Below are 57,671 nucleotides of genomic sequence, written 5' to 3' on the forward strand. Positions count from 1 at the left end.
TGACTACGGATCAAAAGGTTAGGGGTTCGACTCCTCTTGGGCGCGTAGTCTTTTTATTTGTTTCATTTTTATTATCGGGAAGTAGCTCAGCTTGGTAGAGCACTTGGTTTGGGACCAAGGGGTCGCAGGTTCGAATCCTGTCTTCCCGATTTTTTGATGCCTGAAGCATTCGCTTCAGGCTTTTTTGTGTTTTCAGCCAGTGAGAAGACCTGAAAATATGATACAATAGTAAAAAACGAGGAGGAAATTGTTTGAAGGGAAAAATCATCAAAGCGCTAAGCGGATTTTATTATGTGGCATCAGAAGATGAAATCTTTCAAACCCGCGCTCGAGGAAATTTTCGGAATCGAAAAATCACTCCTTTGGTGGGGGATGAAGTGATCTTTGAAAGCAGCAATCAAACAGACGGTTATCTTTTAGAGATCTTGCCGCGAAAAAATGAGCTGGTTCGACCGCCAGTCGCAAATGTGGATCAAGGGGTGCTCGTGACAAGTCTAGTTGAGCCGAACTTCTCCTATAATCTATTGGATCGCTTTTTAGTGACGTTAGAGTATGAGGGGATCGAACCGATCATCTTTTTGACAAAAGCGGATCTTGTGAAAGATCTTGCCGCAATGAAAGCAATTGAGGAGACCTATCAAGCAATTGGCTACCACGTGATCACGTCAAAAGCAGAAGGCGAAGATCTATTGGAACTTCAACGGTACTTTCCTGAGCGGATCACCGTCTTTATGGGACAATCCGGTGCTGGAAAGTCGACATTGCTGAATCGGATCGTCCCAGAATTGGCATTGGAAACAGGAGTGATCTCAGAATCTCTCGGGCGGGGGAAACATACGACCCGTCATGTGGAGCTCTTGCCGATTTGTGATGGATTGGTTGCCGATACACCAGGATTTAGTTCGATCGACTTTTTGGAAATCGAAGCGGTGGAGTTACCCAAACTATTTCCTGACTTTTTAGCGGTAGCTGCCAACTGTCGTTTTAGGGAATGTAGGCACCTTAATGAACCTGATTGTGCAGTTAAGCAGGGGGTTGCAGCAAATGAGATTGCCGAGACTCGTTATAAGAATTACGTGCAATTTTTAGAAGAGATTGAAAACCGACGTCCGGTTTATAAAAAGAAGAAAAAGTGAGGGAAAAGCATGATAAAACTAGCACCATCTATTTTAAGTGCCGATTTTGCAAATCTTCAAAGAGACATTGAGCTGGTAGAGCGCCATGGCGCAGATTATATTCACGTAGACGTGATGGACGGTCATTTCGTCCCTAATATTACCTTAGGCCCAAACATCGTTAAAGCGATTCGCCCAGTTACCAAACTGCCGTTGGATGTTCACCTAATGATCACCGAACCAGAAAAGTATATCCATGCCTTCGCAGAAGCTGGGGCAGATATCATTGGGATCCACGCGGAAGCAACACCTCATATCCATCGTGCGATCCAAATGATTGTGGCAGAAAATGTCAAAGCAGAAATCGTCATCAACCCAGGCACACCAGTATCAGCCATTGAACATGTTTTATCCATGTGTGATCAAGTGTTAGTCATGACGGTCAATCCAGGGTTTGGTGGGCAATCCTTTATTGAAGAATCACTAGAAAAAATTGCAGTACTGGCTGCTTTAAAAGAAGAAAAAGGCTACCATTATGATATCGAGGTAGATGGCGGGATCGTTCCTGAGACAGCCAAACGTTGCCTGGAAGCAGGTGCAAATGTCTTCGTAGCAGGAAGCTATATCTACGATGCCGATGAACCTGCAGCACAAATCAGAGCCTTGAAAGAAGCTTTGCAATAAATGAAGATTTTGTTAGCAGCAGGGGGGCGCCCTGAAAATTGGCCACCGCTGATGACGTATGACAAATACATTGGGATTGATCGCGGGGCATTGTTTTTGCTTCAGCACCAACGGCCAGTCGATCTGGCGATTGGTGATTTCGACTCTTTGACCGCAGGCGAACTGCAAGCAGTCAAACAACAAGTCAACACAGTGATCCAAGCTCCTGCTGAAAAAGATGATACAGATACCCAATTGGCATTGGTGGAGACGTTGCGTCGCTATCCAGAAGCGCAAATCGACTTGATTGGTGCAACAGGAGGACGTCTCGACCATCTTTTAGCCAATCTATGGCTGCCTTTAGAAGATCGGTTTCGTCCATTTGCCCCAAATCTGCGTTTTTTAGATCGTCAAAATGTCGTTCAGTTCTTTTTACCAGGCACCTATCAATTGGAAAAAGAACCCGAGATGCAGTATTTGGCGTATTGCTGTTTGACGCCGGTAACAGATTTGACGTTGACAGGTAGCAAGTATTTATTAGAAAACGTCCAAGTGCCGTACCCAACTTCTTATGCCAGCAATGAATTTCTGACACAAACAGCAGGTTTTTCCTTTAGCAGCGGGATGATAGCAGTCATTCAAAGTTGTGATTAAGAGACGGAACGTCTCTTTTTTTTGTTGAAAATTTCAGAAACTTAATTACAAAAAAAACATTAAGACGGTCAACTTAGCTTTTGTTTGCAGGGTATTAATGGTAAAATTGGAACTACAGTTTGGAATTATTTGAGGTGTCTTTGTGAAAAAGTTTAATCCTAATAAAAATATTATCATCACATTGATTATTGTGATTTTAGTTGTCACCGTATTAAGCGTGACGATCGCCCGCAGAGCTGCGGGAAACTCCACCAATGTTGTGCAATCAACGGTCAATGACTCCGTTGGCTTTATCGATAAAGTGATTACGGCGCCTTTTCGTTGGATCGAAAATGGGGCGAATTCAGTCAAAAACTTGTTTGTGACGTATGAAGAAAATGAACGTTTAAAAGAGAAATTGGACAGTTTTGATGAATTGGAACAAGCGAAGGACAATGCGCAAAGAGAAATAGATGCCTTGAAAGAAGAGCTAGAGCTGAATGCGACCTTGACGAATTATGAACGGATCTCCGCCAATGTCATCAATCGGTCACCTGATACTTGGCAAGATATGCTGATCGTGGATCGAGGCTCAAGAGACGGCGTTGAGGTCAACATGGCGGTCATGTCGCAAAAAGGCTTGATTGGTCGTGTGGTAGAAGTCAATGCGGCTTCTTCTAAAATTGAACTTTTGACTTCTGAAAACCAGAATTCTAACCACTATCCGGTTCGGATCAGCGGCGAAGATGGGTCAAACTTTGGGATTCTAAGTAGTTACGATCAAAAAGAACGTTCCTTGGTCATTACCCAGTTGACAGGGGACAATGAGCTGAAGGAAGGCGATGTCGTGCAGACCTCTGGATTAGGAGGAAACTCGCCTGCCGACTTAGCGATCGGAACAGTGATCCGTACCACCAAAGATGAGTTTGGTCTTGATACCCAAGTGTTTGTAAAACCGTATGCCCAAATGTATGATATTCAAGCAGTAACGATTATCAAACGCTTGGCAGGTGAGGAATAGCCATGAAAAAGCATGACTACATCAAATACCTGGCAGCGGGCGTCTTCTTTTTAATGATGTTGGCAGATGGACAACTGACGCGTTTTTTAGAAAAATGGACCCAAGACAATTATATCGCCAGTGCACATCTTTTATTGATCGCCCTTTTATGTGGCGCGAAGTATTTGCCGAAAAACTTTTTGATCACCACGGCGCTTGTGATCGGCTGCCTCTATGACGTGTATTATGTCGGTGTGATCGGCATCTACACGGTGGCGTTTCCCTTGATCGTGTGGATCATGTATATTTTGAAAAATACGCTTTATCAAAATGTATTTACCATGTTTTTCGGAATGATCATCTTTGTTACAAGCTTAGAAGTTGTGACGTTGGGCGTCCAGTTGCTATTTAAGATCGCCTCAGTTAGCACGTCATTCTTTGTTTCCCGCTTTCTAGCACCAACGCTTTTATTGAACATCATTTTGTTTATCCTTTTAGTCGTTCCATTCATGAAGCTATTCAAAGACGAATAGCTTCATTTTTTTTTTTGCGTTTGACTGTATAAAAATAACAGCGATTGAAATGTTTTTGTAATATTCCTTTTATCTCTCTGACATACGGCTGTGTTACAATCACACTATCGTGAAGGACTTTAGGTATTCTTAAGCATTTATACATAAAAAAACCATATTAGGGGAAGCAACAGCCGGAGGAATGAAGAGTGAAAAAGCGAATTTTATCTTTATTGTTAGTAAGTTCAATTGTTCTTACTTCTGCAGCAGCACCGACACTTGTCTTTGCATCAGATTTTGACAATAAAATTGAAGAAAAAAATAAAGAGATCTCTGACTTGCAAAACCAGCAAGCGAGCATCCAGTCACAAGTAGCAGCACTTGAAAGCGACGTGGCTGCAATCAATGAAAAAGCCCAAACTTTGTTGCAACAGCAAGGTGATTTGCGTGCGGATTCTGAAAAGTTGAAGCAAGAAATTGCTGATTTGAAAGTCAGAATCGAAAAGCGTGAAGAAGCGATCCAAAAACAAGCCCGTGACGTTCAAGTCAATGGTCAAAGCACGAACTTTATTGATGCAGTATTAGAAGCTGACTCTTTAACAGATGCTATTGGCCGTGTGCAAGCAATGACGACGATCGTCAATGCTAACAAAGATCTTGTGGATCAACAAAAGGCAGACCAAGAAGCAGTTGAAGCGAAAAAAGCGGAAAACGACGATAAGTTGGCAGAAATCGCAGCGAACCAATTTGAATTAGAAACACAATTAGGGAATCTACAAGCCAAACAAGCCGATTTAAATGTTTTACAAGCGGAATTGGCTGTTCAACAAGCATCTAAAGAAGATGAAAAAGCTGATTTAGAAAAACAAAAAGAAGAATACGAAGCAGAACAAGCACGCATCGCTGCAGAAGAAGCTGCGGCAGCAGCCGCTCGTGAACAAGCAGCACAAGAGGCAGCGGCTCAAGAAGCGGTAGCAGCTGAAGCAGCTACTCAGGAAGCAGCAGCGTCTAGTGAATCTTCAACGTCAAATTCAACAACACCAAGCGCTACAACAAATTCTAGTTCTACGACTAATAACACACAAGGAGATTCATCACAAGGTGGCGGTTCAACAAATACGACACCATCGACTCCTGCCAACAATAACAATAGCAATAACAACCAAGGATCGAACAATAGCGGCAATGGTGCAAGCAATACTCCTGCACCCGCACAAACGGTCAACGGTTCAGCAATCGTAGCAGAAGCAATGAAATACATTGGTACTCCTTATGTATGGGGTGGTACGACACCAGACGGCTTTGACTGTTCTGGCTTTACACAATATGTATTTGCTAAAGTTGGGATCTCATTACCACGGGTAACTTACGCACAAGAATTTTCTGGTACGGTGATTTCGATCAATGAAGCAAAAGCTGGTGACTTGTTATTCTGGGGTAGCCGCGGAAGCACACACCACGTGGCGATCGCTATGGGTAACGGACAATACGTTCATGCACCAACACCAGGTCAAAATGTTTCTGTTAGCAGTTACTCTTATTACTCACCAGATTTCGCGGTACGCGTAAACTAAATCAATTGAAGCTATTTCAAAAGCTGGCGTTTTACGTCAGCTTTTTTTGATTTCTGTTTTAAAAAACGTATGCTTTTTTTGTTTTCAGTCTTACCAGAACATCTTATAATAGAGAAGAGAAAGGAAGCGGATAAAATGAACAAGACCTCGTCTTCCAGAGAAAAAATGATAACGGTTAAGTTTTATACGAATTATCTTTCTCGCATGATGATGCCGAATTTAAGTATTTTTATTGCGTGGATGCTGATTTCATTCCTGCTGCCTTTTTTCTCAGTCGATCAACAAGTGATCCAGCAAATGGAACAAGGGGTCTTGACTGTGCTGCTGCCCCTCATGATCGCCTATACAGGTGGGCAGATGTTGGCGCCTGAACGAGGTGGGGTCGTAGGAGCAGTGGCGGTCTTAGGGGCTATTCTCGCAACGGATATTCCCCAGGTCTTTGGGGCGATGCTGCTGGGACCGCTAGCGGGCTGGCTATTGTACCGCAGTGATTCGATCGTGAGCAAAGTCAAAAGTGGCTATGAGATGCTGGTGCGCAATTTTATTGCAGGTGCGTTTGGCGGACTCCTCTTTTTAGGAAGTTACTTCCTATTGGCGCCGCTTTTTAATTGGTTCAGTCTCGGCAGCTATCAGCTGGTTGATTATTTTGTTCAGCAAAACGTCTTGCCCTTTATCCATATCATTGTAGAACCATTGAAGGTTTTGTTTTTTAATAATATTGTCAACCATGGTCTATTTACACCGCTAGGGATCGAAGCAGCGGCACTCAATGGTCAGTCGGTTTTATTTTTGATCGAGGCCAACCCCGGTCCAGGATTAGGGGTCTTAGCGGCGTATCTTTTTTTTGGTTCAAAGCGAAACCGAACGAATGCCGCAGCATCCGTTTTTGTGCAGGCTATTGGTGGGATTCATGAAGTGTATTTCCCGTTTGTTCTGCTCGATCCTTGGGTGTTGCTCGGTCCGATCATTGGTGGTTTCAGTGGCACGCTGATCTTCCAATTTTTAGGGGTAGGCTTAAGAGCGCCTGCGTCTCCGGGCTCGATCTTAGCGATTTTACTCAATACACCGCCGTCTATGATCCTAGGTGTCTTAGCTGGGATTGTCGTCAGTACGGTCGTATCGTTTGCGATCGCTAGTGTGCTGTTAAAACGGAAGTCCAATACAGAAAATGAGGAGCGTAAGATGCCGAAAATGAAGAAAGTCACGGAGATCGTCGTGGCCTGTGACGCAGGGATGGGGTCCAGTGCGATTGGTGCCAGCATACTAAAAAAACAGTTACAAGAAGCCCAGCTAACGTTTCCTGTCCGCTATCAATCGATTTATCGTGTGATCGATGATCCCGCGCTTTTGGTGATCACCCAACGGGAATTAGCAGCTATTGCCCAAAAGCAGACACCACACGCACAGCATTATGTGTTAGATAATTTTTTGGCGGCTGATGAGTATGCCCCGCTGATCCTAGAATTACAAAGAAGAGAACAAGATCCGCAAAAATCGCTGCAAACCGAGGCAGCATGTTCGTTAGGATTTTCAACGATCATCTTTTTGTATACTGGAAAAAAACGCGGTTCACAAACGATGGCAGTGGAGATACTAAGCAAAATGGCCCGCCAACAAGCGCTGTCTTTGACCATCAAAAAAATGGCGTATGAAGGACAAGCTCTTGACCCTACGGCAGTCTATATCCTCCCGAAAGAACTTGCAGAAAAGTGCCCGATCCCAGATGTTCCTTTGCTGGTGGTGGATGATTTATTGACGACAGATGCGTATCGTCAGTTACTGACAGAAGGAGTCGACTATGTTTTTGACCAATCGTGAAACACTTTTATTAACGGAATTGATGAATAGTACCGGTCCAGTTTCTTTAGATCGCATGATGCAAGTCTTAAAAGTCAGTAAACGAACGGTGTACCGTGAACTGGCTAATCTAGAAAAATCGCTGGAAACAGTAGGAGCTACCTTAGAGAAGGTCGGTCGTGGTCATTTCCAAATTTTTGCATCAGAAACGAGCATTCGCCAATTGCAAGAAGCCATTATGGCAGATACCGATCAAGAATTCGCGGCTAGTGAGCGACAACATCGTATTTTGCTGCAACTGACTACCGCCACGAAGCCTGTATCTAGTCATTTCTTCTTGGATCGCTACCAAATCAGCAATACGACGTTTTTTTCAGATATCAAACAGCTAGAAGAAAGTCTCGCACGGCTGCCGTTAAGGATCGTGCGCAATCAAGGATATGAGATCGAAGGCTCCGAAAAATATCGGCGGTTGATCACAGCCAATACACTAGTGATGGAGATCAATGAGTACCAATTTTTCCATTTACTGGAAACCGATGATGAAGCCCCGTTTATTTTTCAATTTCTGTCCCGTGACCATCTATTGCTAGCCCAGCGGCTGATTCGAGAAACCATCGAGCCGCAGTTCAAGGAACTTAGTGACCGCAAATTGGCGTTTATCGTCTTGATGCTGGCGCTAGCCATGGATCGGGTAGCTTTGGGCTACACGGTGGAAGAAGAGACGTACCCGAGTCAGATCAACAAAGACTTGCTGAAGGTGGCGAAAAAGATTTTTGCTCAGATCGCCGAAAAGACGAAACTGCTTTATTCCATCAACGAAATCGTCTTTTTTGCCGTGTTACTAGGTGATTTTGCTAATTCCTTTGATCGTGATTTTTTTGATGACAATTTTGATACTGACTTGGCTTATCGTGTGAAACGCTTGATCGAATTGGTCAGTGAGCAAACGGAAGTGGCGTTTTATGAAGATACGAACTTGTATAAAATGCTGCTGACCCATATCTCAGGAGTGATGACGCGGGCGATTTTAGAAGAAGATCATTTGAACAACCCTATCCTAGAAAAAATCATGAACCAGTATGTCGAGATCGCCAGCGGGATTCGCAATCATCTGCCGCAGGTCTTTCCGCAGCAGCAGTTCTCGGAAGAAGAAATCGCCTATATGGTCCTGCATTTTGCCAATTCGTTGGAAAAAAATCCGAAAGTGTTAGAAGTCAATATTGCAGGGATCTCTCCTAGCGGATTAGCCTCCATCAGTTTATTAGAGATGCAGCTACGGAAACATTTTCCCTTTATCAATCAAATCACCTTCTTTCGAGTGGGAGATGTCAAACGGGAAAATATCGAGGAGACCTATGACTTGGTGATCTCGACTTCCTTGCTGCCAGGGTATCAAGGAGAGTACAAACTCGTTTCACCGATCCTGCTAGAAGAAGATATTCAAGAGTTGAAGAAGGCCTTCCAAGCCATTAGTCAGAAAAAACGTTCCGCAAAAAAGGCACCCTCTGCTTTGGTCAAAGAGGAATCCTATGAAGCGGTCTTGGCTTTTATCGAAGCCATTAACCAGCTATTGGCGCTGTTTCAAGTGCAAGCCATTGATAACCCAGCGGACTTGGAAGAAACGTTGCAGCTGGTGCTGACGTCTTTTGATGAACATGTTGTTTTGGATCGTGAGAAAGTCGTTGATCGTCTCTTACGGCGCTACTTCCAAGCGCCAGTAGGCATTCCTGACACTCACTTTGCCTTGTTTCACGCAGCGAGCTCGGCGATCCTGCAACCAGTTTTTCGTATTTTCGACTTAAAACAACCTTTGCCTCTTTTAGCGATGGATAAAAAAGAAATCGCTGTTACCCGTTTATTAGTCATGCTTGCGCCGTATCCTATCAATGAAACAAGCTCTCAGATGTTAGGAAAAATCAGTGGTTCGATCATTATGAATGATCTAAATACGGAGATTTTTAATTCGGGTAATGATTCGATTATTTATCAGTTGCTCTCTTCGCTCTTGATTGAAGAAGTAAAACAATAGGAGGGATCAGCGATGTATATTCCACAGGAGCGGATTTTGTTGGATCAACACTTTACCGATGCCACAGAGGCTCTGACAAAAATTGGCGAGTACTTAGTCAACCAGGAGATCGTTTCCTTGCCCTATGTCAAAAGCCTTTTGCGTCGCCATCAAAAAACAGGTGTTTACATCGGTAACTTTGTGGCATTGCCCCATGCGGAAGAAGAAGCCCAGCAATGGATCAAGGAAGAAGGACTCTTTTTGATCCAAGTGCCTGATGGCGTCGACTTCGGCACGAAGGAGCAGCCTAAAATCGCTACGATCCTTTTCGTAGTCGTCCTAAAAGAGCAGCAATTAGCTGTTTTGCAAGAAATCGCCTTTTTTTGTTCTGATATGCAGAATGTTCGGGTGCTTAGTGATGCCGAATCGGTTGAAGAGATCCAACAGATTTTGCTGGCAGAAGAATAAGCGATCAGCAGCAGACTGGCTTGCAACAAGAGCAGCGAACGAAATACATGAATGAGCTGCCTCCGTGTACTTGCTCTTTCTACCTTGTGTAGAAGGAGTGAGTACACGTTTTTTTTGTGTTTTGGCAAAATCCAAAAAAATGCTCCACGTGAAACATAACAAAAATAAGCGAGTGCAGGGGCTGCTCGCCTTTTTTTGTTCTGTCTGTTTGGCTACAAGTTTTGGCACAGTTTTTTGTGCCAAAGTACGACTTTCGAGCTTTTTGGGAAGCGCCTACAATAAGGGTGTAAGCAGACGAGAGGAGAGAAAAAAATGGAACAGACACAAAAAGCAGCCAAATCATCAGTAAAAGCAAAAGTTCAAAAATTAGGCAGTACGTTGTCGAGTATGGTGATGCCGAATATCGGCGCATTGATTGCATGGGGTGTATTAACGGCATTATTTATTCCAGATGGGTATTTACCAAATGAAGCCTTTGCAACGATGGTCGGTCCAATGCTAACGTATTTGATCCCAATCTTGATCGGGTATACTGGCGGGAAAGTGATTGCTGGTGACCGCGGAGCCGTGGTTGGGGCGATCGCAACGATGGGGGTCATCGTCGGAACGGATATCCCAATGCTCTTGGGTGCAATGATCATGGGTCCTTTAGGCGGTTGGGTCATCAAGAAATTTGACGAGATCTTCCAAGACAAAGTTCGCGCTGGCTTTGAAATGTTGGTCAACAACTTTTCATCAGGTTTGATCGGTTTTGCTTTAGCATTACTGGGCTTTGTAGCAATCGGGCCAGTTGTTAACACCTTGACAGAAGCAATGGCAGCAGGGGTCGAAGTGATCGTCAATGCCCACTTGATTCCATTAGCCAATATCTTTATTGAACCAGCAAAAATCTTATTCTTAAACAATGCTATCAACCATGGAATTTTGACACCACTAGGCACTGAGCAAGTCAGCGAATTTGGGAAATCGATCCTTTACTTATTAGAAGCCAATCCTGGACCTGGTTTAGGAGTCTTGCTAGCCTTCACTTTCTTCGGAAAAGGAGCAGCGAAATCTTCGGCACCTGGAGCGATCATCATTCACTTTATTGGTGGGATCCATGAGATCTACTTCCCATACGTCATGATGAAACCATTGATGTTCTTAGCCGTGATTGCCGGCGGTGTATCAGGAAGCTTTACCTTCCAATTACTAGGTGCAGGCTTACGGGCACCTGCTTCACCAGGTTCGATCATTGCGATCTTAGCAATGACGCCATTCAACTCGGTGATGAGTGTCGTTTCTGTCTTAGCGGGAATTGCCGTAGGAGCAGGCGTATCCTTTATCGTCGCTGCCGCGATCTTGAAAGCGGATGCGAAGGATACAGTGGATAATTTTGAAGAAAAAGTACAACAAACGCAAGCAGCAAAACTCAGCTCAAAAGGCTTGGCGGCTCAACCAATGACTGGCATCAATCGTATCATCTTCGCATGTGATGCAGGCATGGGCTCCAGTGCTATGGGGGCATCGATCTTACGTAAAAAAGTCAAAGAAGCGGGTCTTCCACAAAATGTTTCTAATTCCGCTATCAACAATTTAACGGACGATGCCAATACGCTGATCGTCACTCAAGAAGAATTGCAAGAACGTGCCAAACAAAAAGCGCCAAATGCGACCTTTGTCGCGGTTGAAAATTTCCTGAACTCTCCACGGTACGATGAAATCGTAGCCACATTGTCAGGGACTAAGACAGCGGGGGAGTCAGCAAAAAAGTCTGAAGCAGGCAACCAGGTAGATGTTCCTTCCGCCAATGACCTTAAGCAAGTCAGTGAAATCATTTTGGCCCACGATGATCGCAAAGGTTCGGCAACGATGGCTCAGAAAGTCTTCCAAGATCTTTTAGCCAAAGAAGCTCTGACGATGCCGATCAGAAAAAGCCATATCAATGATCTCCATGCGAACGCCTCTTCACTGGTGATCACAAAAGAAGCCCTAACGCCGCAAGCGCAAACGTCAGCGCCGGAAGCGATCCACCTATCTGTCAATAATTTGATGGGAACGACGAACTATCAACGGATCGTAGCATCGATCAAAGCAGCGAATTAAGAAAGGATGAGCCGAATGCAAGTATTAGAAAAAGACATGATTGAATTGAACAAACAATTTGCGACCAAAGAAGAAGCCATTCGTTACTGCGGCGAAAAATTGCTGGCGGCAGGCTGTGTGGAAAAAGAATACGTCGAAGCCATGCTTGAGCGTGACGAGATGCTCTCAGTCTATATGGGGAACTTTATTGCGATTCCTCACGGCACGGATGAAGCCAAAAAATACGTCAAAAAATCTGGTATCTGTATCGTGCAAGTACCTGATGGCGTGAATTTCGGTACCGCGGACGAAGAAAAAATCGTCACCGTTCTTTTCGGCATCGCGGGCAAAGGGGAAGATCACCTGCAATTGGTCCAACAAATCGCCCTCTTTTGCAGCGATATCGATAACGTTGTCGAATTGGCGGATGCCTTAGATAAAGAAGAAATCGCCCAAAGTTTGACCGTAGCATAAGGATTTAAGGAGGAGACAAGACATGAAGGCAGTTCACTTTGGTGCAGGTAATATTGGTCGCGGCTTTATCGGCGAGATATTGGCTGCCAACAACTTTGAAATCACATTTATTGATGTCAATGAAACGATCATTGACGCCTTAAAAGCAAGACAAGGGTATACCATCGAATTAGCCGATGAGACCCAAGAACAGATCCACATCGAGCATGTGACGGGATTGAACAATGCCAAAGAACCAGAAGCGGTGATCCAAGCGATCGCCGAGGCAGACATCCTTACGACCGCCATTGGTCCCAACATTTTGCCGCATATCGCTGAGCTGATCGCCAAAGGCTTAGAAGCACGTCAGCAACACTCAGACAAGCCAGCCATTGATGTGATCGCCTGTGAGAACATGATCGGCGGATCGACCTTTTTAAAAAGCGAAGTGCAAAAATACGTTGCGGATTGGTCAGCATTGGAAGCGACGGTTGGTTTTCCAGATGCAGCGGTGGACCGCATCGTACCGCTGCAGCACCATGAAGATCCTTTATTCGTTCAAGTAGAACCTTTTTGCGAATGGGTGATCCAAGAATCAGGGATGAAATCCTCGATCCATCTGCAAGGGGTCCATTATGTGGCGGACCTGGAACCGTACATTGAACGGAAATTATTCAGTGTCAATACGGGTCATGCTACGGTAGCGTACACAGGCGCCCTCCAAGGCTATCAGACGATCGATGAAGCGATGCAGGACCATTTAGTGGTGATCCAATTAAAATCCGTTCTCGAAGAAACTGGGCGGCTTTTAATTGAGAAGTGGGCTTTTGATCCTGAAGAACATGAACGGTATATCGAAAAAATCATCCAACGCTTTAAAAACAAGCACATTTCCGATGCTATCACTCGGGTGGCACGGACACCTGTCCGCAAATTAGGGACCGAAGAACGTTTTATCCGACCAGTCCTTGAGTTAGAAAAACGCAACATGCAGCCAGATCATCTCTATGAAACGATCGGCATGATCTTCAACTACAAAGACCCTGAAGATGAGCAAAGCCAACAGTTGCAAGCACTTTTGGATGAAAAATCACTACCGGAAGTCATTGCAGAAATCACTGGCTTACAAGATGAAGACATGATTGAAACGATCCGACAAAACATTGAAAAATATGCGTATGTTGCCGCATAAAAACGAGTAACACACAGAAGAAGCAGATAAATTGCCGCATCCGTAAAAGCTAGCCCAACAAGCGAGCTTTTGCGGATGTGTTAATTTCTTTCAACGCTTGTTCTGTGTTTTTTTGCTCACCGATTGACCTTTGCTACTAACTTGACGATAATAAGAAAAGAAATGAGGGAGAGCGATGGAACGATGGTTTGAAGAAGCCCAGCTTCAAGTAATTGAGTTGCCGATCGAATGGCAGGAAAACCGCCCCGTCTATCGGGCCTTTATCCGTGAATTGCCGACGATCCAAGCAGAAGGAACTTCGCGGCAAGCTGTTTATCGGCAGTTGGCAGAAGCCTACGCGGCTTACCTTGCCCAACTTCGAGAGGCCAATGAGGCACAGGAAGAAATGACGTCTTCCTTATTATCGACGGAAGAGTTATTGCGCTATTACGATGGCGAGACTTTCGATGGTTTTGAGTTGCCCTCTGACGAGTAACGGGAAACGAGCTATTCACTGAAAACTGAAAAGCTACGCAAGAAAAAACCGCTCAGCTGCAGCTCGATCGATACGAAGGATCGAACGCTGCAACTGGCGGCTTTTTTTCTCTAAGAAACCAAGTCTTATTCGTGGTTAGTTCAATGCCTCGGTAATGGCTTGATTGAAGGCATCTAAGTCATCTGGGTTTCGGCTGGTGATCAACCGATAGGTTTCGTCGATCACGACAGGCTCATCTTTGACGGTGGCACCTGCGTAGGCTAAATCTGGTCGCACAGAATCATAAGCCGTCAAGGTCAAATCTTTTGTCAGTCCTGTTTGGATAAACAGTTGTGGGCCGTGGCAAATGGCAAAGACGGGACGATCAGATGTCAAAAAGTCTTTCGTCAATGACACATAGCGCTCATCGGTCCGTAATTGGTCAGGGGAGAAACCGCCTGGGATCAACAAAGCATCAAAACTTGCAGGATCGATCGTATCAATGGCCGCATCGACGGTAAATGTTCCACCTTGTTTGCCTTCGACGGTCTCGGCGCCTTCATTACTAATAACGACTACTTCGTGTCCAGCCGCTTCCAGTGCTTCTTTTGGTGACGTCAACTCAACATCTTCAACTAGATCAGTGACAATAACAGCAACTTTACTCATTCGATCTCCTCCTTATTACTTGATGAACAATTTGTTCACCTGCTATTATTTATGCTAACGAAGATTTTCGCTGTTGACAAATCATCTGTTTGTCCGCAGCTTGAAAAAGAAAGAAGGCAACGCCATGGCAACGATCCAACTATTTATCTCTGATCCCCCCCTTTGCTTTGAAAAAGCGGAATTCACTTTTATGGAAGAAACATTTGTCATCGAGAAACAGCAATTATTTGAAAAAGTTGATGCGGTGATGCATCAGGAGGTATCCTCGGCCTTGGTTTCATTGGTAGAAAAAGCCCTTTTGACGCTAGAAGCGATCGGGGAAGAAGAGGATTATTTCGACCTGCTTTATTTGACCTATGAGAATACCTGCCATTCCCTCAGCGGACAGCAATTACTCGCGCAGCCGTTTCCAGCTGTAGAAGCAGCCTTGCAGCCAGTCTTTGATGAGTTGGCAGAACCGATCGTAGAAAAGTTTTATGAAGAGCTGACCAATCAGCTAGAAGAAGTCGCTGATGATGAACTGTTTAGTTCTTATTATCTGGATGAGGAAGAAGCGGTGATCCAAATCGATGCCCCGATCCAACATGAAGAAGTGATCGCCTTGCCTACCCTTTTACGGGATTACCATGGCACGTTGCGATTGACCTTTGAAAAGTTTTATGAATACCTTGTGTAGCGGCGACAACTGCCGTCGTTGTTTTTTTGTGAAAACAGTTACATGTTTAGTTTTTTTTAAATCCTGCGACAGAAGCCTCTGGAATCTTGACCCTTTTGTCAGAAACGATTATAAAGGTAAGAAGAGGCTGAAGGAACCGAGGCTGCCAATGGGCAATATCGGGTAAGAAAAGGATGAGAATCATGCGAAAAGTCCCGCCTATTTTAAAACCAATTGCACTTTTAACGATATCAACGATCATTGCCACTGCCACCGGCGTGGTGAATTCAGGCAGCTACCGCCAACCAAGTCGTGGGACGGAAACGACAGAAACGACCGAACAAGTACCAAGTGAAAGCACACCCTCTTCGATGACAGAAGACAGTCAAAATCAGACACCTGCTAGCACGGACTCACAACCGACGAACGATGATCAGCAGACAACACCGTCATCCAGCAGTGAACCAGCAACACCAGCAACGACTCCGTCTTCTTCGGTGCCTGCAGAAACGACGCCATCAAGCGATGCCAATGTTTCACCAGCACCATCGAAAAACAATCAGGAAACACCTTCTTCAAGTGAAGAGACCACGCCAGATCCACAAGGGATCATGGATGAGAATCAAGGAAATGAGTAGGTGAGAAAATGACGCTTATTTTAGATTTAATCAACGGCATCCATAAATTTTTGGGCTATCTCGATATCAGTCCTAAATACTTGAACCGTGCCTATACCATCCTCAGTATCATTCCAACGGCGTATATTTTGCGGATCGTCTACGGGATGTTTGCGAACCAAAACTATTTTCAAGCGATCCTTTATACGGTCGGCTTTTTGGTCTTAGTCTACTTCTGGGTACTGAATATCTTCTATTATTTCTTAAACAAAAATATGAAGTTCGATGTCACTCAGGCCTTTGTCAAAGTTTTACCAGACGAAGTCTTCAATATTGAAGGAGAAACCATCAGCACCACCGACATTGATCGTTTGACGACTGAAAAAGCGGTGATCCATTTTGAAGAAGACTATCAGCTGGTATTGGCGAATCATTTGCAGACCTTGATCGCTCAAGAAGAATTGGCGATCAAACCGTCATCCAACGGCTTTACGATCCCGAAAAACACCTTGTATCCTTACTATTTTGTCAAACAGCAAGGGGAAAATGAGTACGCATTGCAGATCGGTACTAGCTACACGGAGATGACGAAAGTCGGCACGATCCAATGGACAGGCAAACAGCCCTTAGAGCCAGTGGGCTTATTTATCACTGGCGGTGATTTTATCAAAAATGATGTGAAATACCATGAACCATACAGTTTGAAATTGTACGTCAAAAAAGAGATTTCTGAAGAAGAACCACAGACCTCAAGACAGGCGTATCGACGACAAGCACGCAAATAAGAAAAGGCAGTTCCCCCAGAGCGTTCTCTGAAGGGACTGCCTTTTTGGTATCTCGGTTATTCGATCGGGATATTTTTTGCGGGTGCATCTTTGTAGCTGGCTTTTGGTAACGTCAGGGTCAAAACGCCGTCTTCAAACACTGCTTTAATGGACTCGTCATCAATGTCTGTGATGGTGAAGGTCCGTTGATAGGCACTGCTAGAGCGTTCTTTGCGCAAATAATGTCCGAAATCCTCCTCGGTTTCCGTGGTCTCTGTTTGAGCCGCTGAAATCGTCAGCGTGTTGTTGACGTAACTGACGCGGATGTTTTCTTTCTTGATGCCGGGTAAATCTGCTTGAACGAGATACTTGTCTTCGTACTCTTTAATGTCCGTATTCATTTGCCGTTCTTGCCAAAAACTGTTCATTAATTTGCCTAATAGTTCTTCGCCGCCTGCGAAATCTCTTGGAATCAAATTTGCCATGTGGTTCCCCCGCTTTCTTTTATCTATTGAGTTGGTACTTCTATTTTACGAGGAACCAAGCCAAAGGGCAACCAAAATGGCAACAATCATAAAAACAAGAGAAATCACTCAACTATCTTATAAGAATCTGCTATGATAGAACTAAATAACTATCAGATGATTGGATGAATGAAGATGGAGATTATTGAAAAAGCGCCAGCTAAGATCAACCTCGGTCTCGATGTGTTAGAGAAAAGAACAGACGGCTACCATGAGTTGGAAATGGTGATGTCTAGTGTTGATCTAGCCGACCGTCTGATAATGGAAGAGATAGCAGAAGATAAGATCATTATAGAAACCAACAAAGCCTTTTTGCCGATCGACAAACGCAATAATGTCTATCAAGCCGCCAGTATCTTAAAAAAACGCTACGGCATAAAAAAAGGCATCCGTATCCGCATCACCAAGAATATCCCGGTGGCAGCTGGGTTAGGTGGGGGCAGTACGGATTGTGCGGCAGCGCTGCGGGGGATGGTTCGCCTCTGGGATTTAGACCTTTCCATGGCAGAGCTGATCGATATTGGTATGGAAGTCGGCACCGATGTTCCCTATTGTCTGTATGGGACCACTTCCCACATTGCAGGAAAAGGGGAGCTGGTGACGCCGCTGCGGCCGATGCCGCAATGTTGGGTCATCTTGGTTAAACCTCGTTTGAGTGTTTCAACGGGGAAAATCTTTCAAGAAGTTGAGCTAGACCAACTGCATCATCCAGATATCGCGGCATTGTCGGCCGCCGTCTTAGCCGAAGATTATCCAGCAATGATCGCTGCCATGGGCAATAGCCTAGAAGCCATCACGATCCCGAAGTATCCGATCGTCCAACAGATCAAAGATCGCATGATGAAATACGGCGCAGATGTTGCCTTGATGACCGGCAGCGGACCGACTGTCTTTGCTCTTTGTCAAAAATATTCGCGGGCACAGCGGGTCTATAATGCCTTAAAAGGATTCTGCGATGAGGTTTATCTTGTACGTACATTGAAATGAATGAGTCAAGGACACAGGCTGAATTCGCCTGTGTTTTTTTGTATGCCTTCTAGTTCAATAGTAAAGAAAAAGGCAGCTGAAGTGGGGAAGGAAGCATCTAGAAGCTGCCCTACACAAAAGTCCCCGACGAAAATAAGGCGTCGGGGTCTGATTCTTTACGTAAAGCAAAGGCTATTCTTTTTGGTGCTGCTTCTTTGCGGATTTTTTCTTTTTGTCTTCTTCGTACAATGGTTTGTCGATCGTTTTGCGGATTTCTTCGGTTTGCTGCGATGCAGGATCTTCTGGTAAGACGATTCGAGTCAACAAGTCGCTGTTGTTTACAGTTGGCGGCACAGTTACAAATTCGTTCATCTTCGTTTCCTCCAAGTGCTTTTAGGTTATTATCCTACATACGCTCTAATTTTTCAAACTGGTACAGCAGGGGCGCATGGCGAATGGTGTAAAATATGGCTAAGTTCCTGAGAGAAGAATCCGCTTCAAATGAACGTTTTCTCCTATGTTTTCCGATTTATCTCGAAATAAAAGTTTTAAATCGTAAAACGTACGATTTGTCTTGACGAACCGGAAATCATTTGATAGAGTAACTTTTGCTAACAAAACGGAGTTGTTCCGTTTTAAAATAAAAAGAAGAGCCAGCAAATGGAAGGGGAAATCCCGATGAAAAAAATCTTACTTACTACAGCACTCCTTTTAGGGGGCGTGCTTCTTGGCGCTTGTGGGCAGCAAGAAGCGACAAGCCAATCGAGTGACACCGAGAAGCTGTCGATCGTCACGACGTTTTATCCAATGTACGAATTTACGAAAGAAGTCGTAGGCGACGCAGCAGAGGTCTCCTTGTTGATCCCTGCAGGAACCGAACCCCATGACTATGAGCCAAGTGCCAAAGATATGACCAAAATCATGGATGCAGATGCCTTTGTCTACAATAGTCCTGAGCTAGAAACTTGGGTCGCTAGTTTGACGGATTCCGTCGATCCTGAGCAAACAGCCGTGATCGAAGCGGCCAAAAACATTCAGTTGGTGGAAGGCACAGAGGAGGAAGATCATGACGCGCATGATCACGAAAGCGAAGACAGCCATGAAGGCCATGATCATACGTACGATCCTCATGTTTGGACCGACCCAGTCTTAGCGATCCAAGAAGTAGAAACGATCCGCGATGACTTGATTGCGAAGTTTCCTGAGCAAAAGGCAACTTTCACGGAAAATGCAGCTGCCTATATCGAAAAGCTTTCTGCTTTAGATGAAGCCTACCAAGCGGCGTTAAAGGATGCGACCCAACGAACCTTCGTTACGCAGCACGCAGCCTTTGGCTATTTGGCACGGCAGTATGATTTAGTCGAAGAATCGATTTCGGGCATTTCACCCGATCAAGAACCAACGCCAAGTCGGTTGGCTGAGCTGAAAGAATATGTAGAAGAAAAACAAGTCAAAGTTATCTATTTTGAAGAAAACGCGTCATCGAAGGTGGCTGAGACCTTAGCGTCTGAAACAGGAGTGGAGCTGGCGGTCTTGAATCCATTAGAAAGCTTGACGCAAGAGCAGATGGATAACGGCGAAACATACCTGTCTGTAATGGAAGACAATTTGGCAGCATTACAAAAAAGTATTCACTAAGGAGGCGCCTGCGTGCGTTATATCGATGTAAAAGATTTGACCTTTTATTATGATGATGAGCCCGTCTTGGAAGACATTTCCTACTTTGTCGAAGACGGCGAATTCGTGATTTTGACTGGCGAAAATGGGGCGGCAAAATCTACTTTGATCAAAGCAACCCTTGGTTTGTTGAAACCTTCTAAAGGAGTAGTCACCTTGGCGACCAAAAATGCTGCTGGTGAAAAATTAAGCATCGGCTACATTCCTCAGCAGATTGCTTCCTTTAACGTCGGGTTCCCCAGCACCGTTTTGGAATTGGTCCAATCGGGCCGCTACCCAAGAGATCGCTGGTTCAAGCGCTTGACGAAACGAGACCATGAACATGTCCGCCGTGCATTAGATGCCGTCGGGATGTGGGACGTGCGTCATAAACGGATCGGCGAGTTGTCCGGGGGCCAAAAGCAACGGATCAGCTTGGCACGGGTCTTTGCCACGGACCCTGATTTATTTATTTTAGATGAACCGACTACGGGGATGGATGAGCAATCCCGCAATCTGTTTTATGAACTGCTACGGCACAATGCTCATGACCACGGCAAGTCGATTTTGATGATCACCCATGATCACGAAGATATCAAAGAATACGCGGACCGTCAGATCCGTTTAGTGCGGAAGGAGGATTCACCATGGCGTTGCTTTCATATGAATTCATGAGAAGAGCTTTTCTTGCGGCGATTTTTATTGCTGGTATCGCACCGATGCTGGGGGTCTTTCTAGTGATTCGGCGACAGTCATTGATGGCTGATACGCTGTCCCATGTCTCTTTAGCAGGGGTGGCACTGGGCTTCTTTCTAAATCTAAATCCGAGTTTGACGACGCTATTGATCGTAGTCATTGCCGCAATCATTTTGGAATACTTGCGAACACTGTACCGCAGTTATTCAGAGATCTCGATCGCCATTTTGATGTCTGGCGGCTTAGCGTTAGCCCTCGTCTTGATGAACCTTAGCGGGGGGAACTCCGCAACGAGTATCCAATCGTATTTGTTTGGGTCGATCGTTACGATCACACAAGAACAAGTCTGGATCTTAGGCTTTTTGTTTTTAGTCGTTTTTGCTTTATTCTTCTTATTCAAACGGCCCATGTACATTTTGACCTTTGATGAAGATACCGCCCATGTCGATGGCTTGCCTGTGCGAGTGATGTCGATGCTCTTTAATGTCTTGACGGGGGTGGCAATCGCCATGATGATCCCGATTGCGGGTGCATTGTTGATCTCTGCGATCATGGTTTTACCAGCTGCCATCAGTATGCGTTTAGGCAAGAGCTTCAATGCCGTGATTTTGATCAGTGTCGTGATCGGCATGATTGGGATGATGTCTGGTTTGACCAGTTCCTTTTATTTGGACACACCACCGGGAGCGACGATCACGCTGGTTTTTATCGCTCTTTTCTTAGTGATCAATTTGATCAAACGCATCGTGATCCTCGTCCAACGAAAACAACGCCTAAAATAAAGGGCTTTATGAAAAAGAAACGAAGAATTTTCGTTTCTTTTTTTTAAACTCTAATCAAAACCGAACAATATAAGCAATATTTTAGATAATGCTCGCATTTATCCCGAAAAAGTCTTATAATAAGGCGAATAAACTAAAGGAGTTGTCCGGTGTGAAAATACGTCGAAGTGAACGACTGATCGATATGACACATTACTTGTTGAATCATCCCCATGAATTGATTTCATTGTCCTTCTTTTCTAAACGATATGCCTCTGCAAAATCATCGATTAGCGAAGATTTATCTATTATCAAAAAGACCTTTAAAGAACGAGGAACAGGCATTCTTGATACCGTGCCAGGCGCTGCTGGCGGTGTTTTTTTTGTGCCTGAAATTTCTGAAGAAGAAGCGTATGCGTACGTCGAAGGGCTGGCAGAACGCTTGTCTGAGCAAGACCGTTTGTTGCCTGGCGGCTATGTTTATCTATCTGACTTATTAGGCGAACCGGAATTGCTGCGCCAAGTCGGCCGCATCATCGCTTCCAAATATTTAGGCGAACAAATCGATGCGGTGATGACCGTTGCTACTAAAGGAGTGCCGATCGCTCAAGCAGTCTCTTACTACTTGAATGTTCCCTTCGTGATCGTGCGTCGTGATTCCAAGATCACTGAAGGCTCGACCGTGAGTGTCAATTATGTCTCTGGTTCTTCAGAGCGCATCGAAAAAATGGAATTATCCAAGCGCAGCTTAAAGCGCGGCTCTAGAGTATTGGTGGTCGATGACTTTATGAAAGGCGGCGGCACGGTCAATGGGATGAAGAGCTTGATTGAAGAATTTGAAGCCGAATTAGTCGGTATTACGGTTTTTGCCGAAACGAAATTCAAAGGCAAGCGGGCCATCAGCGATTACAGTTCTCTGCTGTATGTTGAAGATGTCGATACCCAGACCAAAACGATCTCGGTAGTACCGGGAAATTACTTTGAGAAAAAAGCCTGATTTTTTGTGGCTCTTAGACTGGCGCAAGCAGCTGTTTTTTAAACGGCGGCCGCCAGTCTTTTTTTTGATTGGTCTAGGTGGGGATTCCTTAAATCGTTGAAATTTACAAGTACTTGGGCTAAACTGTTTATAGGAAATTCAATGAACAAAAATCGTTCAGATTGATAGGAGTGGAATACGTGGACGCACGTTTTGCAATAATTTTAGCGGCTGGAAAAGGCACGCGCATGAAATCGAAGTTATATAAAGTGTTACATCCTGTTTGTGGCAAACCAATGGTGGAGCACATCATGAATCGAGTGGTGGAAACAAATCCTGAAGAGATCGTGACGATCGTCGGTCACGGGGCAGAAATGGTCAAAGAGCAACTGGGGGATCGCACCAACTATGCCTTACAAGCCGAACAATTGGGTACTGGCCATGCTGTCGTTCAAGCCGAATCATTTTTAAAAGGCAAAAAAGGGACGACCTTAGTGATCAGTGGGGATACACCGTTATTGACGACGGAAACCTTGAATAACTTGTTCGATTACCACCAAGGGAAAAATGCGTCGGCGACGATCTTAACGGCGCAAGCGGCAGACCCAACAGGCTATGGCCGAATCGTGCGGGATCGTGTCGGTATCGTGGAGAAAATCGTTGAGCAAAAAGATGCGTCGATCGAAGAAGCGCTGATCCAAGAAATCAATACAGGGACGTATTGCTTCGATAATGAATTGTTATTTGACGCCTTGGCAAAATTAGATACGGACAATGCCCAAGGGGAGTACTACTTGACTGATATCATCGAGATCTTAAAGGAAGACGGCAAAATCATCGCTGCTTATCAAACCGAAGATTTTCATGAATCATTAGGAGTCAATGACCGCATCGCCTTAGCCGAAGCCAATCGCTTGATGCGTCAGCGGATCAATCGTCAGCACATGCAAAATGGCGTGACCTTGATCGATCCGGCGACGACTTATATCGACGAAGGTGTTGTGATCGGCTCAGATACCCTGATCGAAGCCGGTGTCACCATCAAAGGGAAGACGACGATCGGAGAAGACTGTGTCATTACGGCAGCTTCTGAAATAGAAGACAGCAAGATCGGCAACCAAGTGACGATCAAGGCATCGACGATCGAGGAGAGCATCATTCATGATGGCGCCGATGTCGGTCCCAATGCCCATCTTCGTCCCCATGCGGAAATTTTGGCCCATGCCCATATCGGGAACTTTGTGGAGGTCAAAAATGCGACGATTGGTGAAGGCACCAAAGTCGGACACTTGTCTTATGTTGGCGATGCGACCTTAGGCAAAAACATCAATGTCGGTTGCGGCGTAGTCTTTGTTAATTATGACGGCAAGAGCAAATTCAAAACGACTGTCGGCGACAATTGCTTTATCGGCTCTGGCTCCAATCTAGTTGCGCCATTGACCATCGAAGAGGAAACGATGATCGCTGCTGGCTCAACGATCACCAAAGATATTCCTAAACACAGTATGGCGATTGCCCGCGCCCGTCAGGAAAATAAAGCGGATTACGCGAAAAAGTTGCCTTATCTAAATTAGAAATAGCGAAATGACTTGATTTCTTAAGGAAAAATGACTACTATTTATTAGGAAGAAGATTCTAGTAAAAGGAGTCATTTTTTTCTAGATGAACGCAAAGAAAGTGGAGGTTCTCATGTCAAATCATTATTTTGATCCAAGATTGAAGATTTTTTCTCTGAACTCAAATCGTCCTTTGGCGGAAAAAATCGCAGCTGCAGTAGGTGTTGAATTAGGTAAGTGTTCAGTCAAACAATTTAGCGATGGTGAAATCCAAGTGAATATTGAAGAAAGTATTCGTGGTGCCCACGTCTACGTGATTCAATCAACCAGCAGCCCTGTAAACGATAACTTAATGGAATTGCTGATCATGATCGATGCTTTGAAGCGCGCCAGTGCGAAGACGATCAATGTAGTAATGCCTTATTATGGTTATGCAAGACAAGACCGCAAAGCGCGATCAAGAGAACCAATCACCGCAAAACTTGTAGCAAACATGATCGAAAAAGCCGGTGCGAACCGCATGGTTACACTGGATTTGCATGCCTCACAGATTCAAGGGTTCTTTGATATCCCAGTTGACCACTTGATGGGTGCACCATTGATCGCCAACTACTTCTTGGAAAGAGGCATTCAAGGCGATGACGTCGTCGTCGTTTCACCAGACCACGGGGGCGTGACTCGTGCCCGTAAATTAGCTGAGTTTCTTAAGTCACCAATCGCGATCATCGACAAACGTCGTCCGAAAGCCAACGTAGCAGAAGTCATGAATATCATTGGTCATGTTGAAGGCAAAACTTGTGTCTTGATCGACGATATGATCGATACTGCTGGTACCATCACATTGGCTGCGAATGCGTTGAAACAAGCAGGTGCTAAAAGTGTTTACGCCTCATGTACCCACCCTGTCTTGTCAGGACCCGCCTTGGAACGGATCGAAGATTCTGCCATTGAGCATCTAGTTGTGACAGATTCGATTCACTTGCCAGAAGACCGCAAGTCGAAAAAAATCGATGAGATCAGTGTCGGTGCCTTGATGGGCGAAGCGATCAAACGAATCCATGAGAACAAACCAGTCAGTCCACTGTTTGAATCAAAATTATCAATTTAATCGTGTCTCATAAGCATGAGAACAACAGCCAATGGTCGGTCTTTAGCCGCTCATTGGCTGTTTTTTTCTGAGGAGTTTCAGGATGTTTTTAGAAAAAACGATCGCAGTCATGTTTCTTTTCACCAATTTATGGTATTCTTGAAAGTGACTTGCGAAATGCAAGCAAAAAATAAAATAGAATCTAATCACAAAGGGGAGTCTGCAAAGGCTGAGAATGAGAGTACTCTAAACCCTTCGTACCTGTTTCGATCATGCGAACGTAGGAATTGTGACGAGTTGAAGTGTCCAACACTTCTCCTTTGTGAATTGTGATGATTCTAAAGGAGGAGTTTTTTTTGAAACGAAAAATGTCGCTGCAGGTCTGGACGGAAGGAACGATGATCGCTGCAATTGGGGTCGTCTTGTCGTATATCCCGATCCAGACAGCCAATTCCAGTATCGACTTGTCTCTAGGTCTCGTGCCCTTGGTCTTGTATTCGTATCGTCGCGGAGTGCTGCCGGGAATGACGGCTGGATTTATGTGGGGCTTGCTGAATATTTTGATTGGTAGCGCCATGCGTAACTTTATCACCGTTCCACAGATCATTTTTGAATACCCCTTTGCCTTTGCTTTTGGCGGGATGGGCGGCTTGTTTGCTAATAAAATCCAGCAAGCGATCCGTCAAAACAGCAAAACCGTTACGTGGTATGTCGTCTTAGGGGGCATCGTGGCGGTGACCAGCCGTTGGTTTTGGCATTATTGGGCTGGGGTCTTTGTCTGGGGAATGTACGCACCGCCAGGACAAAGTCCGTATCTGTATTCCTTGATCTTTAATGGATCATCGGTCATTATCAATATCGTTTATGTAGGGGTCGTCCTAGGTCTCTTAGTCAAGGCAGCCCCGAAATTATTTGTCCCGAAAGCTTAGTTTTAGAAATGGAACCATCAAAAAATGTCTTGATGCTCTTTGAGAAAGAGAAGCATCAAGACATTTTTTTGTCGATAAAGCCAAACGCTAGATCTTCTTGGTCGATTTCCAACGACCAGCTTTTTTTGCTGGCTGAATAGCGTAAAACAGCGATTTGATCCAGCTCTTTTTGATTGACCAGCGTGTTTTTTAAGCCAGCATCTTCTGACAGATAGATCGGGATCGTATAGGTTCTGTCGATCAATTGTTCTTGTGTCAGACAAAAGACGATGCCTTCTTGCATGATTCCCCGCAATTCTTTCAGTAAATTAAAATCGAGCTTTTCCACCGGCGTTGCTTTTTTAAAAAAGGAGAGGCGATCATTGATTTTTTCTAAGACGATGCGGGTGATCCGATCCGCCAAGATCCGATAATATTCATCTAAATAGCGATAATAAACGCGGGAACGTGCATCTTTTAAGTCAAAGAAAACAAAGTTATTTTGCAGTTTGTAAAAGAAAGGGGAGTGGAGGTGTGTCTTCATGTGACCAAAATATAACAACTCGGAGATCTCTAAAGGCGTCAATTCTTTGACCATCTCGTAATCATTAAAATCGATCCACTTCATTTCTTCGGCAACACGACCTTTATTGATCTGCTGAAAAAACAGCTGGACGTCTTCCATTCCGCGTATCACTTTTAAGCCCGTATGACCGTCGAATTCGCCGAAATCACTGGAAGGATCAAGCAAGAGCAAATTCTTGGGCTGATGGACGATGCTCTTGTTAAAATCTTGGGGGGCAAGCCCGCGGGTCAAGACGGCATTGCTGGTTGTATCAATATGTACGTAAATCGTGTTAGACATGCCGATCGATCCCTCCTATATACTAAGTTCATTCTACAACAAAGCGCTGAAAATTGCTTGTATCTTTTCGTTTAAAGTTATATTACAAAATAACAGAAAAAACAATTTTTAAGTTCCCTTTTTCGACAAAAAAAGGGAAATCTTGTCTTTTCGTAAAAAAACTAGCCAAAATTGGCGTCTTTATGAGGATTTTGGTATGATAAAAGAAGAAACTAATGGAGACGAAAACCCATGAGAAAAAAGAAACGCAGACTTTCGAATTGGCTGAGCAATCTCTTTTTGCTTTTGCTGTTATTGATTGGTTTAGCATTGATTTTTAATAATCAAATCAAAAATTATTTTATTAAACAAACAGGTGAAGCTTACGCAGTCGGCACCATTGATCGCAGTGATGTGGAAAAAAATATGGAAGCGGAAGCGACCTTTGATTTTGATGCCGTGGAGCCGGCAAGTTCAGAAGCAGTCTTACGGGCGCAGCTGAGCAACAAAGCCTTGCCAGTGATCGGCGGCGTGGCGGTTCCTAGTGTGGGGATCAATCTGCCGATTTTTAAAGGCTTGGCCAACGAGGCCTTGCTGTATGGTGCTGGTACGTTAAGTCCCACCCAAAAAATGGGGGAAGGCAATTACGCGTTAGCTAGCCATCGCGCTCAATCGCCAGAGCTTTTGTTTACACCATTGGATGATGTCGCCATCGGGGCGGCTATCTATGTGACCGATCTGGAAAATATTTACACGTATACCGCGACTTCTTCTGTGCGGGTCGATCCGACCGATGTCTATTTGCTTGACGAAGTAGAAGGCCGCAAGATGATCACGCTGATCACTTGTGGGGAAATGGGCGGTGTCACCCGTCGTGTGATCCAAGGTGATCTGGAATCTGTAACGCCTGTCGACGAAGCAACGGATGAGATGCTGGCGGCATTCAACATGGCACAACGAACATTTTAATCAAAAGAATAGCTCGAGTGGTACGGCAGCTGGCGTGTCATTCGTCTATTCTTTTTTGCTTGAGGAGGCGTCTTGATGAAAGTGAAAAAACTGACTTCGATCGATTTTCTTGCACAAAGGGCAGGGTTTCAAGAAAGCCGACTCGTCTTTTCCTTTTTTGAGTCGCATTCAAAAGCGCGACGAGCCTTTCTAGCCGATATAGCGCAGCAGGGCTGGCAGATCGACAGCCGTTACGGACGTCTTTACCTTGCTGGGCAGTTTGATTTTGACCAAAAGACACTGACTATCACCAATCTGCTGGTGGAAGCGGCCGCCGATTTTACTTGGAAACAACTGCTAGCCGTGACAGAAAGCTTTGCTCGCAGTCGTTTTGTAGCAGCTGTCTTGTGGCAGCTTCCTCATCGAACCCCCTTGGCTGAGTGGTTTATCCAGCAAGGGTATCAGGTGGTCCCTCAAGGGTATCAAAAAGCGCTAGCTTATCAGACGGCGCTGGTTTTAGGCGGTGGCGGTGCTCACGGGGCGTATCAAATCGGTGTTTGGCAAGCGCTGCAAGAACGGGGCATCACCTTTGAATGGATCACGGGAACTTCCGTCGGTGCCTTGAATGGCGCCTTGATTTTAATGAACGATGTGGAAGCGGCCGTCGATTTATGGGCAAATATCTCTAACGAGCAAGTATTGCACTATCCGCTTGCTTCGGTACGTGCCCAAACACTGCGAGATTTGATGAATCAAGCCAATTCGCTGGTCCGTGAAGCGGTCAAAAGCAACGGTGCCAGTACCGAACCCTTGGCAAAGCTTTTGCAAAAGACCTTTGATCAAGAAAAATTCAGCCAAACTGCTTGTCGTTTGCTGATCTGTACGACTCGTCTGCCCGATTTCAAGGAGACGGTTTATGCCTTTGATCCATCCGCAGTAGAGGAAAATCTGCATTGGTTGTTGGCATCCGCTTCATTTTATCCAGCGATGCAGGCGCAAAAAATTAACGACGCCTATTACATCGATGGCGGCTATCGCAACAACCTGCCCATCGATGTCGCTGTCCAGCAAGGGGCAACGGAATGTATCACCGTGGATGTCCAAGGACCTGGCATCAATAAAAGGACGGTTGTGACGGAAGAAACTGCGCAGCTTTCGTTGGGGTCTCCTTGGTCCTTAGGCAGCTTTTTGGTTTTTGATGCCCAGCGTTCGCTGGATAATATGACCTTAGGCTATTTGGAAACCTTGAAAGTGTTCGGCAAATACCAAGGCCATTGGTATACCTTTGAAAGGACGGTTGATTTTCAGCCGTTATGGCGGGGCTTTTTGAAAGAGCTGCGCCAGACAGACCCGCTGCTTTATCAGGAACTAAAGAAAAAAGAATTTTGGAAAAAAATGCGTAAATTCTATCAACAGGATGTGCCATTTGAGCAGTGGGGGCGTATACTGATAGAGTGTACCGCGAAAGTATTGTATCTAGCGCCTACAGTGATTTATGAGCAGGAAACGATTCTAACGGCTTTAGCTGAAAAAATTGCTCTAAAGGCAGTGGAAGAAGCCGATGCCTGGTCGATCACCGAGTGGCTGAGCTATTATCGCGACCGTTTTTTTGTCTTGTCCGAGCAAAACCGCTTTTTCTTTTTTTATCGGACGCAGCAATTGAATCTGCCCGCCCTTCAGCAGATTCGTCGGCGTTACCCACTGACTGCTTTAATGGCAGCGTATAGTCACTATCTTTTGAAAGGAGCAGAAAATGGATAAATTTTCGTATGAAATCGTTGAAGAGATCGCCGTGCTTTCGGAAAATCAAAGAGGCTGGCGCAAAGAATTGAATTTGGTGAGCTGGAATGGGCGCCCGCCAAAATTTGATCTGAGAGATTGGGGCCCAGAGCACGAGAAGATGGGCAAAGGCGTGACCTTATCCAATGAAGAATTTGCAGAACTTAAAAAAGCCCTGCTTTCCATGTAAGAAAGCAAAACGGTGAGGAGTGATCAAATGAAAAGTATGACTGGTTTTGGCAAAGGCAGTGCAGAAACGCCAGATGTGCAGATCGAAATTGAGATCAAAAGTGTCAATCAGCGCTTTTTGGACCTGCAGCTGCGAATGCCCAAACAATTGAATCCTCTAGAAGGTGCTTTACGGCAGTCGATCAAGCAGACCCTCCAGCGAGGACGAATCGAATTGTATGTGACTTTAAAAGAAAAAACCGCAAATACGAAACAGATCGAGATCCAATGGGACTTGCTGGAACGTTTCATGCAGGAGATCGATACCGAAGCCAAAGACCGTTTTGACCTAGCAGAGCTGCCAAAAGCAGCATTGCTAGAACAATTCCTGCTCCATGAGGCCTTTCTAACGATCTCTGATCAAGAGCCAGAAGAAAGCACCTTGGCCGATGGCGTGATGGAAGCATTAGATCAAGCGCTGGCAGCGATCGATCAAAGCCGCTGGGTGGAAGGGCAAGGTATTCTGCAGATCTTGCAAGAAAACCAGCGACAGCTGCAGGAAAAGTTGACAGAACTCAAACAATTCGTGGGCCTCTATGAGGCGGACTACCAAGAGCGCTTTGAAAAGAAACTGACTGCCTATTTAGGGGAAGAAGTCGAGCGCGATCGTTTACTGACAGAGTTGGCGATTTTATTGGAACGCGGCGATATCCACGAAGAACTGGATCGTTTAAGTATCCATTTAACGACGATGACGGAGCTGCTGGCAGCTGAGACACCAATAGGTCGAGAGCTGGATTTCTTGATCCAAGAGATGAACCGGGAAGTCAATACGATTGGCTCAAAATCAAGTCCGATCCAAATCAAAAACAGTGTCGTCCAAATGAAGACGATCATTGAAAAAATCAGAGAACAAGTTCAAAACATCGAGTAGGAGGAATGAACCAATGAAATATTACGATATCACCTTTCACGAACTGAGCGGAAAAAATGTCATCAAACGCAGTATACCCTCTGACAAAGAGAATTTCTCTGCATGGGAAGATGCCTGCGTAGCCATCGAGCCGGATTTTCTTCATCTACTAGTTGATGGCGTAGCTGTTTCTTTAAATCGGCGGTACATCGTGCGTATCGATTGCCAAGAAGTGACGGATCCTACCGAAAAAGCGATCACCGCCAAAGACGAATTAGCAGGGGTCATCAATACCTTAAGCAACATGGGCTTTTAAGAAAGCAGCCGAAGTGTAGACTAGCAATTTCATGAAATTCCCATTATAATAAAGTAGTTCTTGAAAGTTGCTGAAAAAAAGTGCAAAATAGACGTTAAGCAAATGTCAGTGAAAGGACGTCATTATGTCAGAGCGAGGATTACTTATAGTTTTATCAGGACCTTCCGGAGTAGGGAAAGGGACCGTGCGCAAAGCAATTTTTGAGAGTGACGACAACGATTTTCAATATTCCGTTTCAATGACCACTCGTCAAAAACGCGAGGGGGAAGTGGAAGGGGTCGATTACTATTTCCGCACGCGTGAAGAATTTGAAGCCTTGATCGAAGCCGGTGAAATGCTGGAATACGCCGAATATGTCGGCAATTATTATGGAACCCCATTATCTTATGTCCAACAGACACTGGATCAAGGAAAAGATGTGTTTTTAGAGATCGAAGTGCAAGGGGCAAAACAAGTAAAAGACAAAGTTCCCGATGGTGTGTTTATTTTTCTGACGCCACCTGATCTGGCAGAATTACGCTCTCGTATTACAGGAAGAGGAACCGACTCTGCCGAAGTGATCGATGAACGGATGCGTGTCGCCCGTGAAGAAATCGAAATGATGGCTTTGTATGATTATGCCGTTGTCAATGATGAAGTACCTAAGGCAGTCCAACGAATTCGCGAAATTATTTCGAGTGAACATTTTCGCGTTGACCGAGTGATTGGAACCTATATCAAAATGTTAGAGGAGCTGTAAGAAATATGATGTTAAAACCTTCAATCGATTCTTTGTTGGATCGTGTCAATTCAAAATATTCATTAGTGATCTTAGCAAGCAAACGGGCGCATGAACTTGATGCCGGTGCGCAAGCAACACTAGAAAACTTTGATTCAGTGAAAAGCGTGGGTCAAGCACTTGAAGAAATCGAAGCGGAATTAGTCGTTAATGATCCGCATCCAGAAATCAAGCGTGCCCGCTTGAAAATGGAACAAGAAGAGCGCAAAGCGCAAAAAGACCAAGAACAAAAAGAATTAGAAGCGCGTATCCGCGACGAACAAAAGCTATAGACAAAAGCAAGCTAGAGCACGCCTGTGTTCTGGCTTTTTCTTTTGAATGATGATGGTTAAATTTTTGTAAGGGGTACAGACAAACCCCCACCCATTTAGTAAAATAGAACCTAAAAGGAGGAGAAGAAATGGCGTACATAGCAGAAGTGATCGTGGATGTTCCCACGATGCAGACCGATCAGCCTTTTACCTATCTGATCCCATCAGAATTACAAGCCGCCATTGAGACAGGGATGCGGGTCGAAGTGCCATTTGGCAAGGGCGACCGCCATATTCAAGGGTTCGTCGTCGGCCTTTCAGAAGTTGCCGAACCGCAGCAGACCTTAAAACCAATCGTTCGTTTGTTGGATTTGTCGCCTGTCGTCAATGAAGAACTTCTCCAATTAGCCGACTACATGAAGGAAACGACCTTTGCCTTTAAGATCACTTGCTTGCAGACGATGCTGCCTAGTGTGATGAAAGCCGAGTACCAAAAGCAGATCGTTTTGCTGGAAGGAAATCATCCCATCAAAGAATATTTTCCCGAAAACGGCATCCTCAGCTGGCAAGACGCCGAAAGTGCAGGGCTGTTGCCGCAGTTGAAGCCTTTGCGGGAAGCCGCAGTAGTTGAATTGCAGTATCTCGTGAAAAATAAAAACAAAGCGAAAATGACCCGTTATATTGAACGCAAGATTGATCCAGCAGAAATCCCCGCCGTCCAGCAACAGCTGCGCAAAGGGGCCAAACGCAAGCTGGAAATCTTACAGATTTTGACAGAGGAAGTCCGCTTGCCGGTTTCCTTTTTTACCGAACAAGGGATTTCCACCGCGGCTTTGAATCAAGCGCAAGAAGCTGGTTGGCTGACCTTTACGGAAGTTGAAGCCTACCGTGATCCTTACAAAGACCGTCAATTTCAAAAAACGGTCCCGCTTGAATTAAATGAAGAACAGGCAGCTGCAGTAGCGCAAATCACTGCTTGTGCGGATAACCAAGAGGCACAGACTTTTTTACTGGAAGGAATCACCGGCAGTGGAAAAACAGAAGTCTATCTGCAAGCGATCGCCCAATTGCTGAAACAAGGCAAAACCGCGATCATGCTCGTGCCAGAGATCGCGTTGACCCCGCAAATGGTCGAACGCTTTAAAAGCCGTCTCGGCGACGCAGTGGCTGTTTTACACAGCGGCTTGTCCCAAGGTGAAAAATACGATGAATGGCGTAAGATCGAACGTGGGGAGGCGCAGGTGGTGGTTGGCGCCCGCTCGGCGATTTTTGCTCCGTTGAAAAACATCGGGGTCATCATCGTCGATGAGGAGCACGAAGCCTCCTACAAGCAAGATGAAGCCCCTCGTTACCATGCGAGAGATTTAGCGATTTGGCGCAGCCAGTACCATCACTGTCCAGTGGTGTTAGGCAGTGCGACGCCGTCATTGGAATCTCGTGCCCGGGCGCAAAAAGAAGTCTACCGCTTATTGAAATTGAATCAACGGGCAAAAACCAGTGCGCAATTACCGCAGATCGAAGTCGTGGATATGCGTACCGAATTTGCCAACAAAAAGTATCAAACCTTTTCTCGTCCGTTACAGGAAAAAATCACAGACCGCTTGGCCCGCAAAGAACAGATCGTCTTGCTGCTGAATCGGCGCGGCTACTCTTCCTTCGTGATGTGCCGCGATTGTGGGTATGTTTTGCCTTGCCCAAATTGCGACATCTCCTTGACGCTGCATATGGATACCAAAACGATGCGCTGTCATTATTGCGGACATGAAGAACACATCCCCCATCGTTGCCCCAACTGCAATGCAGACAAGATTCGGTATTACGGAACGGGCACGCAAAAAGTGGAAGAAGAGTTGAAAGAACTGTTTCCCGAAGCGCGGGTCTTACGGATGGATGTCGATACCACCCGCAAAAAAGGCGCCCATGAAAAAATCTTGACCTTGTTTGGGGAGAAAAAAGCGGATATTTTGTTAGGGACTCAAATGATCGCCAAAGGCTTGGATTTCCCTGATATCACACTGGTAGGGGTCTTGAATGCCGATACCGCCTTGAATTTGCCAGATTTTCGTTCGAGTGAACGGACATTCCAGCTGTTGACTCAGGTCAGTGGTCGGGCTGGTCGAGCAGAAAAAACCGGCGAAGTGGTGATTCAAACATTCAACCCTGAGCACTACGCTATCCAATTGGCGCAGTCGCAAGACTACGAAGATTTCTATCAAAAAGAGATGTGGATGCGGCACCAAAGCGGCTATCCACCGTATTATTTCACCGTCAAAATCACCTGCAGTCATCCCGAAGAGCAAGTCGCAGCTCAGAAGATGTTTGCGATCGCGCGGGATCTGCAGCAGGAGCTGTCACCGCAGAGTATTTTGTTGGGACCGGCACCCAGTGCGATTTTGCGGGTGAAAAACCGTTATTACTACCAATTGATCATTAAATACAAAAATGAACCGCAGCTACCTGCTTTGTTGACCCGTCTGTTGGATCAAAGTCAAATCGATCAGCGCAAAGGATTGTACGTGTCGATTGACCAAGAGCCGTTGAATTTTATTTAGAGGAGAAAATATGCGTTATCCTATTATTATCACCCCCGATGAACGTCTTCGTCGGCAAGCAAAACCCGTCAAAGTAATTACCGATGAACTCGTTCAGCTATTAGACGACCTTTATGAAACGATGGTCGCCCACGACGGGATCGGTATTGCCGCACCGCAAGTCGGCAAAAACCTGCAAGTGGCGATCGTGGAAGTCGAAGAAGACGATCGTTTTGAAATGATCAACCCTGAGATCATCGCTTCTTCTGGTGAATCCCTTGATGTGGAAGGCTGTTTGAGTATTCCCCACACCTTTGGGACCGTCAAACGAGCAGACGAGATCACTGTCCGCTATTTCGACCGAGAAGGAGAAGAAATGGAAGTGGAAGCATTCGGCTACTTGGCGCGTGCGATGCAGCATGAGATCGATCATTTAAATGGCGTGCTGTTTGTCGACAAGCTCGTCGAACGCATTCCTGAAGAAGACTTAGAAAAGTATATGGAGGAACATGAAAATGACTAAAATCGTCTTTATGGGTACCCCGGCGTTTTCCGTCCCAATTTTAGAAGGCTTGCTCGAAGCTGGCTATGAAGTGGCAGCAGTCGTGACCCAGCCGGATCGTCCCGTCGGTCGCAAAAAAACCATCACTCCGACCCCCGTTAAAGAAGCGGCGATGAAGCATGGCTTGTTGGTTTTACAACCAGAAAAAATCAGTGGGTCACCAGAAATGGAGCAGATTCAAGCTTTAGCACCTGACCTGCTGATCACGGCAGCTTTCGGCCAATTTTTACCTAGTGCGTTACTAGAAGTACCAAAGCATGGCGCTATCAACGTTCATGCGTCCCTACTGCCGAAATACCGTGGCGGAGCACCTGTGCATTATGCCATTATGAAAGGGGAGCAAGAAACGGGTGTAACCATCATGGAAATGATCAAAAAAATGGATGCTGGCGGTATTTTTGCTCAAGCTCGTTTGCCGATCACGGCCCAAGATGATGTGGGGACGATGTTTGATAAGTTGAGCCTATTAGGCAAAGACTTGCTGCTGGAAACTGTGCCGAAAATCTTGTCGGGAGAGCTGCAGCCTGTCCCGCAAGAAGAAGCAAAAGTCACCTTTTCACCAAATATCAGCCGTGAACAAGAAGCCATCGACTGGCAGAAAACGGCGGTGCAAATCGATGCCCAAGTCCGAGGCATGCGACCATGGCCGATCGCCTTTACGACACAAAATGGCAACCGCTGGAAACTTTGGCAAGTAACACCGCTGGAGCAAACGACGACAGCCCAACCAGGAACGATCATTGAACGGACGAAAAAAACGTTGCTGATCGCTTGTGGGGAAGGCACGGTATTGGCTATCGATGAATTGCAGCCAGCTGGAAAAGGCCGACAAGACATTGCCGCATTCTTAAACGGCAGTGGACAACAGATTCAAAAAGGGGATCAGGTAGGTACCTATGAAGCGTAATCTTGGAGACATACAATATACAGTGCGCTTTGTGGCACTAGAAGCGTTGTTGCGAATCGAAAAAGGCGGTGCTTATTCCAATCTACTGCTGCGGGAATTGATGAATCAAGGGCGTTTAAATGACAAAGACGGTCGCTTACTGACTGAATTGGTGTACGGCACCATCAGTCGTCAGCTTTTATTGGATTATTATTTGGATCGGTTTATTAAAAATGCCCGCAAAGTCGACCCGTGGGTCAAAACGCTGCTGCGGCTTTCCTTGTATCAGATGCTGTATCTCGATAAAGTACCCGCCCATGCCATCATTCATGAAGCCGTGGATATTGCGAAAGCCAAAGGCAATCCGGGAACTGGAAAATTCGTCAATGGCGTCCTGCGCACGATCCAACGACAAGGAGTGCCAGACTTGGCATTGATCAAAGACCCAATGGAACGTTTAGCAACGGAAATCAGTTTGCCCCTGTGGCTAACGAAGAAACTAGTCAAACAAATTGGGATCGAAGAAACCAGTGAGCTGGGCTATGCCCTATTTGAACCCAATCATGCCAGTGGTCGTATCGATCTGCAGCGCATCTCGCAAGCAGCAGCGATCGAACGGCTACAAGAAGAAGGCATCGACGCACGACCAAGTGAGCTTTCCCCCTATGGGGTTGTGGCTGACAAAGGCTTTATGGCGGGCTCGTCCCTCTACAAAGAAGGTTTACTGACGATCCAAGATGAAAGTTCGATGCTGGTTGCCCCCGTTTTACAAGTAGCCCGAGACCATCAAGTACTGGATGCCTGCGCAGCACCAGGAGGCAAAACGACCCATATCGCTGCCTTCTTGTCTGCCGCAGAGGGCGGCAAAGTGACAGCACTGGATATCCATGCCCATAAGGTTAAGCTGATTCAGCAAAATGCCCAACGTTTAGGCGTCGAAGCAGTTGTGGAGACCCGCGTGATGGATGCGCGGGAGACGGCTCAAACCTTTGCACCCGAACAATTTGATAGCATCTTAGTGGATGCCCCTTGTTCTGGATTAGGGTTGATGCGCCGTAAACCGGACATCAAATACAGCAAGACGGAAGCCGATTTCCAACGCTTGCCGCAGATTCAGCGAGAGATTTTGGAAAGTGCCGCCCCAACCTTGAAAAAATCGGGTATAATGGTCTACAGCACATGCACGATTCTAGCGGAAGAAAATCAACAAGTCGTGGCAGCGTTTCTCGCTGACCATCCTGAATTTGAGCAAATGCCTCTTGCGGTAGGACCGCTGGCAGCCGAAGCGGTTCAAGAGGATATGTTGACGATCTATCCGCAAGATTTTATGACAGATGGCTTTTTTATCAGTTGTCTACGCAAAAAGTAACGAGGTGAAAGAAATTGGAGATTCGTTTTCAAACAGATGTCGGCAAACGTCGCAACACAAACCAAGATTTTGCAGCAACCTATGTAAATAAAGCCAATGTGACATTGGCCTTGCTTGCCGATGGCATGGGGGGCCACCGAGCCGGAGATGTCGCTAGCCGTCAAGCAGTCAGTGAGATCGGCACCGCTTGGGAACAGACAGAGCTGACAGACAGTGAAAAAACTGCCCAATGGCTGATCCAAAAAATCCAAGCGGAAAGCCAAGTGATTTTCCAAAAAGGACAAGAACAAGAAGAACTTAGCGGCATGGGCACCACGATCATTGCTGTGGCCTTATTAGGCGACCAGTTTACGATCGCCAATGTCGGGGACAGCCGTGCCTATCTTTTACGCAATCAAGTGCTGACTCAAATCACAGAGGACCATTCACTGGTCAATGAATTGGTGAAGTCGGGACAAATCACGGCAGAAATGGCCTTGAATCATCCTCGCAAAAACGTTTTGACCCGCTCGATCGGTATGCCAAGCGAAGTCGAAGTCGATGTGGCGATCCACTTTATTGCAGACGGGGATTATTTGCTGCTGTGTTCAGACGGATTGACCAACATGGTCTCAGATGAAGAGATCACAGCAACGATCCAAGAAACCCCTGTGCTGGAAGAAGCAGTGCAATCATTGATCGATCAAGCCAACGAACGCGGTGGTGTCGACAATATCACGGTATTATTGATTAAAGTTGGAGGAGAGCGCCCATGATCGAAATTGGGAAGAAGATAAACGGCCGATACAAAATCATCGGCAATATCGGCAGCGGCGGAATGGCAAATGTGTTTTTGGCGCATGACTTGATCTTAGACCGTGAAGTGGCAATCAAAGTGCTTCGTTTTGACTTCCAAAACGACCAAAGTGCGATTCGGCGCTTTCAACGAGAAGCCTTGGCGGCGACTGAGCTGGTTCATCCAAACATCGTAACCGTTTATGATGTCGGGGAAGAAGACAGCATGCAGTTTTTGGTGATGGAATATGTCAAAGGGATGGATCTCAAGCGCTATATCCAAACGCACTATCCCGTACCTTATTTGCAGATCGTTGATATCATCCAACAAATTTTATCAGCGGTGGCATTGGCCCATCAGCACCGCATCATTCACCGGGACCTAAAGCCCCAGAATGTGCTGATCAATGAAGACGGCGTGGTGAAAATCACCGATTTTGGGATCGCGATCGCCCTATCAGAAACATCGATCACCCAAACCAACTCGATGCTAGGCTCGGTGCATTATCTTTCACCAGAACAAGCACGAGGCAGTATGGCGACCAATCAATCAGATATTTATGCGATTGGGATTATCCTCTATGAAATATTAACAGGCAAAGTACCCTTTGATGGCGAATCAGCCGTAACGATCGCCTTGAAACATTTCCAAGATGAGATCCCTTCGATTCGGATCTATGACAAAAATGTTCCGCAATCGCTGGAAAACGTCGTATTGAAGGCGACCGCCAAAGAACCGGCGGATCGGTACAAAACTGCCGATGAAATGCGAGCGGACCTTGATACCGTGTTGTCTCCTGACCGACTCAATGAACCGAGATGGGAACCTCATGCCCTGATGGATGAAACGAGAGTGCTGACTCCTGTGGAAGCAGCCCAAGTCGAAACGCCGCCAGTAGAAGAACCTGTAGAAGATAAGGTTGCGGATCAAGCTGAAGAACCAGCGCAGCCGAAAAAGAAAAAACGCAAACGGTGGCTGCTGCTGCCCATCATTATGGTGATCGCACTGCTAGGCATAGGCAGTTACTTCCTATTCGGCGGTGGTCGGGGAGATGTGGCAATTCCTGAAGTCAGTGGTCAGACAGAAGCAGCTGCCCGTGCCGAGCTGGAAGCTGCTGGTTTGCAAGTGGCAGACGAGGTAGAAGAAATTGAAGACGATGAAGTCGAAGCAGGCAATGTCGTCAAGACCGATCCGCCAGAAGGCAATGAAGTCAAAAAGAATTCCGTCGTGACTCTTTATATCAGCAGCGGAACCAAGAAAATCACCCTTGATGACTATGAAGGTCGCTCCTTTGATGATGTCAAAAAAGAGTTGATCGATTTGGGCTTTGATGAAGACAGAATCAAAGAAGAGCTAGAGTCGTCAGATGATGTCGATGAAGGGGATATTATCAGTCAATCACCAGCAGCAGGGCGGGAAGTTTCCCCAGCAGAAGACGAAATCACCTTTAAGGTCAGCTCCGGACCAGATAGCTTCGCAATGGACAACTATTATGGCATGACAGAGGCAGATGCACGAGCAGCATTAACTTCTCGCGGGGTAAGCCTTTCACAAATCAATGTCACTTACGAATCCAGCAGCCAACCGGAAGGTACGATCATTGGTCAAGCACCAGCGAGTGGCGAGTCCGTTGTGACTTCCAGAACCATCATTACATTAACTGTCAGCAGCGGGCAAGAGATGGTCAATGTACCAAGAATCGTTGGCAAAAGCCAAGCCGATGCAGAAGCAGATTTGAATGAAGCAGGACTGCAGTATACGATAGAACAAGAATCTGATTATAACGACTCTGTGCCTGCTGGAGAAGTAGTGCGCGTTACGCCCGGAGCAGGTACTTCTGTAGCAGTAGGAAGTTCTGTTACCGTGACGGTTTCCAGAGGTCCTCGACCACAGGATTCTTCTTCGTCAAGCAGCTCATCCTCCTCAAGCAGCAGCTCGTCAACGAGTGAAAGTAGTTCAGAAAGTACGCAATAAGACGAACGTTTATGTTAGAAGAACAAGCAGCTCGTCGGGGATCAAAGAATTCTCTTTTTGTTCCCCGACGAGCTGCTTGTTTCTTTTTGTAGCTAAAAAAGCTGAAGCGAGGGATAAGTGTCTTTAAAATTTCCTTTAGACCTTCCTTTTGTGCAAGCGTACATCTTTCCAAGGATTCAAAAATTGGGTATAATGAAGGTCAGAATTAGTCAAGGGAGGGAATGAATTGAGTCATCACAACACTTCCGATTTGATTGAAGCATATTTGAAGAAAATTCTTGAAGACAGTGAAACCATTGAGATTCGTCGCGCAGAAATGGCAAATTTGTTCAACTGCGTGCCCTCACAAATAAATTACGTGATCAATACCCGCTTTACCGTTCAAAGAGGCTATGCGGTTGAAAGTAAACGCGGCGGGGGCGGCTATATTCGGATCGAGAAAGTCAAAATTACTGACAGCCACCACTACTTAAAAGAAATGAATCAATTATTCGATGAAACCATCTCGGAAAAAGATGCGTATGCAATAATCCAGAAACTTTATGAGGAAGGAATCCTGTCCAAGCGAGAAGGCAATTTATTGTTGACCGTCATCGCGAAAGCAGTTCTAGGACGTTCTCCTTATGAAAATAGAACACGAGCTGATTTGCTCCATGCAATTCTAGAACGATTAAGTTACGAAGACAGGAAGTGAAAGAGATGGATGAATTATTCACCCAACGCGCGAAAGCCGTTTTGGCTATCGCCCAAGAAGAAGCAAAATACTTTAAGCACCAAGCGGTAGGTTCTGAACATATTCTATTGGCACTGGTCATTGAACAAAACGGGATCGCTGGCAAAACGTTACGGGAAATGAATATCACAGAAAACGATATTCGTGAAGAAATCGAACATTTAACAGGGTACGGCACCGTTCGTCAATACCCAGAAAACGCCTATCTCGCGTATTCACCACGAGCAAAACATACATTTGCTTATGCAGGGGATGAAGCCAAGCGTTTAGGGGCTCCACAAATCGGTACCGAACATCTACTATTAGGCTTATTAAGAGACGAAGACATTTTGGCTTCACGAATCATGCTGAATCTCGGCTTGAGTCTCGCGAAAATGCGTCAGCTTTTGAAGAAAAAAATGGGCTTCAATGAAAGCAAAACCAACGGAAGTGCTGGTCGTCGTCGTCCAGCCCAAGCCAAAGCGCAGCAAGGAACACCAACCTTGGATTCCTTAGCCCGTGATTTGACCAAATTAGCCCGTGAAAAACGACTAGATCCTGTTGTCGGTCGTGCCAAAGAAGTCAAACGGCTGATCCAGATCCTTAGCCGTCGGACCAAAAACAACCCTGTTCTCGTTGGGGAACCTGGTGTTGGGAAAACCGCGATCGCTGAAGGCTTAGCCCAAAAAATTATCAATGGGGAAGTCCCAGAAGACATGCAAAACAAACGCTTGATGATGCTGGACATGGGGGCTTTAGTTGCCGGAACGAAATACCGTGGGGAATTTGAGGACCGAATGAAAAAAATCATCGATGAGATCTATCAAGATGGTCAAATCATCTTATTCATTGATGAATTGCATACACTGATTGGGGCCGGCGGAGCCGAAGGGGCGATTGATGCCTCGAATATTCTGAAACCAGCCTTAGCCCGTGGAGAATTGCAAACCATCGGTGCCACAACGCTAGATGAGTACCAAAAATACATTGAAAAAGATTCTGCGTTAGAACGCCGTTTTGCCCGGGTGCAAGTCGACGAACCAACACCAGAAGAAGCGGAAGAAATTTTACGGGGCTTGCGTCCTCGTTATGAAGAACATCATGGGGTGGAAATTTCTGATGATGCGTTACACGCCGCTGTGCAATTGTCCGTGCGTTACATCAATTCGCGCCAATTACCAGATAAAGCCATCGATTTGATGGATGAATCAGCTGCCAAAGTGCGTTTAGACAAAACCGATGAAAGTTCAGAATTGGCAGATCTGCAAAACGAGATCGCCAACTTGATCGAAGAAAAAGAAGCCGCTATTCGTCAGCAAGATTTTGAAGCAGCAGCTCGTCTGCGGATCAAGGAAAAGAAATTGACCCAACAACTGACGGAAGTGGCGTTTATGGAAGTCAAAGAAGCGTCAGGCTATGCCGATAGTGTTACTGCAGAAGATGTCGCCACGGTCGTTTCCCAATGGACTGGTGTACCTTTGCAGCAGATGGAGAAAAAAGAAAGCGAACGCTTGTTGGATCTTGAAAAGATCTTGCATCAACGGGTAGTTGGCCAAGAAGAAGCGGTCAAAGCAGTCGCTCGTTCGATCCGTCGTGCCCGCAGTGGGTTGAAAGACCCCAACCGCCCAATTGGTTCCTTCATGTTCTTAGGCCCGACCGGTGTCGGGAAAACCGAGCTTGCCAAAGCCTTAGCAGAAGCGATGTTTGGTAGTGAAGATGCCTTGGTTCGTGTCGATATGTCCGAATTTATGGAAAAATACAGCACGAGCCGTTTGATCGGTTCACCGCCAGGCTATGTCGGCTATGACGAAGGTGGGCAATTGACGGAAAAAATCCGTTCAAAACCTTACTCCGTTATCTTATTGGACGAGGTGGAAAAAGCCCATCCCGATGTCTTCAATATCCTCTTGCAAGTGCTGGATGATGGTCATTTGACGGATGCCAAAGGTCGAAAGGTCGATTTCCGCAACACGATTTTGATCATGACCTCTAATATCGGTGCCCAACAAATCCGCGAAGAAAAAAGCGTTGGATTCAATGTCACTGATTTAACGAAAGATCACCAAGCGATGCAAAAACGGATCTTAGAAGAGCTGAAAAAAGCCTTCCGTCCAGAGTTCTTGAACCGTGTGGATGAAACAGTGGTCTTCCAATCCTTAGGTGAAGGGGAGATCCACGAGATCGTGAAGATTATGAGCAAAGCGATCATCAAACGGTTAAGCAACCAAGACATCCAATTGAAGATCACGCCATCTGCCATCGATGTGATCGGTAAAGCTGGTTTTGATCCAGAATATGGGGCACGGCCGATTCGTCGAGCATTGCAAAAAGAAGTCGAAGACCGTTTAAGTGAAGCACTCCTATCAGGACAAATTCATTTAGGTGACAAAGTGACGATTGGTGCTTCCAAAGGTTCGATCACCCTCAATGTCAAAGAGGGACAAGCACGTGTCTTGCAACAAGTTTAAGTCGAGCCAATAACGGCAGCGGCGTTTCTATGGTCGAGTAATCGGCACCCATAGAAACGTCGCTTTTTTGTCTTGCTATGTCTAGTAGTGATCAAGTGATCTCTATTAATTATGATTGATGATTCACAAAAAAATATCCTTCTAAATAGCTTTATGACAACGGTTGATTAACGGAAAAAGCGCTATTCGTGAAAAAAAGAGTAACGAGACCTCTTGGAAAGAATCCTGCTGTGTGATACTATGAATGAGTTGAAAAAAGGAGGAGTATTATGGTTGAGATTATCGCCACGGTGGAATCGATCGAGCAAGCACAGCAGCTCATCCCTTATGTTGATACATTGTTTTTTGGAGAAGAGACATTCGGGCTGCGCCTACCGGCCTCTTTTTCTCGTGAAGAGCAAATCAGACTGATCGACATGGCCCACGAAGCTGGAAAGAAAGTGACGATCGCAGTCAATGGCATCATGCATCCAGAAAAAATGAAGCGGATTCCAGAATACCTAGCATTTCTGAAGACCAATCAAGCCGATCAAATCGCTCTCGGAGATCCTGGGATCATTTACCGCATGAAGCAAAATCCAGAATGTGCCGTGCCATTTATTTATGCAGGGGAAACCTTAGTAACGAGCGCTCGTCAAATCAATTTTTGGGGACAAAAAGGAGCAAAGGCAGCCGTTTTAGCGCGAGAAGTTCCTTTCGAGGAAATGAAAATCATGGCACCACAACTAAATATTCCTGTGGAAGTATTGGTTTATGGTGCGACCTGCATTCACCAATCGAAGCGTCCGCTTTTACAAAATTATTATAACTATACCCAACAATCGGAAGAAAAGAACCACGACCGTGGGTTGTTTTTATCTGAACCGAAAAAAGAAGAAACTCACTATTCCATTTATGAAGATAGCCACGGCACGCACATTTTTGCCAATAACGACATCAATCTGATGCTGCAGATGGGGGAATTAGCCGCAACAGGCTTTCAAACCTGGAAGCTGGACGGAATCTATACACGAGGGGCTGCCTTTGTGGCAATTGCTAAGCTGTTTGCCCAAGCCAAGAGCCTTGTGGAAAGTGGGAAGTGGCAAGCAGAGCAAGCAACTGTGCTCAGTGAACAAGTTGCCCAACTTCATCCAGCAGAACGTGGGTTGGACACTGGATTTTATGCCATCGATCCTGACGATATCAAGTAAGGAGCAAGAACAAATGACCGTTAAACAAGCATTGAAACGACCAGAAGTGTTAGCACCAGCTGGTACGTTAGAAAAATTAAAAACAGCGATCCACTATGGCGCTGACGCTGTCTATATCGGCGGCAATGCCTATGGTCTACGGAGTCGCGCGGGAAACTTTACCTATGAAGAAATGGCGGAAGGGGTGGCTTTTGCCAAAGCCCACAACGCAAAAGTCTATGTAGCAGCCAACATGGTGACCCATGAGGGCAATCAAGAAGGTGCAGGGGAATTCTTTCGGGAATTGCGAGATGTCGGTATTTCGGCAGTGATCGTTTCTGATCCCGCTTTGATCCAGATCTGCGCAACAGAAGCGCCAGGTCTACCGATCCATTTGTCCACCCAAGCCAGTGCCACGAACTATGAAACATTGGAATTTTGGCGGGAAGAAGGCCTAGAACGGGTCGTTCTCGCCCGAGAAGTGTCGATGGAGGAAGTCGCTGAGATCCGCAAAAATACTAGCGTGGAGATCGAAGCCTTTATTCATGGCGCCATGTGTATTTCTTATTCTGGCCGTTGTACTTTGTCCAATCATATGTCGATGCGAGACGCCAATCGCGGCGGCTGTTCGCAATCTTGCCGCTGGAAATATGATCTGTTTGACATGCCCTTTGCAACGGAACGAAACAGTTTGACTAAAAACGGGACAGTGGAAGAAGAGTTTTCCATGAGTGCTGTGGATATGTCGATGATCGAACATATCCCTGATTTGATTGAAAACGGCGTGGATAGTTTCAAAATCGAAGGCCGCATGAAATCGATCCACTATGTTTCGACCGTGGCGAACGTTTATAAAGCAGCCGTGGACAGTTACATGGCCGATCCAGAGAACTATGTCTGCAAACAAGAATGGATCGATGAACTGTGGAAAGTTGCGCAGCGAGAGCTTGCCTCAGGCTTTTACTACGATACCCCAAGTGAAAATGAGCAGTTGTTTGGTCCACGTCGGAAAATTCCGCAATACAAATTTATTGGGGAAGTCATGGCGTATGATCCGGCAACGAAAACAGCTACGATTCGGCAACGGAACCACTTTTCCGTTGGCGATGAAATCGAATTTTACGGTCCCGGATTCCATCACTTTCACCAAACCGTCGAAGTCATGTATAATGAAGACGGTGAATCCATCGATCGTGCACCAAATCCTATGATGCTGTTGACGATGCCGGTCAAAGAACCGGTGGAAGTCGGAGACATGATTCGGAAGAAAAAATAAGGTCGAGAGTTTCTCTCGGCTTTTTTTGTTGAATCAATCCAGCCAAAAAGGATCGATGAGAACATAGACAATCTTAAGGAGGAAACAACAAATATGGAAACATACGACTACATAGTAATTGGTGGCGGCAGCGGCGGAATCGCCTCAGCCAATCGGGCAGGGATGCACGGCGCCAAAGTATTATTGATCGAAGGCAATGAATTAGGCGGCACCTGTGTCAATGTCGGTTGTGTACCGAAAAAAGTCATGTGGCAAGCTAGTGAGATGTTAGAAATGATCAAACGGGATGCAACTAGCTACGGCATTTATCCACATGTGGATAAATTTAATTTTACTGAGCTTGTGGATAACCGTGAAAAATACATTGATTTTTTACACACAGCCTATCAAAAAGGCTTAGACAGCAACAATGTAGAAGTTATCCACGGTTATGCACAGTTTGTGGATAACCACACGGTTACCGTCAATGGGGAAAACTACCATGCAGCAAACATTTTGATTGCCACCGGTGGAAAACCTAGCGCGATGAATATTCCCGGCGGTGAGTACGCCATTGACTCGAATGGTTTTTTTGCGTTGCGAGAAGCACCAAAGCGTATGGTCGTCTTAGGGGCAGGCTACATCGCAGCCGAAATCAGCGGTGTCAGCCAACAGCTGGGCAGCCAAGTGGCTTGGGCGTACCGCAAAGAGCGGCCATTACGAACCTTTGACAAGATGCTTGCGGATAATCTCGTGGAGATGTACCAAGAATCAGGAATCGAAACTTATGCAGGCTACGTTGCCTCTCGTATCATTAAAGAAGGTGACGAGTATCTCGTTCACTTTGAAAATGGCGAGACCTTGACCGGCGATTGCGTCCTTTTTGCTGGTGGTCGCGTGCCGAATACGGATAAGTTAGGTCTGGAAAACACCGATGTCCAATTGGATGAAAAAGGGTTTATCATTGTGGACAAATATCAAAATACCACAGCTGACTCGATTTTTGCGGTGGGGGATGTCATCGGAAAATTGGATTTGACCCCGGTTGCGATCGCCGCCGGTCGTCGCTTGTCTGAACGCTTGTTCAACGGTCAAAGCGATGCGTACTTGGATTATCACTTAGTACCGACGGTCATCTTTACTCATCCACCGATTGCCACGATTGGTTTATCCGAAGAAGCAGCCTTGGCAAAATACGGCCAAGAGCAGATAAAGGTGTATCGCTCGCGCTTTACACCGATGTACTTTGCTTTAAATGAGTATCGCCAAAAATGTGAGATGAAATTGGTGTGCTTAGGAGAAGAAGAAAAAATCATCGGTCTGCACGGCATCGGGATCGGTGTCGATGAAATGCTGCAAGGCTTCGCTGTAGCCATCAAAATGGGTGCTACAAAAGCAGACTTTGATCAAACCGTTGCCATTCATCCGACGGGGTCAGAAGAATTTGTGACGATGCGTTAAAAGAAAAAAACCCTCAACTGACAGATGATTTGTCAGTTGAGGCTTTTTTTTGCGTATAAAATTCTAGCTATCAACTAAAAAGCCCCCAAAGGTAGATCAAAAATCTAACCTTGGGGACTTATTTCAGTATGATTCCAGCTGCTAGGCTTTTGCTAGATCCTTGATCAGTTCTGACGCCCTAGGATCTGAGCAGTGATCTGGTAAAGATACGTTTTGGTTTCATCTTTGGTCTCAGGTAATTTCTGGATCGCCTGCAAAGCTTTTTTCGTATAGTCGGCTGCGAGTTTCTTGGCTTCCTCGATCCCAGCACTTTCTTGGACGATCCGATAGACTTCGTGGGTGTCGGTGTCCGTCATGGCGTCTTGTTTTTCCAGCAATGGGAGCAACTGTTGGCGGTCACTTTTCAGTGCCATTAACAGCGGCAGGGAATAGACGCCTTGCCGAACATCTTCCAATACTGGTTTCCCTAAAGCAGCCGCATCTTGGCTGTAATCCAAGACGTCATCCATGATTTGAAAGGCAAGACCAATGGCTTCACCGATCTCACGGGCTTGATTGGCAAAGCGCAAGGAGGTGCCGCTTTCGTAAGCCCCGATGAAGCAGCTTAAAGCAAACAACTCAGCGGTTTTGCCGCGAATGTTTTCTAAGTAATCCTCGACAGTGACGGACAAATCGTATCGTTTGCTCATTTGTCCTAATTCGCCGGCCAGGATTTTTTCCATACTACGGGAATTCATCTGCAAGCTTTTCATGGAGCTAGCATAATCGGCCATCAATTTAAAGCAGCAGACAAAGAGGTAATCACCAGCATAGACAGCGACATCGTTGCCAAATTCGGAACGAATGGTTGGCAGCTTGCGTCGGGTGTCCGCATGATCGACGATATCGTCGTGGATCAACGAGGCAGTGTGGAGCATTTCGATCGAGGCCGCCAATGCGACGGCTTTTTCGCGATCTTTGTCGCTGCCATAAGCAGAAAAGAGCAGCTGATAAGCAGGACGCAGCAGTTTCCCACCTGAATGGATCATGGACAGGATCGCTTGTTCGACCTCTTTGTTTTTTAGTTTTAATGATTTTTCCATCAATTGCAAGGAGGCAGATAAGTCAGCTTGCAGTGCTGGATACTCTTGCCACATGGAATGAAGTTTCATAATTAACTCCTTTATTCTGAATCCGAGCGCCATTTGACTTTGGTCTGGCGTTCATAATCAATTTGAAAACGGCGCAGTGTTTCGACACGGCGCAGCAAGTAGTTAGCGGCGATCCCGATAGCGATCCCGGACAAGATCCCAAAGAAAGATAGGACCGGCAAGTAGAGCATCACGCTCCATGATTGAGCGATCCATGAGGCAGTGATCAACTGTCCGACGTTGTGCAAGAAACCGCCGGCCGCACTAATGCCGATGATACTGACACGCTTAGGCCCCAACTGTTTCACCAAAGACATCCCAAAGTAACTCAGTAAGGAACCGCTCATACTATATAAGAAGGTCGAAACCGTTCCTCCTAGTAACGTCGTTAAGATCAGTCTTAGCCAAATCAAGAGAAAGCTGTCTTTTTTTGGCATGGTGAACAAAGCAATAATGGTAATTAAATTTGCCAAACCTAGTTTCGCACCAGGCGCAAAGGCAAATGGATAAGGGATCATATTTTCAACTAAACCAATCACGACCCCTTGGGCGACCAGCAGTGAGATGAAAATTATTCGTTGTAATCGACTCATAAGCAAACGATCAATAGATTAGATCGTCGGTCTCACTCCCATCTGCGGCTTGGATTTCGATCACCAATTTATGAGGCAGACAGACGATGGTTTCCCCATTTTTACTGGCCCAGCCACGGCGGACACAAATCTGGTCGCCGCAATCAGCTTCCTTGATTCGGATCCGATCGCCTTCGATCTCCAGTAAATTGGTATCTCCGTCTTCATCTTCATAAAGATAGGTGTATGCTTTTTGACCTTCAACTAAGTCAAAACGTTTGATTTCTGTCCCATCGACCCGTAAGACGGCTTCTTTGTCAGCCGTTTGCGTCTGGCCAAAAATAAAAAGCGGTAAAAAAGAGCTGAGGATCAAAACAAGTATGATAACGCCATCCCATGGTTTTAAATGGGCATCGCGGATAAATTCTTTTAGTTTCATCAAAAAAGACTCCTGTTCTTTCATGTGATGTGTCTCATTCTAGCATAAGAAGACAAGATTCTACTAGCTGAATCCTCAATAATCCACCGATTTCTGTGCAAGGACGATCAAGAAAAAGTCCTGTACTTGGAAAGAGACCAAGACACTGATTGAAAATCAGAATGTCTTAGTCTCAAGAAGTCGTACAGGGTATTCTATTTTGCTGGCTTATTTATTGCCATATAAGGAGCGAGGGGTACCGTACCACCATTTTCCAAGGGTACGTTGCAACCATGGGATTACCCAACGGTCTAAACCGACTGCGCGTCCTGAACCGTTCATCAAGGCAAATGCAACTGGAATGAACCAGATGTTTACCCAGTAGAACATACCAGACATACAGAAAGTCAACACTAAAACGATAGTCGTTGCGTTTACTAACCAAGTGAAGAGACCAGCCATCAATGCAAGAGCTAAAGCAATTTCAAAGAAGACCATGAATTTTTGGAAGAACATGGCAACGTCGTTGTTTGGCATGATAAATTGCATAACTTTTGTGAACCAGTCAGGTGATTTTTCAATCACGATCATTGGTTGCTCACCGTAAGCATAGCTCAAACCGAAGTGTGCGGCTTGTGTCGCTGCATCGGCTGCTTCACCGGCACCACTAGCGGCACTGGCTGCATCGGCTGCTTCACTAGCACCACTGGCTGCATCAGCGACTGTTTGATATTCCCAAGTCCAAGGGAATACGCTGTTGCCTTGGAACCAAGAACCTTCACCGAACCATGTACCAGGTTTGAAGACTTCCCCATTCGTACCCAAAATTTTCTTGAAGGCTTCAACGAACCAGACAAGACCATAGAAAATACGAAGCGGAACACTCCACAAGACGTTTCCGTAACGAGACGTATGACCACGGGCTACTGTCCGGTCATCTTTGATGTGGAAGATTTCATGCATCAAGTATTGGAACATGTAGTAACCAGAACGAATATCAAAGAAGTATTTCAAGTTAACGATATGTTTCATAATGATCGCTAAGAAACCGCTCAGGTGAATCTTATTGAATAAGTTCGCCACGCCCCATTTGGCACCGATGGAAACCATAAATCCTTGGTAGTTTCCTTTGAATTTATGTTTTTCGCCGCCTTTGATGGCTGAAACGATATTCGTTGCTGCAGTGTGCCCAGTTTGTTCAGCTGCTTGCACGATTTGTGGTGTTGGTGTGTTCGGGAATTCTTCGAAGTAAACCAAGTCACCAATAATATAGATGTTTTTGTCTTCGTAGCCTTTTGCTTCCATGTACTCATTGGCAACTAGACGGAACCCACGCGCGGTTTCTAAACCGAAATCAGCAGCATCGCTAGTTCCTTTGACACCAGCAGTCCAGATCAATGTGTGGGTTGGGATCGTTGAACCATCTTTTAGTTTGATGTGGTCAGGTGCCACTTCAACGATTGGTGCATTCAAGACAAGATCAACATTGTTTTTCTTCAAGTAACGTTCTGCTTTGGCTGCATCGTTACGATCAAGCATGTTTAAGATCGTTGGCATTGCTTCAACGACTTTCAAGCTGATTTCACTTGGGTCCAATTTATAATCGGAAGCTAAACGATCTTTCCAATCGATCAGTTCACCGATCATTTCGATCCCAGTAAATCCAGAACCACAAACGACAAACGTCAACATTGCTTTACGTAATGCTGCATCTGGTTCGATCGCTGCTTTTGCGACAGTTTTTTCAATGTGTTCGCGAATGCGGACAGCATCGTCAAATGACCATAGAGTAAAGCCATTTTCTTTGACACCAGGTGTACCGAAGTCATTCGGTTCGCCACCCATCCCTAAGATCAAGTAGTCAAATGAATAGCTGCCTAATTTTGTTTGGACGGTTTTATTTTCTTTATCGATCCCAGTTACTGTATCGGTTACTAAACGAACATTTTTCTTGCGTGAGAACAAGCGCTGCAAGTCATATTGAATTGCGGTAGGTTCTACACGTCCTCCAGCGACTTCATGCAGTTCAGTCATCATCGTATGATAAGAGTGACGGTCGATCAATGTTATCTCAACATCATTGTCTTTTTTCAATTTCTTTGCCATGTACTTCGTAGCAGAAACGCCTGCATAACCGGCACCGACAACGACAATGTTTTTCTTTGCCATTGCAAATCTCTCCTTAATAAAAATAATCTATGATAATAATTACACAATCGTTCCTATTATATAGACAGATGGTTCATTTGTCTAACGATTCTGATGAAAAAAACGCATATTTCCTGAAATTCGTGAAAACTTGCGAAAATCAAAAAATAAGTCATTTTTTATTGAAAAAGCGGAAAGGAAGCGGTTGACATCTCGTAAATTTACTTTACAATGTTAGATGTATCACAAACTTTTTTGTGGGGAAAATAAACAAGTAAAAGGTGGATAATTATGAAAGCAAAGAAATTGATTGTAGGTATGGCGGTATTTTCATTCGCAGGATTATTGTTAGGGGGATGCGGAGCAGACGACAACAATACAGGTTCTTCGTCAACTAGTGAAAGTACATCACAAACTTCTGCAAGCGATTCTGCAACTACAGAAAGCTCAGAAGCAACCGTCGTTGCAGGCGAGCCAATGCAAGATGGTACGTATCGTTTAGAAGAAAAGAACTATAAAAACGACTACCGTGTCACATTTGAGATCACAGTCAAAGACGGCAAAATCGTTGAATCAAAATATGACAACGTCAATGCGGATGGCGAATCAAAAACAGAAAACACTGAATACAATGAAACAATGAAAGAAAAAGCAGGCATCAGCCCAGAAGAATTTATTCCTAAATTCAATGAAGAGTTAGTTGCCGCACAAAGCCCTTCTTCAATCGAAGTAGTTTCTGGCGCGACTCATTCCTTTGATTCCTTCCAAAACTATGCACAACAATTGATTCAAGCGGCGCAAGCAGGCAACACGGAAACCATTGAAATCGACAATGGTGCAGACTTGAAAGACGGAACCTATACATTAGAAGAAAAGAACTACTCAAACGGTTACCGCGTAGTCTTCTCAATGACTGTAGCTGACGGCAAAATCTCTGAATCAAACTACGACTACCTAAACGAAGCAGGCGAGTCGAAAAAAGATGATGCATCATACAACGAAAACATGGAAGCAAAATCTGGTACAAGTCCAGAAGAGTTCATTCCAAACTTCAATGAAGCCTTTGTTTCTGCAGTCAATGCCGAAGACGGCTCTGTGGCAGACATGGATGTTGTTTCAGGGGCAACCCACAGCTTCCACAGCTTTGTTATCTATGCACAACAATTGTTGAATGCCGCTGAAAAAGGCGACCAAACAACAATCGAAGTGGATAACTTCGTTACTGAATAATCACAACTTCTTTCCATGAAGAGGACAGCATTCGTTTTGAGTGCTGTCTTTTTTTCGTGGGCAACAAGGTCACAAAAGCAAGTTCGTGCAAAAGGAAGCAATCTGGTGGGAAGGTTTTTTTTAAAAAGAACTGTTTTTTACAAAGAAGAAAAGGTTCGATTAAGGATTCCTAAAATACGTTGAGGAATCACGGAATGCCCCTTTTCATTCTGCCAAAAAAAGGCTATTATATGAAGGTTGAAGACAATAGAAAAGAGGAAAATCATGAAAAAGAAAGTAACGTTTTTTCTGATGTTTGTTTTTTTAGGCACAATGTTGGCAGCCTGCGGCAGTGATCAGGAAGCAACGACGCTGCGAGAAGAACCATATTTTCAAGAAGAATTTTTATTAGGTACGTATACTCGGATTCGCATTTATGATGAAGGCAAAGAGGACGCTATGAAGCCTGCCTTTGACCGCATCAGAGAGTTAGGCGATAAAATCACCATCAACCAAGCAGGGTCAGAGATCGATGAAATCAATGCGCAAGCTGGCATCAAGCCAGTGAAGGTTTCAGATGATATCTATTATTTGTTGAAAGAAGCCTATGATTATAGTGTGAAATCAGAAGGCGGCTTTAATATGGCCATCGGTGCGATCACCCAATTATGGCGAATCGGCTTTGATGATGCCCGCAAGCCAGAGCAATCTGAGATCGATGAAGCGTTGAAACATATCAATTATGAACAAGTCGAGTTTAACGACGAAGACCACACGGTGTATTTAAAAGACAAGGACATGATCCTTGACCTTGGGGCGATCGCCAAAGGCTACATCACGGATGAAGTCGTCAAAGTGCTGAAGGACAATGGCGTGACTTCCGCGATCGTCGATTTGGGCGGGAATGTCTATGTGTTAGGTCATAGCAACCGCGGTGCAGATGAGCCATGGAATGTCGGAATCCAAGATCCAAACAAATCTCGCGGCTCGATTATCGGCAGTATCAAAGAAACCAATAAAACAGTAGTTACTTCAGGGATCTACGAACGCTACTTAGAAGTAGACGGCAAAACGTATCACCATATTTTTGATTCTGAGACTGGCTATCCTTACGATAGCGATGTAGCAAGTGTGACTGTGATCACTGACAAATCCATCGATGGTGACGGGTTGACTACGGTGGCGTTTGATAAAGGAGTCAAAGAAGGCTTGGCTTATATCGAACAGCATACCGAAAAGGGAACCGATGCGATCTTTATCACAAAAGAAGATAAAGTGTACGTAACAGACGGCATCAAAGATACCTTTGAGCTTTCAGAGGAATCAGGCTACACGATGGGTGATCGTGCTGATTTAGAATAGGAGGAGTGAAAGATGTCTCTTTCAGTGTTTTTAGAAGTGGTGGAGATCCGCACCAAGGTGGCGAGTGTCTTCCCTTTCATTATGGGTGTGTTGTTCTCGTTGGTGTATTTTCATGAATTTCATCCGTTGAATACTGTGATTTTTTTTCTGGGGATGCTGCTGTTTGATTTGACGACGACGTCCATCAACAATTATATGGATTTCAAAAAAGCCAAATCAGAGACCTACAAATACCAGCACAATGTGATCGGGCGCGAAAACATCTCAGAAGCTACTGTTCGCAATCTGATTTTTGCGATGCTGGCAGGAACCTTACTGATCGGTCTTTACTTGACCTTTGTTACCGGCTGGCTGTTGCTAGTGATGGGGCTGGTGGTTTGTTTTATCGGGGTCTTTTATACCTTTGGCCCCATTCCGTTATCGCGGATGCCTTTAGGCGAGGTGTTCAGCGGTGTAACGATGGGATTAGGGATTTTTGCCATCACGATCTATATCAATACCATTGATCAAAAAGTGTTTTATCTGGCACTGGATTTTGCGAACGGAACCTTTGGCTTAGTGGGGAACCTCTGGGCCGTGTGCGCCATCGTGTTGGCATCCTTGCCGTTGATTTTCACGATTGCTGACATCATGTTAGCCAATAATTTACGGGATCTGGAAGCTGATATCGAAAACCATCGCTACACGCTGGTGTACTACATCGGTCGCGAAGCAGGTATCCGTCTGTTTCAAGGCATGATGTTGGCGTCTTATGCCGCTATTTTATTGGGCCTCTTGTTTGGTCTCTTTCAATGGCCAATTTTGCTCGTGTTTCTGACACTGCCGAAAATCCGTCAAAACTTGAAAGAACATCAAACCAGCCTGCCCCACCCACGTAGCTTCGGCTATTCGATTAAAAACATGATTTTATTCAACAGCAGCTATGCCTTGGGCTTGCTTTTGTGCCTGCTGTGGCAATTGCTGTAAAAGAAAAGATCGACCCGCTCTTGAAAGAGCAGGTCGATCTTTTTTATGTGGGGAATGAAAGAGCGCATAAAAACTGTAGAAAAGACATGATAAAAGAACAAGCATCCTACTTAGTATGAAAAGATGAGGCTCGCTTTCTTTTCGATCCTGATTGCAACAGTAAAGTTTTGGTGACAGTGGCTAAACCCGATAGAAAGGGGAGCTGCCTAGGTTGTTCTTTTGTATAAACCTTCGGAATAAGCAGGTCTGTTTATGGAGTATTTATGCTCGCGATTGCTTTGACTGATTCCTTACGAAAGCAGCGAATCAGCAAGCGGATTTGCGACTTTTTGCAGCATCAATACCGTTCCAAACTGATTTCTCCAGAAGAAAGCACCTTGCGCTCCGTTGCTGTTTCCACCACTAATTCACCGGTGTTAGTAATGTCTTTGGCGATTCCTTCATAGGTCACACCTTGTTGTGTAAACTGAACGGTGCGGCCCAAAACGAAGGATTTCTGCCGATAGCGGGCCATGTAATCCATGTCAGGCAGCTTTGCCAATAATTGGAAGAACCGACGCCAAATTTCTTGGATCAAGGTTGCCCGAGAAAAGGTTGGATACTCTTCGCCAGGAAAGAGTGAGGTCGCTTTTTCCCGAATCTCTGCTGGAAACTGCTGTTGCGGAATCGAAAAACTGATGCCGATACCGATCACAACCGAGGTAATGCGGCCTGTTTCAAAGTCACTGGTTGCTTCAGACAAAATACCGCAGATTTTTTTTCCATCTAAGTACAGATCGTTGACCCACTTAATGGCCGTTTCCTTCATTAGAAGGGCATCGATGGCTTCTGCGACTGCCACCGCAGCCAAAACGGTATATTGCGGCAATTCTTGAAACGCTTGGTTGGGTTTTAAGAGCAAGCTCATGTAGATCCCTTGTTTTTTCGGTGAGAAAAACGGTCGTTCGAAGCGGCCATGGCCGCCTGTTTGCGTTTCGGTCAAAAAAAGGGCGGGGGTTGCCAGTCCACTGTCCAAAGCGGCGATTTTGGCTTCTTTCATGGTGGACTCAACAGCATCCTTGATTTGAATCGTGGGGATCATCGGCAAGGCGGCTGCAAGTGCTGCTTGATCGTAGCGGTCAGCGGAGACAAAGCGATAACCGTTGGCCAAGTGTTTGAAATGATAGCCTTCTTTCTCAAGTTCTTTAATGGCTTTCCAGACTGCTGTACGAGAGATCGACAAGGCTTGGGCTAGTTTTTCTCCGGACAGTACAGTATCTTCTTTTTGTAATAAGGTCAGTATTTTTTCTTTTGTCGTCATAAGGATATCCTTCCTAATGTTTCACGTGTAACGTTTTCGTTAGCATAGCAAGAAATCGGCAAAAAGCAAAGTAGTTTCTTACGAAAAACAGTCCTCACCAGCCTTGTTTTTTTCTTTAGAAAATCTTAGGAAATGGGTGCGTCAGAAAAGCATTGTAACTTCCAATGAAAGCTTGACAGAAAAGTGCTTCGTCTGTATAATAAGGAGTTGCAAAAACTATCTGAACGAAAAAAGCAGAAACGAAATATTGTCCGTTTCGGCTTAGGAATAAGGAAACAAAAGTAGAAAATGCCCAATGCATCCGTTCTATTTTTGGTTTTTTTTTGCCTAAAAGCCGCAAAAAATGCTTTCTGTAACCTATATTTAATATTTGTTACAGTTTTGTAAATAATCGGATAGCCTTTTTGAAAGACTTTATGAAGAGGTGAAGAGCTTGGCTGGACACGTAGTAAAATACGGAAAGCATCGCGAACGTAGAAGTTTCGCACGGATCAGTGAAGTATTAGAATTACCGAATTTGATTGAAATTCAAACCGACTCTTACCAATGGTTCCTAGATGAGGGCCTAAGAGAAATGTTTGAAGATATTTTGCCAATCGAAGGATTCAACGGTAACTTGTCCCTAGAATTTGTGGATTATGAATTGAAAGAACCAAAGTATACAGTAGAAGAAGCCCGTGCCCATGATGCAAACTATTCGGCACCATTACATGTTACTTTGCGTTTGACGAACCGTGAAACTGGGGAAATCAAATCCCAAGAAGTATTCTTTGGTGATTTCCCATTAATGACTGAACAAGGAACCTTTATCATCAACGGGGCAGAACGGGTTATCGTTTCTCAGTTGGTCCGCTCTCCAGGTGTATATTTCCATGGCAAAGTCGATAAAAACGGCAAAGAAGGCTTTGGTTCAACTGTTATCCCTAACCGCGGTGCGTGGTTAGAAATGGAAACTGATGCCAAAGATATCTCTTACGTGCGGATTGACCGTACCCGTAAAATTCCTTTGACGGTCTTAGTCCGTGCCCTAGGGTTTGGTTCTGATGACACGATCTTTGAAATTTTCGGCGACAGTGAATCATTGCGTAACACGATCGAGAAAGACTTGCATAAAAACGCAAGCGATTCTCGTACCGAAGAAGGATTGAAAGATGTTTACGAACGTCTTCGTCCAGGCGAGCCAAAAACAGCAGACAGCTCACGTAGCTTGCTGAACGCACGTTTCTTCGATCCAAAACGTTACGACTTAGCAAATGTTGGTCGTTACAAAGTAAACAAAAAATTAGACTTGAAAACACGTCTATTGAACTTGACCTTAGCAGAAACCTTGGTTGACCCTGAAACAGGCGAGATCATTGTTGAAAAAGGCACTGTTTTGACTCACCAAGTCATGGAAACACTAGGCGCATTTATCGATAATGGCCTAAACAGTGTAACGTACTATCCATCAGAAGATGGGGTCGTTACCGAACCAATGACCGTCCAAGTCATCAAAGTCTTTTCACCAAAAGATCCAGAACAAGAAGTCAACGTGATCGGTAATGGCTATCCAGATACTGCTACACGTACGGTTCGTCCAGCAGACATCATTGCTTCAATGAGCTACTTCTTCAACTTGATGGAAGGCATCGGCAAT

At 45.3% G+C, this 57,671-nt stretch carries 55 protein-coding genes, 1 tRNA gene and 1 riboswitch (1 of these 57 running past the window's edge); of the genes, 47 read left to right on the forward strand and 9 right to left on the reverse strand.

Annotation, left to right across the window (positions count from 1 at the left end):
- The first annotated feature begins 75 nt into the window (after positions 1 to 75).
- The 14 genes from Q1X33_RS09255 to Q1X33_RS09320 all read left to right on the forward strand — a co-directional run bounded on the left by Q1X33_RS09255 (position 76) and on the right by Q1X33_RS09320 (position 13,957).
- Positions 76 to 149 (forward strand) — tRNA-Pro (locus Q1X33_RS09255).
- 102 nt (positions 150 to 251) lie between these two features.
- The gene (rsgA, locus tag Q1X33_RS09260; RefSeq protein WP_005230231.1) at positions 252 to 1,136 is read left to right on the forward strand and encodes a ribosome small subunit-dependent GTPase A; all 885 of its coding nucleotides are present in this window, start codon (positions 252 to 254) and stop codon (positions 1,134 to 1,136) included.
- Positions 1,137 to 1,145: 9 nt separating this feature from the next.
- Positions 1,146 to 1,799, forward strand: coding sequence for a ribulose-phosphate 3-epimerase (gene rpe / locus Q1X33_RS09265; RefSeq protein ID WP_015510634.1), 654 nt, complete (start codon positions 1,146 to 1,148; stop codon positions 1,797 to 1,799).
- Positions 1,800 to 2,432 carry a thiamine diphosphokinase gene (locus Q1X33_RS09270; RefSeq protein WP_005230235.1) on the forward strand — a complete coding sequence of 211 codons (633 nt, stop codon included), beginning with the start codon at positions 1,800 to 1,802 and terminating at the stop codon, positions 2,430 to 2,432.
- Positions 2,433 to 2,574: 142 nt separating this feature from the next.
- A complete protein-coding gene (mreC, locus tag Q1X33_RS09275; protein ID WP_034869542.1) occupies positions 2,575 to 3,432 on the forward strand; it encodes a rod shape-determining protein MreC in 858 nt (285 codons plus the stop codon).
- A 2-nt stretch (positions 3,433 to 3,434) separates the two neighbouring features.
- The gene (gene mreD, locus Q1X33_RS09280; protein WP_005230239.1) at positions 3,435 to 3,944 is read left to right on the forward strand and encodes a rod shape-determining protein MreD; all 510 of its coding nucleotides are present in this window, start codon (positions 3,435 to 3,437) and stop codon (positions 3,942 to 3,944) included.
- 188 nt (positions 3,945 to 4,132) lie between these two features.
- A complete protein-coding gene (locus tag Q1X33_RS09285; protein ID WP_005230241.1) occupies positions 4,133 to 5,497 on the forward strand; it encodes an NlpC/P60 family protein in 1,365 nt (454 codons plus the stop codon).
- A gap of 69 nt (positions 5,498 to 5,566) precedes the next feature.
- Positions 5,567 to 7,315 (forward strand): PTS mannitol transporter subunit IICB, encoded by a 1,749-nt coding sequence (locus Q1X33_RS09290; RefSeq protein WP_005230243.1) that lies wholly within the window; start codon positions 5,567 to 5,569, stop codon positions 7,313 to 7,315.
- A complete protein-coding gene (locus Q1X33_RS09295) occupies positions 7,296 to 9,326 on the forward strand; it encodes a BglG family transcription antiterminator (protein ID WP_005230244.1) in 2,031 nt (676 codons plus the stop codon). Before Q1X33_RS09290 ends, Q1X33_RS09295 begins: the two co-directional genes overlap by 20 nt.
- A gap of 12 nt (positions 9,327 to 9,338) precedes the next feature.
- Positions 9,339 to 9,773, forward strand: coding sequence for a PTS sugar transporter subunit IIA (locus Q1X33_RS09300; protein ID WP_005230245.1), 435 nt, complete (start codon positions 9,339 to 9,341; stop codon positions 9,771 to 9,773).
- Between the two features lie 312 nt (positions 9,774 to 10,085).
- Entirely contained in the window at positions 10,086 to 11,858 is a 1,773-nt protein-coding gene (locus tag Q1X33_RS09305; RefSeq protein WP_005230247.1) for a PTS mannitol transporter subunit IICBA, read from the forward strand.
- Positions 11,859 to 11,873: 15 nt separating this feature from the next.
- Positions 11,874 to 12,311: a PTS sugar transporter subunit IIA gene (locus Q1X33_RS09310; protein WP_005230254.1), complete on the forward strand. Its 438-nt coding sequence runs from the start codon at positions 11,874 to 11,876 to the stop codon at positions 12,309 to 12,311.
- 22 nt (positions 12,312 to 12,333) lie between these two features.
- Positions 12,334 to 13,482 (forward strand): mannitol-1-phosphate 5-dehydrogenase, encoded by a 1,149-nt coding sequence (locus tag Q1X33_RS09315; protein ID WP_005230256.1) that lies wholly within the window; start codon positions 12,334 to 12,336, stop codon positions 13,480 to 13,482.
- A 175-nt stretch (positions 13,483 to 13,657) separates the two neighbouring features.
- On the forward strand, positions 13,658 to 13,957 hold the full coding sequence (locus Q1X33_RS09320) for a hypothetical protein (RefSeq protein WP_005230258.1): 300 nt from the start codon (positions 13,658 to 13,660) through the stop codon (positions 13,955 to 13,957).
- 135 nt (positions 13,958 to 14,092) lie between these two features.
- On the opposite strand, the gene Q1X33_RS09325 is transcribed toward Q1X33_RS09320, so the two are convergent.
- The gene (locus Q1X33_RS09325) at positions 14,093 to 14,605 is read right to left on the reverse strand and encodes a type 1 glutamine amidotransferase domain-containing protein (protein WP_005230261.1); all 513 of its coding nucleotides are present in this window, start codon (positions 14,603 to 14,605) and stop codon (positions 14,093 to 14,095) included.
- Positions 14,606 to 14,729: 124 nt separating this feature from the next.
- On the opposite strand from Q1X33_RS09325, the gene Q1X33_RS09330 reads away from it, so the two are divergent.
- The 3 genes from Q1X33_RS09330 (at position 14,730) to Q1X33_RS09340 (ending at position 16,662) form a co-directional block, all read left to right on the forward strand.
- A complete protein-coding gene (locus Q1X33_RS09330; RefSeq protein WP_034869539.1) occupies positions 14,730 to 15,281 on the forward strand; it encodes a hypothetical protein in 552 nt (183 codons plus the stop codon).
- Between the two features lie 182 nt (positions 15,282 to 15,463).
- Positions 15,464 to 15,898 (forward strand): hypothetical protein, encoded by a 435-nt coding sequence (locus Q1X33_RS09335; protein WP_301969640.1) that lies wholly within the window; start codon positions 15,464 to 15,466, stop codon positions 15,896 to 15,898.
- 8 nt (positions 15,899 to 15,906) lie between these two features.
- Positions 15,907 to 16,662: a DUF6681 family protein gene (locus Q1X33_RS09340; protein ID WP_005230266.1), complete on the forward strand. Its 756-nt coding sequence runs from the start codon at positions 15,907 to 15,909 to the stop codon at positions 16,660 to 16,662.
- 56 nt (positions 16,663 to 16,718) lie between these two features.
- On the opposite strand, the gene Q1X33_RS09345 is transcribed toward Q1X33_RS09340, so the two are convergent.
- Positions 16,719 to 17,126 (reverse strand): Hsp20/alpha crystallin family protein, encoded by a 408-nt coding sequence (locus Q1X33_RS09345; RefSeq protein ID WP_005230267.1) that lies wholly within the window; start codon positions 17,124 to 17,126, stop codon positions 16,719 to 16,721.
- Positions 17,127 to 17,300: 174 nt separating this feature from the next.
- On the opposite strand from Q1X33_RS09345, the gene ispE reads away from it, so the two are divergent.
- Positions 17,301 to 18,152, forward strand: a complete 852-nt coding sequence (gene ispE / locus Q1X33_RS09350; protein WP_005230268.1) for a 4-(cytidine 5'-diphospho)-2-C-methyl-D-erythritol kinase — start codon at positions 17,301 to 17,303, stop codon at positions 18,150 to 18,152.
- Between the two features lie 171 nt (positions 18,153 to 18,323).
- Here ispE and Q1X33_RS09355 read toward each other — a convergent pair whose 3' ends face one another.
- On the reverse strand, positions 18,324 to 18,503 hold the full coding sequence (locus tag Q1X33_RS09355) for a hypothetical protein (RefSeq protein ID WP_005230269.1): 180 nt from the start codon (positions 18,501 to 18,503) through the stop codon (positions 18,324 to 18,326).
- Between the two features lie 306 nt (positions 18,504 to 18,809).
- Between Q1X33_RS09355 and Q1X33_RS09360 the strand changes: the two genes are divergently transcribed.
- The 7 genes from Q1X33_RS09360 (at position 18,810) to thiT (ending at position 25,792) form a co-directional block, all read left to right on the forward strand.
- Positions 18,810 to 19,769, forward strand: coding sequence for a metal ABC transporter substrate-binding protein (locus tag Q1X33_RS09360; RefSeq protein WP_034696266.1), 960 nt, complete (start codon positions 18,810 to 18,812; stop codon positions 19,767 to 19,769).
- Between the two features lie 12 nt (positions 19,770 to 19,781).
- A complete protein-coding gene (locus Q1X33_RS09365; RefSeq protein WP_005230271.1) occupies positions 19,782 to 20,462 on the forward strand; it encodes a metal ABC transporter ATP-binding protein in 681 nt (226 codons plus the stop codon).
- Complete coding sequence (locus tag Q1X33_RS09370) at positions 20,435 to 21,265, forward strand: metal ABC transporter permease (protein WP_005230272.1); 831 nt, start codon at positions 20,435 to 20,437, stop codon at positions 21,263 to 21,265. Before Q1X33_RS09365 ends, Q1X33_RS09370 begins: the two co-directional genes overlap by 28 nt.
- Before the next feature lie 151 nt (positions 21,266 to 21,416).
- Positions 21,417 to 22,241 (forward strand): pur operon repressor, encoded by an 825-nt coding sequence (purR, locus tag Q1X33_RS09375; protein WP_005230273.1) that lies wholly within the window; start codon positions 21,417 to 21,419, stop codon positions 22,239 to 22,241.
- 179 nt (positions 22,242 to 22,420) lie between these two features.
- Entirely contained in the window at positions 22,421 to 23,794 is a 1,374-nt protein-coding gene (gene glmU / locus Q1X33_RS09380) for a bifunctional UDP-N-acetylglucosamine diphosphorylase/glucosamine-1-phosphate N-acetyltransferase GlmU (protein WP_005230274.1), read from the forward strand.
- Between the two features lie 115 nt (positions 23,795 to 23,909).
- Positions 23,910 to 24,884 carry a ribose-phosphate diphosphokinase gene (locus Q1X33_RS09385; RefSeq protein ID WP_005230276.1) on the forward strand — a complete coding sequence of 325 codons (975 nt, stop codon included), beginning with the start codon at positions 23,910 to 23,912 and terminating at the stop codon, positions 24,882 to 24,884.
- 181 nt (positions 24,885 to 25,065) lie between these two features.
- A riboswitch (TPP riboswitch) is annotated at positions 25,066 to 25,167 on the forward strand.
- Between the two features lie 52 nt (positions 25,168 to 25,219).
- Positions 25,220 to 25,792 (forward strand): energy-coupled thiamine transporter ThiT, encoded by a 573-nt coding sequence (gene thiT / locus Q1X33_RS09390; protein ID WP_005230280.1) that lies wholly within the window; start codon positions 25,220 to 25,222, stop codon positions 25,790 to 25,792.
- A gap of 55 nt (positions 25,793 to 25,847) precedes the next feature.
- Here the strand turns inward: thiT and Q1X33_RS09395 are convergent, their stop codons facing one another.
- Positions 25,848 to 26,636 (reverse strand): hypothetical protein, encoded by a 789-nt coding sequence (locus Q1X33_RS09395; protein ID WP_005230281.1) that lies wholly within the window; start codon positions 26,634 to 26,636, stop codon positions 25,848 to 25,850.
- Between the two features lie 231 nt (positions 26,637 to 26,867).
- On the opposite strand from Q1X33_RS09395, the gene Q1X33_RS09400 reads away from it, so the two are divergent.
- The 18 genes from Q1X33_RS09400 to gor all read left to right on the forward strand — a co-directional run bounded on the left by Q1X33_RS09400 (position 26,868) and on the right by gor (position 46,930).
- Positions 26,868 to 27,584 (forward strand): class A sortase, encoded by a 717-nt coding sequence (locus Q1X33_RS09400; protein ID WP_005230283.1) that lies wholly within the window; start codon positions 26,868 to 26,870, stop codon positions 27,582 to 27,584.
- Between the two features lie 75 nt (positions 27,585 to 27,659).
- Complete coding sequence (locus Q1X33_RS09405; protein ID WP_005230285.1) at positions 27,660 to 29,324, forward strand: patatin-like phospholipase family protein; 1,665 nt, start codon at positions 27,660 to 27,662, stop codon at positions 29,322 to 29,324.
- Entirely contained in the window at positions 29,317 to 29,532 is a 216-nt protein-coding gene (locus Q1X33_RS09410) for a YdbC family protein (RefSeq protein WP_005230288.1), read from the forward strand. Before Q1X33_RS09405 ends, Q1X33_RS09410 begins: the two co-directional genes overlap by 8 nt.
- 27 nt (positions 29,533 to 29,559) lie before the next feature.
- The gene (locus Q1X33_RS09415; RefSeq protein WP_005230290.1) at positions 29,560 to 30,444 is read left to right on the forward strand and encodes a YicC/YloC family endoribonuclease; all 885 of its coding nucleotides are present in this window, start codon (positions 29,560 to 29,562) and stop codon (positions 30,442 to 30,444) included.
- Positions 30,445 to 30,457: 13 nt separating this feature from the next.
- Positions 30,458 to 30,739 (forward strand): hypothetical protein, encoded by a 282-nt coding sequence (locus Q1X33_RS09420; protein ID WP_005230307.1) that lies wholly within the window; start codon positions 30,458 to 30,460, stop codon positions 30,737 to 30,739.
- A gap of 124 nt (positions 30,740 to 30,863) precedes the next feature.
- On the forward strand, positions 30,864 to 31,478 hold the full coding sequence (gene gmk, locus Q1X33_RS09425) for a guanylate kinase (protein ID WP_005230308.1): 615 nt from the start codon (positions 30,864 to 30,866) through the stop codon (positions 31,476 to 31,478).
- Positions 31,479 to 31,483: 5 nt separating this feature from the next.
- Positions 31,484 to 31,789 (forward strand): DNA-directed RNA polymerase subunit omega, encoded by a 306-nt coding sequence (rpoZ, locus tag Q1X33_RS09430; protein ID WP_005232977.1) that lies wholly within the window; start codon positions 31,484 to 31,486, stop codon positions 31,787 to 31,789.
- A 128-nt stretch (positions 31,790 to 31,917) separates the two neighbouring features.
- Positions 31,918 to 34,320, forward strand: a complete 2,403-nt coding sequence (gene priA / locus Q1X33_RS09435; RefSeq protein WP_005230312.1) for a primosomal protein N' — start codon at positions 31,918 to 31,920, stop codon at positions 34,318 to 34,320.
- 10 nt (positions 34,321 to 34,330) lie between these two features.
- Positions 34,331 to 34,822, forward strand: a complete 492-nt coding sequence (gene def, locus Q1X33_RS09440) for a peptide deformylase (RefSeq protein WP_005230314.1) — start codon at positions 34,331 to 34,333, stop codon at positions 34,820 to 34,822.
- Positions 34,815 to 35,768 carry a methionyl-tRNA formyltransferase gene (gene fmt, locus Q1X33_RS09445; RefSeq protein ID WP_005230315.1) on the forward strand — a complete coding sequence of 318 codons (954 nt, stop codon included), beginning with the start codon at positions 34,815 to 34,817 and terminating at the stop codon, positions 35,766 to 35,768. Before def ends, fmt begins: the two co-directional genes overlap by 8 nt.
- Entirely contained in the window at positions 35,758 to 37,116 is a 1,359-nt protein-coding gene (gene rsmB / locus Q1X33_RS09450; protein ID WP_005230316.1) for a 16S rRNA (cytosine(967)-C(5))-methyltransferase RsmB, read from the forward strand. The genes fmt and rsmB overlap by 11 nt, the downstream gene beginning before the upstream one ends.
- 14 nt (positions 37,117 to 37,130) lie before the next feature.
- Complete coding sequence (locus Q1X33_RS09455; protein WP_005230317.1) at positions 37,131 to 37,871, forward strand: Stp1/IreP family PP2C-type Ser/Thr phosphatase; 741 nt, start codon at positions 37,131 to 37,133, stop codon at positions 37,869 to 37,871.
- On the forward strand, positions 37,868 to 39,865 hold the full coding sequence (gene pknB, locus Q1X33_RS09460) for a Stk1 family PASTA domain-containing Ser/Thr kinase (RefSeq protein ID WP_005230318.1): 1,998 nt from the start codon (positions 37,868 to 37,870) through the stop codon (positions 39,863 to 39,865). The genes Q1X33_RS09455 and pknB overlap by 4 nt, the downstream gene beginning before the upstream one ends.
- Before the next feature lie 226 nt (positions 39,866 to 40,091).
- Complete coding sequence (locus Q1X33_RS09465) at positions 40,092 to 40,559, forward strand: CtsR family transcriptional regulator (protein ID WP_005230319.1); 468 nt, start codon at positions 40,092 to 40,094, stop codon at positions 40,557 to 40,559.
- A 5-nt stretch (positions 40,560 to 40,564) separates the two neighbouring features.
- The gene (locus tag Q1X33_RS09470; protein ID WP_010748867.1) at positions 40,565 to 43,045 is read left to right on the forward strand and encodes an ATP-dependent Clp protease ATP-binding subunit; all 2,481 of its coding nucleotides are present in this window, start codon (positions 40,565 to 40,567) and stop codon (positions 43,043 to 43,045) included.
- A gap of 269 nt (positions 43,046 to 43,314) precedes the next feature.
- Positions 43,315 to 44,235 (forward strand): peptidase U32 family protein, encoded by a 921-nt coding sequence (locus Q1X33_RS09475; RefSeq protein WP_005230321.1) that lies wholly within the window; start codon positions 43,315 to 43,317, stop codon positions 44,233 to 44,235.
- A gap of 13 nt (positions 44,236 to 44,248) precedes the next feature.
- Entirely contained in the window at positions 44,249 to 45,490 is a 1,242-nt protein-coding gene (locus Q1X33_RS09480; RefSeq protein WP_008381725.1) for a U32 family peptidase, read from the forward strand.
- 93 nt (positions 45,491 to 45,583) lie between these two features.
- Positions 45,584 to 46,930, forward strand: a complete 1,347-nt coding sequence (gene gor, locus Q1X33_RS09485) for a glutathione-disulfide reductase (protein ID WP_005230323.1) — start codon at positions 45,584 to 45,586, stop codon at positions 46,928 to 46,930.
- Between the two features lie 164 nt (positions 46,931 to 47,094).
- Here the strand turns inward: gor and Q1X33_RS09490 are convergent, their stop codons facing one another.
- From Q1X33_RS09490 to Q1X33_RS09505, 4 genes are all read right to left on the reverse strand, one after another.
- On the reverse strand, positions 47,095 to 48,081 hold the full coding sequence (locus Q1X33_RS09490) for a polyprenyl synthetase family protein (protein ID WP_010748870.1): 987 nt from the start codon (positions 48,079 to 48,081) through the stop codon (positions 47,095 to 47,097).
- A gap of 11 nt (positions 48,082 to 48,092) precedes the next feature.
- Complete coding sequence (locus tag Q1X33_RS09495) at positions 48,093 to 48,653, reverse strand: Gx transporter family protein (protein WP_005232987.1); 561 nt, start codon at positions 48,651 to 48,653, stop codon at positions 48,093 to 48,095.
- Between the two features lie 10 nt (positions 48,654 to 48,663).
- Entirely contained in the window at positions 48,664 to 49,071 is a 408-nt protein-coding gene (locus Q1X33_RS09500; protein WP_005230326.1) for a NusG domain II-containing protein, read from the reverse strand.
- A gap of 207 nt (positions 49,072 to 49,278) precedes the next feature.
- A complete protein-coding gene (locus Q1X33_RS09505; RefSeq protein ID WP_005230327.1) occupies positions 49,279 to 51,219 on the reverse strand; it encodes an NAD(P)/FAD-dependent oxidoreductase in 1,941 nt (646 codons plus the stop codon).
- 270 nt (positions 51,220 to 51,489) lie between these two features.
- On the opposite strand from Q1X33_RS09505, the gene pplA reads away from it, so the two are divergent.
- From pplA to menA, 3 genes are all read left to right on the forward strand, one after another.
- On the forward strand, positions 51,490 to 52,428 hold the full coding sequence (pplA, locus tag Q1X33_RS09510) for an extracellular electron transfer flavoprotein PplA (protein WP_005230329.1): 939 nt from the start codon (positions 51,490 to 51,492) through the stop codon (positions 52,426 to 52,428).
- A 264-nt stretch (positions 52,429 to 52,692) separates the two neighbouring features.
- A complete protein-coding gene (locus tag Q1X33_RS09515; protein ID WP_005230331.1) occupies positions 52,693 to 53,769 on the forward strand; it encodes an FAD:protein FMN transferase in 1,077 nt (358 codons plus the stop codon).
- Positions 53,770 to 53,781: 12 nt separating this feature from the next.
- Positions 53,782 to 54,735, forward strand: coding sequence for a 1,4-dihydroxy-2-naphthoate polyprenyltransferase (menA, locus tag Q1X33_RS09520; RefSeq protein WP_005230333.1), 954 nt, complete (start codon positions 53,782 to 53,784; stop codon positions 54,733 to 54,735).
- A gap of 337 nt (positions 54,736 to 55,072) precedes the next feature.
- Here menA and Q1X33_RS09525 read toward each other — a convergent pair whose 3' ends face one another.
- The gene (locus tag Q1X33_RS09525) at positions 55,073 to 56,035 is read right to left on the reverse strand and encodes a biotin--[acetyl-CoA-carboxylase] ligase (RefSeq protein ID WP_005230334.1); all 963 of its coding nucleotides are present in this window, start codon (positions 56,033 to 56,035) and stop codon (positions 55,073 to 55,075) included.
- 433 nt (positions 56,036 to 56,468) lie between these two features.
- Here Q1X33_RS09525 and rpoB point away from each other — a divergent pair, with 433 nt between their 5' ends.
- On the forward strand, positions 56,469 to 57,671 hold the 5' end (the start) of the coding sequence (rpoB, locus tag Q1X33_RS09530; RefSeq protein WP_008381746.1) for a DNA-directed RNA polymerase subunit beta. It continues 2,415 nt past the right edge of the window; 1,203 of the gene's 3,618 nt are visible here — the first part of the coding sequence; its start codon is at positions 56,469 to 56,471; its stop codon lies beyond the right edge, outside the window.

The organism is Enterococcus sp. B2E4 (genome assembly GCF_030499455.1).
Taxonomy (GTDB): Bacteria; Bacillota; Bacilli; order Lactobacillales; family Enterococcaceae; genus Enterococcus_D; species Enterococcus_D casseliflavus.

What these genes read in the sequence shown, in the direction of transcription:
- Q1X33_RS09295 (WP_005230244.1), top strand. Translation starts at nt 7,296, where the DNA reads ATGTTTTTGACCAATCGTGAAACACTTTTATTAACGGAATTGATGAAT.
- Q1X33_RS09405 (WP_005230285.1), top strand. Translation starts at nt 27,660, where the DNA reads ATGAAAGTGAAAAAACTGACTTCGATCGATTTTCTTGCACAAAGGGCA.
- Q1X33_RS09310 (WP_005230254.1), top strand. Translation starts at nt 11,874, where the DNA reads ATGCAAGTATTAGAAAAAGACATGATTGAATTGAACAAACAATTTGCG.
- Q1X33_RS09475 (WP_005230321.1), top strand. Translation starts at nt 43,315, where the DNA reads ATGGTTGAGATTATCGCCACGGTGGAATCGATCGAGCAAGCACAGCAG.
- Q1X33_RS09490 (WP_010748870.1), bottom strand. Translation starts at nt 48,081, where the DNA reads ATGAAACTTCATTCCATGTGGCAAGAGTATCCAGCACTGCAAGCTGAC.
- Q1X33_RS09360 (WP_034696266.1), top strand. Translation starts at nt 18,810, where the DNA reads ATGAAAAAAATCTTACTTACTACAGCACTCCTTTTAGGGGGCGTGCTT.
- gor (WP_005230323.1), top strand. Translation starts at nt 45,584, where the DNA reads ATGGAAACATACGACTACATAGTAATTGGTGGCGGCAGCGGCGGAATC.
- Q1X33_RS09370 (WP_005230272.1), top strand. Translation starts at nt 20,435, where the DNA reads ATGGCGTTGCTTTCATATGAATTCATGAGAAGAGCTTTTCTTGCGGCG.
- Q1X33_RS09270 (WP_005230235.1), top strand. Translation starts at nt 1,800, where the DNA reads ATGAAGATTTTGTTAGCAGCAGGGGGGCGCCCTGAAAATTGGCCACCG.
- Q1X33_RS09410 (WP_005230288.1), top strand. Translation starts at nt 29,317, where the DNA reads ATGGATAAATTTTCGTATGAAATCGTTGAAGAGATCGCCGTGCTTTCG.
- rsmB (WP_005230316.1), top strand. Translation starts at nt 35,758, where the DNA reads ATGAAGCGTAATCTTGGAGACATACAATATACAGTGCGCTTTGTGGCA.
- Q1X33_RS09355 (WP_005230269.1), bottom strand. Translation starts at nt 18,503, where the DNA reads ATGAACGAATTTGTAACTGTGCCGCCAACTGTAAACAACAGCGACTTG.
- Q1X33_RS09495 (WP_005232987.1), bottom strand. Translation starts at nt 48,653, where the DNA reads ATGAGTCGATTACAACGAATAATTTTCATCTCACTGCTGGTCGCCCAA.
- Q1X33_RS09305 (WP_005230247.1), top strand. Translation starts at nt 10,086, where the DNA reads ATGGAACAGACACAAAAAGCAGCCAAATCATCAGTAAAAGCAAAAGTT.
- Q1X33_RS09480 (WP_008381725.1), top strand. Translation starts at nt 44,249, where the DNA reads ATGACCGTTAAACAAGCATTGAAACGACCAGAAGTGTTAGCACCAGCT.
- rpe (WP_015510634.1), top strand. Translation starts at nt 1,146, where the DNA reads ATGATAAAACTAGCACCATCTATTTTAAGTGCCGATTTTGCAAATCTT.
- Q1X33_RS09335 (WP_301969640.1), top strand. Translation starts at nt 15,464, where the DNA reads ATGCGAAAAGTCCCGCCTATTTTAAAACCAATTGCACTTTTAACGATA.
- Q1X33_RS09300 (WP_005230245.1), top strand. Translation starts at nt 9,339, where the DNA reads ATGTATATTCCACAGGAGCGGATTTTGTTGGATCAACACTTTACCGAT.
- mreD (WP_005230239.1), top strand. Translation starts at nt 3,435, where the DNA reads ATGAAAAAGCATGACTACATCAAATACCTGGCAGCGGGCGTCTTCTTT.
- Q1X33_RS09320 (WP_005230258.1), top strand. Translation starts at nt 13,658, where the DNA reads ATGGAACGATGGTTTGAAGAAGCCCAGCTTCAAGTAATTGAGTTGCCG.
- Q1X33_RS09325 (WP_005230261.1), bottom strand. Translation starts at nt 14,605, where the DNA reads ATGAGTAAAGTTGCTGTTATTGTCACTGATCTAGTTGAAGATGTTGAG.
- Q1X33_RS09385 (WP_005230276.1), top strand. Translation starts at nt 23,910, where the DNA reads ATGTCAAATCATTATTTTGATCCAAGATTGAAGATTTTTTCTCTGAAC.
- Q1X33_RS09340 (WP_005230266.1), top strand. Translation starts at nt 15,907, where the DNA reads ATGACGCTTATTTTAGATTTAATCAACGGCATCCATAAATTTTTGGGC.
- Q1X33_RS09345 (WP_005230267.1), bottom strand. Translation starts at nt 17,126, where the DNA reads ATGGCAAATTTGATTCCAAGAGATTTCGCAGGCGGCGAAGAACTATTA.
- rpoZ (WP_005232977.1), top strand. Translation starts at nt 31,484, where the DNA reads ATGATGTTAAAACCTTCAATCGATTCTTTGTTGGATCGTGTCAATTCA.
- ispE (WP_005230268.1), top strand. Translation starts at nt 17,301, where the DNA reads ATGGAGATTATTGAAAAAGCGCCAGCTAAGATCAACCTCGGTCTCGAT.
- fmt (WP_005230315.1), top strand. Translation starts at nt 34,815, where the DNA reads ATGACTAAAATCGTCTTTATGGGTACCCCGGCGTTTTCCGTCCCAATT.
- Q1X33_RS09400 (WP_005230283.1), top strand. Translation starts at nt 26,868, where the DNA reads ATGAGAAAAAAGAAACGCAGACTTTCGAATTGGCTGAGCAATCTCTTT.
- def (WP_005230314.1), top strand. Translation starts at nt 34,331, where the DNA reads ATGCGTTATCCTATTATTATCACCCCCGATGAACGTCTTCGTCGGCAA.
- pplA (WP_005230329.1), top strand. Translation starts at nt 51,490, where the DNA reads ATGAAAGCAAAGAAATTGATTGTAGGTATGGCGGTATTTTCATTCGCA.
- Q1X33_RS09315 (WP_005230256.1), top strand. Translation starts at nt 12,334, where the DNA reads ATGAAGGCAGTTCACTTTGGTGCAGGTAATATTGGTCGCGGCTTTATC.
- menA (WP_005230333.1), top strand. Translation starts at nt 53,782, where the DNA reads ATGTCTCTTTCAGTGTTTTTAGAAGTGGTGGAGATCCGCACCAAGGTG.
- Q1X33_RS09470 (WP_010748867.1), top strand. Translation starts at nt 40,565, where the DNA reads ATGGATGAATTATTCACCCAACGCGCGAAAGCCGTTTTGGCTATCGCC.
- priA (WP_005230312.1), top strand. Translation starts at nt 31,918, where the DNA reads ATGGCGTACATAGCAGAAGTGATCGTGGATGTTCCCACGATGCAGACC.
- Q1X33_RS09395 (WP_005230281.1), bottom strand. Translation starts at nt 26,636, where the DNA reads ATGTCTAACACGATTTACGTACATATTGATACAACCAGCAATGCCGTC.
- Q1X33_RS09505 (WP_005230327.1), bottom strand. Translation starts at nt 51,219, where the DNA reads ATGGCAAAGAAAAACATTGTCGTTGTCGGTGCCGGTTATGCAGGCGTT.
- Q1X33_RS09420 (WP_005230307.1), top strand. Translation starts at nt 30,458, where the DNA reads ATGAAATATTACGATATCACCTTTCACGAACTGAGCGGAAAAAATGTC.
- Q1X33_RS09500 (WP_005230326.1), bottom strand. Translation starts at nt 49,071, where the DNA reads ATGAAACTAAAAGAATTTATCCGCGATGCCCATTTAAAACCATGGGAT.
- Q1X33_RS09515 (WP_005230331.1), top strand. Translation starts at nt 52,693, where the DNA reads ATGAAAAAGAAAGTAACGTTTTTTCTGATGTTTGTTTTTTTAGGCACA.
- Q1X33_RS09525 (WP_005230334.1), bottom strand. Translation starts at nt 56,035, where the DNA reads ATGACGACAAAAGAAAAAATACTGACCTTATTACAAAAAGAAGATACT.
- Q1X33_RS09290 (WP_005230243.1), top strand. Translation starts at nt 5,567, where the DNA reads ATGCTTTTTTTGTTTTCAGTCTTACCAGAACATCTTATAATAGAGAAG.
- gmk (WP_005230308.1), top strand. Translation starts at nt 30,864, where the DNA reads ATGTCAGAGCGAGGATTACTTATAGTTTTATCAGGACCTTCCGGAGTA.
- Q1X33_RS09330 (WP_034869539.1), top strand. Translation starts at nt 14,730, where the DNA reads ATGGCAACGATCCAACTATTTATCTCTGATCCCCCCCTTTGCTTTGAA.
- pknB (WP_005230318.1), top strand. Translation starts at nt 37,868, where the DNA reads ATGATCGAAATTGGGAAGAAGATAAACGGCCGATACAAAATCATCGGC.
- Q1X33_RS09415 (WP_005230290.1), top strand. Translation starts at nt 29,560, where the DNA reads ATGAAAAGTATGACTGGTTTTGGCAAAGGCAGTGCAGAAACGCCAGAT.